This is a genomic window from Klebsiella sp. 2-CIP_Kleb., from assembly GCF_050378715.1.
Classification (GTDB): domain Bacteria; phylum Pseudomonadota; class Gammaproteobacteria; order Enterobacterales; family Enterobacteriaceae; genus Klebsiella; species Klebsiella quasipneumoniae.
In genome coordinates this window covers 168024-224697 of the sequence record NZ_JBNRLG010000002.1, presented here as the reverse complement: position 1 = coordinate 224697, position 56674 = coordinate 168024, and the positions used below count along the sequence as shown (strand labels likewise).

54 protein-coding genes and 1 other RNA gene (2 of these 55 only partly in view) are annotated in these 56674 nt (G+C 57.9%); 29 read left to right on the top strand and 26 right to left on the bottom strand.

From position 1 onward, the window contains the following. Positions 1-395, bottom strand: the 5' end (the start) of a protein-coding gene (locus tag ACQUTP_RS09055) for a carbohydrate ABC transporter permease (RefSeq protein WP_017898898.1). 913 nt of this gene lie to the left of the window's left edge; the window shows 395 of its 1308 coding nt (coding positions 1-395); the start codon lies at positions 393-395; its stop codon lies beyond the left edge, outside the window. 62 nt (positions 396-457) lie between these two features. Further along, the gene (locus ACQUTP_RS09050) at positions 458-1690 is read right to left on the bottom strand and encodes a maltodextrin ABC transporter substrate-binding protein (RefSeq protein ID WP_017898899.1); all 1233 of its coding nucleotides are present in this window, start codon (positions 1688-1690) and stop codon (positions 458-460) included. Positions 1691-2045: 355 nt separating this feature from the next. Here ACQUTP_RS09050 and ACQUTP_RS09045 point away from each other — a divergent pair, with 355 nt between their 5' ends. Then, entirely contained in the window at positions 2046-3155 is a 1110-nt protein-coding gene (locus tag ACQUTP_RS09045) for an ABC transporter ATP-binding protein (RefSeq protein ID WP_096833641.1), read from the top strand. A 236-nt stretch (positions 3156-3391) separates the two neighbouring features. Then, a complete protein-coding gene (locus ACQUTP_RS09040; protein ID WP_096833642.1) occupies positions 3392-4951 on the top strand; it encodes an EAL domain-containing protein in 1560 nt (519 codons plus the stop codon). Positions 4952-5013: 62 nt separating this feature from the next. On the opposite strand, the gene ACQUTP_RS09035 is transcribed toward ACQUTP_RS09040, so the two are convergent. Further along, on the bottom strand, positions 5014-5286 hold the full coding sequence (locus ACQUTP_RS09035) for a metal-sensing transcriptional repressor (RefSeq protein WP_004204767.1): 273 nt from the start codon (positions 5284-5286) through the stop codon (positions 5014-5016). 164 nt (positions 5287-5450) lie between these two features. Between ACQUTP_RS09035 and ACQUTP_RS09030 the strand changes: the two genes are divergently transcribed. Beyond that, the gene (locus tag ACQUTP_RS09030; RefSeq protein WP_065696668.1) at positions 5451-6278 is read left to right on the top strand and encodes a nickel/cobalt efflux protein RcnA; all 828 of its coding nucleotides are present in this window, start codon (positions 5451-5453) and stop codon (positions 6276-6278) included. Between the two features lie 44 nt (positions 6279-6322). Here ACQUTP_RS09030 and ACQUTP_RS09025 read toward each other — a convergent pair whose 3' ends face one another. Beyond that, positions 6323-6937: a YczE/YyaS/YitT family protein gene (locus tag ACQUTP_RS09025; protein WP_096833643.1), complete on the bottom strand. Its 615-nt coding sequence runs from the start codon at positions 6935-6937 to the stop codon at positions 6323-6325. Between the two features lie 88 nt (positions 6938-7025). On the opposite strand from ACQUTP_RS09025, the gene ACQUTP_RS09020 reads away from it, so the two are divergent. Further along, on the top strand, positions 7026-8453 hold the full coding sequence (locus ACQUTP_RS09020) for a PLP-dependent aminotransferase family protein (RefSeq protein ID WP_096833644.1): 1428 nt from the start codon (positions 7026-7028) through the stop codon (positions 8451-8453). Between the two features lie 134 nt (positions 8454-8587). Here the strand turns inward: ACQUTP_RS09020 and ACQUTP_RS09015 are convergent, their stop codons facing one another. The 3 genes from ACQUTP_RS09015 to ffs all read right to left on the bottom strand — a co-directional run bounded on the left by ACQUTP_RS09015 (position 8588) and on the right by ffs (position 9465). Beyond that, positions 8588-8803, bottom strand: coding sequence for a hypothetical protein (locus ACQUTP_RS09015; protein ID WP_004142688.1), 216 nt, complete (start codon positions 8801-8803; stop codon positions 8588-8590). Then, positions 8800-9057, bottom strand: a complete 258-nt coding sequence (locus tag ACQUTP_RS09010) for a hypothetical protein (RefSeq protein ID WP_004204776.1) — start codon at positions 9055-9057, stop codon at positions 8800-8802. The genes ACQUTP_RS09015 and ACQUTP_RS09010 overlap by 4 nt, the downstream gene beginning before the upstream one ends. 311 nt (positions 9058-9368) lie before the next feature. Continuing rightward, positions 9369-9465, bottom strand: an RNA gene (ffs, locus tag ACQUTP_RS09005) — signal recognition particle sRNA small type. 241 nt (positions 9466-9706) lie between these two features. Here ffs and ACQUTP_RS09000 point away from each other — a divergent pair. Further along, the gene (locus tag ACQUTP_RS09000; RefSeq protein WP_096833645.1) at positions 9707-10114 is read left to right on the top strand and encodes a dTDP-glucose pyrophosphorylase; all 408 of its coding nucleotides are present in this window, start codon (positions 9707-9709) and stop codon (positions 10112-10114) included. 66 nt (positions 10115-10180) lie between these two features. Beyond that, the gene (locus ACQUTP_RS08995; RefSeq protein ID WP_004204778.1) at positions 10181-10492 is read left to right on the top strand and encodes an MGMT family protein; all 312 of its coding nucleotides are present in this window, start codon (positions 10181-10183) and stop codon (positions 10490-10492) included. A gap of 38 nt (positions 10493-10530) precedes the next feature. Here the strand turns inward: ACQUTP_RS08995 and ACQUTP_RS08990 are convergent, their stop codons facing one another. Then, entirely contained in the window at positions 10531-11022 is a 492-nt protein-coding gene (locus ACQUTP_RS08990; protein ID WP_002891903.1) for a YbaY family lipoprotein, read from the bottom strand. 216 nt (positions 11023-11238) lie between these two features. Between ACQUTP_RS08990 and tesB the strand changes: the two genes are divergently transcribed. Beyond that, on the top strand, positions 11239-12102 hold the full coding sequence (gene tesB, locus ACQUTP_RS08985; protein ID WP_004204779.1) for an acyl-CoA thioesterase II: 864 nt from the start codon (positions 11239-11241) through the stop codon (positions 12100-12102). Between the two features lie 51 nt (positions 12103-12153). Here the strand turns inward: tesB and amtB are convergent, their stop codons facing one another. From amtB to ACQUTP_RS08960, 5 genes are all read right to left on the bottom strand, one after another. Beyond that, the gene (gene amtB / locus ACQUTP_RS08980) at positions 12154-13440 is read right to left on the bottom strand and encodes an ammonium transporter AmtB (RefSeq protein ID WP_004204781.1); all 1287 of its coding nucleotides are present in this window, start codon (positions 13438-13440) and stop codon (positions 12154-12156) included. Between the two features lie 33 nt (positions 13441-13473). After that, positions 13474-13812, bottom strand: a complete 339-nt coding sequence (gene glnK / locus ACQUTP_RS08975; RefSeq protein ID WP_002891893.1) for a P-II family nitrogen regulator — start codon at positions 13810-13812, stop codon at positions 13474-13476. A gap of 243 nt (positions 13813-14055) precedes the next feature. After that, positions 14056-15834, bottom strand: coding sequence for a SmdB family multidrug efflux ABC transporter permease/ATP-binding protein (locus ACQUTP_RS08970; RefSeq protein WP_032455638.1), 1779 nt, complete (start codon positions 15832-15834; stop codon positions 14056-14058). Beyond that, positions 15827-17599 (bottom strand): SmdA family multidrug ABC transporter permease/ATP-binding protein, encoded by a 1773-nt coding sequence (locus tag ACQUTP_RS08965; protein ID WP_080935946.1) that lies wholly within the window; start codon positions 17597-17599, stop codon positions 15827-15829. The genes ACQUTP_RS08970 and ACQUTP_RS08965 overlap by 8 nt, the downstream gene beginning before the upstream one ends. Before the next feature lie 42 nt (positions 17600-17641). After that, positions 17642-18100 carry an Lrp/AsnC family transcriptional regulator gene (locus ACQUTP_RS08960; protein WP_004204786.1) on the bottom strand — a complete coding sequence of 153 codons (459 nt, stop codon included), beginning with the start codon at positions 18098-18100 and terminating at the stop codon, positions 17642-17644. 115 nt (positions 18101-18215) lie between these two features. Here ACQUTP_RS08960 and ACQUTP_RS08955 point away from each other — a divergent pair, with 115 nt between their 5' ends. After that, entirely contained in the window at positions 18216-19268 is a 1053-nt protein-coding gene (locus ACQUTP_RS08955) for a PLP-dependent cysteine synthase family protein (RefSeq protein WP_023319850.1), read from the top strand. Between the two features lie 44 nt (positions 19269-19312). Here the strand turns inward: ACQUTP_RS08955 and cof are convergent, their stop codons facing one another. Continuing rightward, on the bottom strand, positions 19313-20131 hold the full coding sequence (gene cof, locus ACQUTP_RS08950; protein WP_017898908.1) for an HMP-PP phosphatase: 819 nt from the start codon (positions 20129-20131) through the stop codon (positions 19313-19315). A 127-nt stretch (positions 20132-20258) separates the two neighbouring features. Here cof and ACQUTP_RS08945 point away from each other — a divergent pair, with 127 nt between their 5' ends. Further along, positions 20259-21956, top strand: coding sequence for an SgrR family transcriptional regulator (locus tag ACQUTP_RS08945; protein ID WP_048323175.1), 1698 nt, complete (start codon positions 20259-20261; stop codon positions 21954-21956). Between the two features lie 66 nt (positions 21957-22022). Then, the gene (gene queC / locus ACQUTP_RS08940) at positions 22023-22724 is read left to right on the top strand and encodes a 7-cyano-7-deazaguanine synthase QueC (protein ID WP_004204791.1); all 702 of its coding nucleotides are present in this window, start codon (positions 22023-22025) and stop codon (positions 22722-22724) included. Positions 22725-22860: 136 nt separating this feature from the next. Here queC and ACQUTP_RS08935 read toward each other — a convergent pair whose 3' ends face one another. From ACQUTP_RS08935 to bolA, 9 genes are all read right to left on the bottom strand, one after another. After that, entirely contained in the window at positions 22861-23262 is a 402-nt protein-coding gene (locus tag ACQUTP_RS08935; protein WP_004204793.1) for a YbgC/FadM family acyl-CoA thioesterase, read from the bottom strand. Positions 23263-23373: 111 nt separating this feature from the next. Beyond that, positions 23374-23742 carry a ComEA family DNA-binding protein gene (locus ACQUTP_RS08930; protein WP_004204794.1) on the bottom strand — a complete coding sequence of 123 codons (369 nt, stop codon included), beginning with the start codon at positions 23740-23742 and terminating at the stop codon, positions 23374-23376. 148 nt (positions 23743-23890) lie between these two features. After that, a complete protein-coding gene (ppiD, locus tag ACQUTP_RS08925) occupies positions 23891-25765 on the bottom strand; it encodes a peptidylprolyl isomerase (protein ID WP_428902408.1) in 1875 nt (624 codons plus the stop codon). 214 nt (positions 25766-25979) lie between these two features. After that, positions 25980-26252, bottom strand: coding sequence for a nucleoid-associated protein HU-beta (gene hupB, locus ACQUTP_RS08920; RefSeq protein ID WP_002444653.1), 273 nt, complete (start codon positions 26250-26252; stop codon positions 25980-25982). 209 nt (positions 26253-26461) lie between these two features. Continuing rightward, on the bottom strand, positions 26462-28816 hold the full coding sequence (gene lon / locus ACQUTP_RS08915) for an endopeptidase La (protein WP_004151336.1): 2355 nt from the start codon (positions 28814-28816) through the stop codon (positions 26462-26464). Between the two features lie 183 nt (positions 28817-28999). Next, positions 29000-30274 carry an ATP-dependent protease ATP-binding subunit ClpX gene (gene clpX / locus ACQUTP_RS08910; protein ID WP_002891807.1) on the bottom strand — a complete coding sequence of 425 codons (1275 nt, stop codon included), beginning with the start codon at positions 30272-30274 and terminating at the stop codon, positions 29000-29002. 249 nt (positions 30275-30523) lie between these two features. Beyond that, positions 30524-31147 (bottom strand): ATP-dependent Clp endopeptidase proteolytic subunit ClpP, encoded by a 624-nt coding sequence (gene clpP / locus ACQUTP_RS08905; protein ID WP_002891804.1) that lies wholly within the window; start codon positions 31145-31147, stop codon positions 30524-30526. 309 nt (positions 31148-31456) lie between these two features. After that, complete coding sequence (gene tig / locus ACQUTP_RS08900; RefSeq protein ID WP_004204798.1) at positions 31457-32755, bottom strand: trigger factor; 1299 nt, start codon at positions 32753-32755, stop codon at positions 31457-31459. Between the two features lie 345 nt (positions 32756-33100). After that, positions 33101-33418, bottom strand: a complete 318-nt coding sequence (gene bolA / locus ACQUTP_RS08895) for a transcriptional regulator BolA (RefSeq protein ID WP_002891649.1) — start codon at positions 33416-33418, stop codon at positions 33101-33103. A 302-nt stretch (positions 33419-33720) separates the two neighbouring features. On the opposite strand from bolA, the gene ACQUTP_RS08890 reads away from it, so the two are divergent. The 8 genes from ACQUTP_RS08890 (at position 33721) to ACQUTP_RS08855 (ending at position 41663) form a co-directional block, all read left to right on the top strand. Next, a complete protein-coding gene (locus ACQUTP_RS08890) occupies positions 33721-34299 on the top strand; it encodes a lipoprotein (protein ID WP_004204800.1) in 579 nt (192 codons plus the stop codon). 43 nt (positions 34300-34342) lie between these two features. After that, positions 34343-35818: a muropeptide MFS transporter AmpG gene (ampG, locus tag ACQUTP_RS08885; protein WP_004204801.1), complete on the top strand. Its 1476-nt coding sequence runs from the start codon at positions 34343-34345 to the stop codon at positions 35816-35818. Positions 35819-36297: 479 nt separating this feature from the next. After that, complete coding sequence (gene cyoA, locus ACQUTP_RS08880; RefSeq protein ID WP_004204802.1) at positions 36298-37242, top strand: cytochrome o ubiquinol oxidase subunit II; 945 nt, start codon at positions 36298-36300, stop codon at positions 37240-37242. A 19-nt stretch (positions 37243-37261) separates the two neighbouring features. Next, complete coding sequence (cyoB, locus tag ACQUTP_RS08875) at positions 37262-39253, top strand: cytochrome o ubiquinol oxidase subunit I (protein ID WP_004204804.1); 1992 nt, start codon at positions 37262-37264, stop codon at positions 39251-39253. Further along, the gene (locus ACQUTP_RS08870; protein WP_002891635.1) at positions 39243-39854 is read left to right on the top strand and encodes a cytochrome o ubiquinol oxidase subunit III; all 612 of its coding nucleotides are present in this window, start codon (positions 39243-39245) and stop codon (positions 39852-39854) included. The genes cyoB and ACQUTP_RS08870 overlap by 11 nt, the downstream gene beginning before the upstream one ends. After that, a complete protein-coding gene (locus ACQUTP_RS08865; RefSeq protein ID WP_002891634.1) occupies positions 39854-40183 on the top strand; it encodes a cytochrome o ubiquinol oxidase subunit IV in 330 nt (109 codons plus the stop codon). The genes ACQUTP_RS08870 and ACQUTP_RS08865 overlap by 1 nt, the downstream gene beginning before the upstream one ends. A gap of 11 nt (positions 40184-40194) precedes the next feature. Beyond that, positions 40195-41082 carry a heme o synthase gene (gene cyoE, locus ACQUTP_RS08860; RefSeq protein ID WP_002891629.1) on the top strand — a complete coding sequence of 296 codons (888 nt, stop codon included), beginning with the start codon at positions 40195-40197 and terminating at the stop codon, positions 41080-41082. Between the two features lie 248 nt (positions 41083-41330). After that, a complete protein-coding gene (locus tag ACQUTP_RS08855; protein WP_017898918.1) occupies positions 41331-41663 on the top strand; it encodes a hypothetical protein in 333 nt (110 codons plus the stop codon). A 38-nt stretch (positions 41664-41701) separates the two neighbouring features. On the opposite strand, the gene ACQUTP_RS08850 is transcribed toward ACQUTP_RS08855, so the two are convergent. Beyond that, positions 41702-42460 carry an IclR family transcriptional regulator domain-containing protein gene (locus ACQUTP_RS08850; protein ID WP_004204808.1) on the bottom strand — a complete coding sequence of 253 codons (759 nt, stop codon included), beginning with the start codon at positions 42458-42460 and terminating at the stop codon, positions 41702-41704. Positions 42461-42612: 152 nt separating this feature from the next. Here ACQUTP_RS08850 and ACQUTP_RS08845 point away from each other — a divergent pair, with 152 nt between their 5' ends. The 8 genes from ACQUTP_RS08845 to ACQUTP_RS08810 all read left to right on the top strand — a co-directional run bounded on the left by ACQUTP_RS08845 (position 42613) and on the right by ACQUTP_RS08810 (position 52426). After that, the gene (locus ACQUTP_RS08845) at positions 42613-43434 is read left to right on the top strand and encodes a shikimate dehydrogenase family protein (protein ID WP_428902409.1); all 822 of its coding nucleotides are present in this window, start codon (positions 42613-42615) and stop codon (positions 43432-43434) included. Continuing rightward, positions 43431-45107, top strand: a complete 1677-nt coding sequence (locus ACQUTP_RS08840; RefSeq protein ID WP_285755581.1) for an FAD-dependent oxidoreductase — start codon at positions 43431-43433, stop codon at positions 45105-45107. Before ACQUTP_RS08845 ends, ACQUTP_RS08840 begins: the two co-directional genes overlap by 4 nt. 13 nt (positions 45108-45120) lie before the next feature. Further along, positions 45121-45441, top strand: coding sequence for an NIPSNAP family protein (locus tag ACQUTP_RS08835; RefSeq protein WP_004204812.1), 321 nt, complete (start codon positions 45121-45123; stop codon positions 45439-45441). Between the two features lie 10 nt (positions 45442-45451). Beyond that, positions 45452-47143, top strand: coding sequence for an FAD-dependent oxidoreductase (locus ACQUTP_RS08830; RefSeq protein WP_032455633.1), 1692 nt, complete (start codon positions 45452-45454; stop codon positions 47141-47143). A gap of 58 nt (positions 47144-47201) precedes the next feature. Next, entirely contained in the window at positions 47202-48020 is an 819-nt protein-coding gene (locus ACQUTP_RS08825) for a sugar phosphate isomerase/epimerase family protein (protein WP_004204814.1), read from the top strand. A 10-nt stretch (positions 48021-48030) separates the two neighbouring features. After that, positions 48031-49392 carry an MFS transporter gene (locus ACQUTP_RS08820; RefSeq protein ID WP_017898923.1) on the top strand — a complete coding sequence of 454 codons (1362 nt, stop codon included), beginning with the start codon at positions 48031-48033 and terminating at the stop codon, positions 49390-49392. A 331-nt stretch (positions 49393-49723) separates the two neighbouring features. Next, complete coding sequence (locus ACQUTP_RS08815) at positions 49724-50902, top strand: Gfo/Idh/MocA family protein (RefSeq protein WP_004204816.1); 1179 nt, start codon at positions 49724-49726, stop codon at positions 50900-50902. A 159-nt stretch (positions 50903-51061) separates the two neighbouring features. Continuing rightward, positions 51062-52426: an MFS transporter gene (locus ACQUTP_RS08810; RefSeq protein ID WP_004204817.1), complete on the top strand. Its 1365-nt coding sequence runs from the start codon at positions 51062-51064 to the stop codon at positions 52424-52426. 43 nt (positions 52427-52469) lie between these two features. Here ACQUTP_RS08810 and ACQUTP_RS08805 read toward each other — a convergent pair whose 3' ends face one another. Beyond that, entirely contained in the window at positions 52470-52961 is a 492-nt protein-coding gene (locus tag ACQUTP_RS08805; protein WP_002891465.1) for a YajQ family cyclic di-GMP-binding protein, read from the bottom strand. Between the two features lie 218 nt (positions 52962-53179). Between ACQUTP_RS08805 and panE the strand changes: the two genes are divergently transcribed. The 3 genes from panE to ACQUTP_RS08790 are packed head-to-tail and all read left to right on the top strand — an operon-like array spanning position 53180 to position 55175. Further along, positions 53180-54091 carry a 2-dehydropantoate 2-reductase gene (panE, locus tag ACQUTP_RS08800; RefSeq protein ID WP_017898925.1) on the top strand — a complete coding sequence of 304 codons (912 nt, stop codon included), beginning with the start codon at positions 53180-53182 and terminating at the stop codon, positions 54089-54091. After that, positions 54054-54647: a protein deglycase YajL gene (gene yajL, locus ACQUTP_RS08795; protein ID WP_004204820.1), complete on the top strand. Its 594-nt coding sequence runs from the start codon at positions 54054-54056 to the stop codon at positions 54645-54647. The genes panE and yajL overlap by 38 nt, the downstream gene beginning before the upstream one ends. Positions 54648-54698: 51 nt before the next feature. Continuing rightward, entirely contained in the window at positions 54699-55175 is a 477-nt protein-coding gene (locus tag ACQUTP_RS08790) for an SRPBCC family protein (RefSeq protein WP_048323159.1), read from the top strand. A 66-nt stretch (positions 55176-55241) separates the two neighbouring features. On the opposite strand, the gene thiI is transcribed toward ACQUTP_RS08790, so the two are convergent. Then, positions 55242-56674, bottom strand: the 3' portion of a protein-coding gene (gene thiI / locus ACQUTP_RS08785) for a tRNA uracil 4-sulfurtransferase ThiI (protein WP_004204823.1). It continues 16 nt past the right edge of the window; 1433 of the gene's 1449 nt are visible here — the last part of the coding sequence; its start codon lies off the right edge, out of view; the stop codon is at positions 55242-55244.

Sequence of the window (56674 nt, the reverse complement as noted above, 5' to 3'; positions counted from 1 at the left end):
CTCAGCAGCATCTGGTACTGCTTACGCACGCTGTTCAGCGCGACCCCTTCATCGCGTTTTTTGCCGTTCAGCCACGCGTCCCGCAGCGAGAGAAAATAGATCAGCACGCCAAAAGCGACGATCAGCACGCTGATAATCCCCTCCGCTAACAGGAAGATAGAGTTATCCCGGGGCACCTCTTCACCCAGGGTATAGAGCCCCCACAGCCCCTCGCGCAGGAAATCGTAAAAAATACCCAAAAAGCTGCTCAGCAGCACCAGGAAGACCAGCCCCTTCAGCCACTGGCGATGATAAAACTGGCCGAAACCCGGCACGATTGCCAGCAACAGGCCGCACCACGCATGGCGCCCGGGCCCGCGCGCGTCGCTAAAATTTTCGCTGGAATGGATGCTCACACTCGACTCCTTCTACAAACGGGAGGTCCCCCTCCCGCTCGGTGACTTCACGTGACGGTAAATTACTGATTGCTGGCCTGCATCGCTTCAATCTGCATCTTGATCTGTTTCACCGCATTATCGAGCGCGGCCTGCGGCGCCTGCTTGCCGGTGAGGCTCAGTTCAAGCGCGGCATTGGCCGGCCCCCACACTTCCCCCATCTCCGGAATGCCCGGCATAGCCATCGCCCGAGCCGACTGAACGGCGACGGCGCTGGCCTTTTCGTCATTTTTAATCACCGGGTCGTCAATCATCGCCTTCAGCGGCGGGATTTCGCCGGTGGCGACATAGCGGGCTTTTACATACTGCGGCTGGTTGATGAACTCGATAAACTGTTGCGCCAGCGCCTTGTCTTTACTCCAGGTCGATACCACGTAGCCCTTAACGCCGAGGAAGGAGCTCATTGGCTTGCCGTCCGGCAGGGTCGGCAGCGGCACCACGCCATAGTTGATACCGGCGGCTTCATACGGCTGGAAGGCCCAGGGGCCGTTGATCACCGCCGCCGCTTTTTTCTCGGTAAACAGCGAATCAATGGCGTTCAGCCCGTTATCGCCGAGGATCCCTGCGGGGAAGGCCTTCTCGGCATAGAATTTTTTCAGGAAGGTCACGGCTTCCACGGCGCCGGGCGTATTGAGCCCCACCTGCTGCGGATTAAAACCGCCGCCGTCGTTCTTCGCGAAGATATAGCCGCCCATCGGGCCAATCGCCCCCCAGCTGTAGTAGATCTGATCAAACTTGGCCAGCAGGCCGTATTTGTTCTGCTCGCGCTGGGTCTTCGAGTAGTCCAGCCAGGCCTGCAGACTGTCCAGCGGCTTGTCGATCAGGTCCTTGTTGTAGATAAGCACCAGGGTTTCCACCGCTTTCGGGATCCCATACAGCGCGTTGTCCATGCGGAAGGCGTTGATAGAGGCTGGCGTAAAGGCATCCTGTTTCGCCTGCTCAACGTTGAGCGGCGAGAGAAGTCCCTGAACGACGGCGCCGCCGAGCTGGTCATTCGGGATCACCAGCACGTCCGGCCCAATGCCCGCCGGGCCATCGAGGCGCAGCTTTTCCAGCTGCTGGGCATAAGGCATCTCCTGCAGATTGACCTTCACGTTGTACTGCTTCTCAAAATCGCTGACCGCGGTTTTGATGCCAGTGGATTTTTTAATGTCTTCCCAAACGTTGAGCTGCCCGGCGGCATGCGCCTGCAGGCTGGTAAGTTGCCCCGCCGCGAGGGTGGTAAGGATCAGTGCAGCAAGCGTGTTCTTTTTCATTATCAACCTCATGTGAAGGTATAACAATTTAATGGTTTTTTATTTGACTTACGTCTGCCAGTTAGAAAAAAAATCATTTCAAACTGCCTTGTTACATAGAAAACAGACTCTGGTTCGCTTTTGTTATACGCTACGCTTTGATTGGGGATAAAACTACCATAAGCTGCCAGTTGTGTGATCATCCTTGCAGAAATGAAACGCCGCTGTATGGCGCAAAAACCGCGGAAGTTATAGTCAGGACATGATTTTAGCGCTGTTGAATATCGTCACGCTGATTTGTTACACGTAATACAAACACACTCAAATCAGCGACACGCCAACGGCAAACAACGGCTACTCACTTCGGGGAATGTGGATGTCCAATATACGACTGAGGAATGTCACCAAAAGGTTCGGCAGCACGGTGACGCTGCACCAGGTCAATCTCGATATTGAAGATGGCGAGTTTGCGGTCTTCGTCGGCCCTTCCGGCTGTGGAAAATCGACGCTGTTACGTATGATTGCCGGGCTGGAAGAGGTCAGTGACGGGGAAGTGCTGATTGGCGATGAGGTGATGAACGATGTGGTCCCCGCCCGCCGCGGCGTGGCGATGGTTTTTCAGTCCTATGCGCTCTATCCGCACATGACGGTGGCGGAGAATATGGGCTATGGGCTGAAAGTCAATAAAGTGCCGAAAGCGGAGATCCGTCGCCAGGTGGAAATGGTGGCCAAAACGCTGCAGCTCTCTCACCTGCTGGATCGTAAACCGAAGCAGCTCTCCGGCGGCCAGCGGCAGCGTGTGGCCATTGGCCGCGCTATCGTGCGTAATCCCCGGGTGTTTATGTTCGATGAGCCGCTTTCTAACCTCGATGCCGAGCTGCGCGTCGATATGCGCCTGCATATCGCCCGACTGCACCAGGAGCTGAAGACCACCATGGTGTATGTCACGCACGATCAGGTGGAGGCGATGACGCTCGCCGATAAAATCGTAGTCATGAACTACGGGAAGGTCGAACAAATGGGTTCGCCGATGGCGCTGTACTACAATCCGGTCAACAAGTTCGTCGCCGGTTTTATCGGCTCGCCAAAGATGAACTTTTTGCCGGCCACCGTCAGCGACTGGCAGGCAGAGCGCTTAACGGTCACCCTCGCCCAGGACCAACAGCTCACCCTGAACGTTGCCACCCAACCGCTGAAGCCCGGCGCCGCGATCACGCTGGGGATCCGGCCAGAGCACCTCACGCCGGAAGTCTCCACCGGTACCGTGGTGGAGTTTCAATGTGAAGTGGTGGAGCGTCTGGGCAACAATACCTACCTGTTCGGCCAGTGCTACGGTCACGATAACGTCAAGGTTCTGCTGCCCGGCGACGTCCATTTCCGCCCGTGGCAGAAGATTAATCTGGCCTTCGATGACCGCTTCTGCATGGTGTTTGATGAGAACGATCTGCGCATCAGCGCCGATATCACGGCGCCGGACGCCCACTAAGCCAACATATTGCTGTCATCTGCGCAGCGTATGCTGCGACTGAATGCCGGAATACATCCTGCCCGGCATTCACACCCTCATTTTTATTCTGCTGCATCGGAATCATCCTTCTCTCCCGGCATCGCAGGCTATTGTGATGCCGGTTTTTTTTCCCCGCGCAGCGCGATTTCTCCCGCTGCGCGCGGTTTATCTTTCGCATATACTGATGACACCCGGCGAACGATAAGGACACAGGCATGAGGATCCGGCATCTGATGGCGCTGTTTACAGGAGTGCTGATACTGGCCATCATCCTGCCTATCTCGCTCAGCATCTGGCAGGCGGCGCGGCAGGCCAAAATGCAGTTCTATCGTGAGCTGGATGATTATTCCAACCGTATTGTCGTCCGCACGCTGCAGGTCGCCGATCAGGCCCGGGAAGCACTGCGGGAGGCCGACTCACACTCTGCTGCCTCCTGTAGCCCGGAGCATCTGCTCGCCCTCCGCCGGATCGCCTATACCCATCGCTACGTGCAGGAAGTGCTCTGGCTGGAAGATTCCGTACCGCAATGCTCCTCCCTGGAAGACCATAGCGTTGCGGTGACCTTCCCGCCACCGGACCACATTGCCCCCGACGGCTATCGCACCTGGCTGACCTCGATTAACGATCTTGGCCTTAATCACCAGATGACGGCCATGGCCAGCCGGCAGCATATGGTAATGATCGATCCCATCTCCTTCATTGATGTGGTGCCCGCCAGCGAGGAGAAGATCCATACCATGCTGTTTGGTTTGGACCATCTGAAAATGGTGATCAGCAGCCAGCCGCTGCCGGCGAAGGTCTGGCAACGGATTAAAGATCCGCACCTGAATATGCTGACCCTGGATAATACGGTCTACCGGATCCAGCGCATTCCCGAGCTGGGATCCGGCATTGTGACCTGGTCATCCACGCTGCCGCTACAGCAGCGTATTCGCCAGCAGCTGATCTTCTGGCTCCCTGTCGGCATCTTCACCAGCCTGCTTGCCACCTGGCTGCTGCTGCGCCTGCTGAGACACCTGCGTTCACCGCGCAACAGTATGCTGGACGCCCTCAATTCCCAGGCGATTCAGGTTCACTATCAGCCGATTATTTCATTGCAGGACGGAAAAATCGCCGGGGCCGAAGCGCTGGCGCGCTGGCAGCAACCCGACGGCACCTTTTTATCGCCGGATATCTTCATTCCCCTGGCCGAGCAAACCGGACTGATCACCCAGCTGACGGAAGATATCGTCAGGAAAATTTTTGCCGACCTGGGTCCCTGGCTGAGGCAGCGGCCGGAAGTGCATATCTCCATCAACCTGTCGGTGGATGACTTACGCTCTCCCACCCTACCCAAGCTATTACACGATCAGCTGCAGCACTGGGGGATCGCCGCGGAACAGATTATCCTTGAGATCACCGAGCGCGGGTTTGTTGACCCGGAGACCACCATGCCGGTGATCGCACACTACCGCGAGGCCGGGCACCGCATTTCGATTGACGATTTCGGTACCGGCTACTCCAGCCTGAGCTATCTGCAGAAGCTGGACGTCGACACGCTGAAAATCGATAAATCCTTTGTCGATACCCTCGAGTACCGGCCGCTGACGCCGCACATTATTGAAATGGCCAAGGCGCTCAATTTGGCCACCGTCGCCGAAGGGGTGGAAACCGTAAGCCAGCGCGATTGGCTGAGACAGCATGGCGTTCAGTACGCCCAAGGCTGGCTGTACAGCAAAGCGCTGCCAAAAGAGTCGTTTATTCTGTGGGCGGAAGAGAACCTCCATGCGCATTAAGCGGCAGGCGGCCTGCGCAGAAGGTCAGCGGGCGCGGCCTCTTCGCCGCCCTCTGCCGGAGGCTACTTCAGATAGGATTTAATCACCTGCATCACCGTCTCCAGATCCGCCTCACGCTGCGTCTCGTCTGGCTCTTTCACCACATGGTCGGTGAGATGTCCCTGGATAACCTGCAGCATCATGCCATTGACCGCGCCGCGGATCGCCGCCAGCTGCTGTAGCACCTCAGCGCACTCATGCTCGCGATTAAGCATTTTCTCTAATGCGGTACTCTGCCCCTGAATTTTCTTCAGCCGGGTCAGTAACTTCTTTTTGTCTCTCACTGTGTGTGACATTACGCGATCCACCGTTTTTTTCTGTCCGGGATTACCGACCTGCGTGGTCAGCAACGCCTGCCAGCATACCATGATCCTTTTTATTAGCCGCTTTATCTACTGGGGGGTAGTATTTTACTACTGGGGGGGAGTAGGATAAACGCACTTTTGGCAAGGATCCCGATATGAACGATTTCACTTCCCTTTTGCAGCAGGGCAATGCCTGGCTGTTTATTCCCAGCGCAATACTGCTCGGCGCGCTGCACGGCCTCGAACCCGGGCACTCAAAAACAATGATGGCCGCCTTTATCGTGGCGGTGCGAGGAACCTTAAAACAGGCGGTACTGCTGGGGCTGGCGGCCACGGTTTCGCATACGGCGGTGGTCTGGCTGATCGCCATGGCCGGTCTGTGGTTTGGCCGCGGCTGGAACGCCCAAACCTCTGAACCCTGGTTTCAGCTGGTCTCAGGGATTGTCATTGTGCTGATTGCCTGCTGGATGCTCTGGCGCACCTGGCGCGAATCGCAGCCCCACACGCACCATGATCACCACCACGAACATGATCATCACCACGAACATGATCACCACCATGACCATCACCATGCGTCCTCATCCGCCGCGCCGCTGGTGGCGGAAGAGTGGCAGGATGCGCATCAGCGGGCCCATGCTCAGGAGATTAACCGGCGCTTCGATGGCCGCCAGGTGACCACCGGGCAGATCGTGCTGTTTGGCCTGACCGGCGGGCTGATCCCCTGCCCGGCGTCCATTACCGTGCTGCTTATCTGTTTACAGCTGAAGAAATTCTCGCTGGGCGCCACGCTGGTGCTGGGCTTTAGCGTCGGTCTGGCGCTGACGCTGGTGGCTTCCGGGGCTATCGCCGCCCTGAGCATGAAACATGCCGCCCGCCGCTGGCCGTGGCTTAACGACCTCTCGCGCAAGGCGCCCTGGATCTCAGGTTTACTGATTATTGTGGTGGGGATCTACATGATGCTTCATGGCCTGAGCGGTCTGTAAACCACAAAGCGCCCTCTTCTTGACGACGAGGGCGCGGGTTCCCTTCAGGAGACGCTCTCCCGGGGAGTGTTGACCGCGTTGCGGTTGACGGGCTGACTGAACCACGGCAGGCACAGCTGGATAAGCGGTCCAATCGACAGCGCGTAAATGACGGTTCCGACGCCAAACTTGCCCCCCAGCAGACAGCCAATCAGCAGCACGGAAAGCTCGATCGCCGTCCGGATACCGCGCAATGACCAGCCGGTGCGAGCGTGCAGGCCGGTCATCAGGCCATCGCGCGGACCCGGGCCAAACCCCGCGCCAATGTACATCCCGGTGGCGATAGCGTTCAGCACAATCGCCACCACCAGCAGCACACTGCGCGCCACCAGCGATTCCAGCGGCGGCAGGACGGCCAGCGTGGCGTCCGCCGCCAGCCCCAGCACGATCACATTGCTCACCGTACCGAGCCCCGGCATCTGCCGGATCGGGATCCATAGCAGCAGCACCGCGGCGCCGGTCAGAATAATCACGGTCCCGAAACTGATCCCCAGCTGTTTAGCCACTCCAAGATGAAAGACGTCCCACGGATCGGCGCCGAGATTAGCATGCACGAAGAGCGCCGTGGACACGCCGTAGAGCACCAGACCGATATATAACTGCAGCAGGCGACGAAGCATATTTTTTCCTCAACATCATTGCGAATGCCCTCATCATCAGCAAAAATGGACTGATAATTAATGGCCAGTTTTGGAAAAGTGGATCGCTATGTCAGCCCGACGCTTTGGAACACAGTCCCTGGTACGCCTGCTCGGCAACTGGCAGGAGTCCAGTTCTCGCACACCGCTATGGCGCCAGCTGGCGGAAGCGCTCCGCCTGCTGATCCTCGATGGCCGTCTGACGCTACAGACGCGCCTGCCCGGCGAGCGCGAGCTGGCGGCGGCCCTCAACGTCAGCCGGACGACCATCGCCAGCGCCCTCGGCCAGCTGCGGGAGGAGGGATTTATCCAAAGCCGCCAGGGGAGCGGGTCGCGCATTGTTTTGCCGGAACGCCCTGCCGACCTGCCGTCGCCCTCTGCGACTCCCTCGACGATCAATCTCTCTACCGCCGCCCTCAGCGCCGGTCCGGAGGTCCATCAGGCCTTCCAGCATGCCATGACCCTGTTGCCGCCCTATCTCGCCCAGACCGGTTACGATCAGCAGGGGCTCCCGGTGCTACGGGAAGCGATTGCCCGGCGCTACAGCGAACGTGGCCTGCCGACGCGGCCCGATGAAGTGATGGTGGTCAACGGCGCGCTCAGCGCCTTCGCGCTGATCCTGCGTCTGTTCACCGGCCCCGGTGACCGGGTGGTCATTGATGCCCCGACCTATCCAATGGCCATCAGCGCCATTCAGGGCGCCTCCTGCCGGCCCATTGGGGTCGCACTCCCACAGCAGGGGTGGGACTGCGATGGATTCGCGGCGATCATTGCGCAGACCGCGCCGCGTCTGGCATGGCTGATGCCGGATTTTCACAACCCCACCGGGCGCTGTATGGATGCCCTCACCCGCCAGCGGGTCGCGGACATCGCGGCCAGGACGCGAACAACGCTGGTGATCGATGAGACCATGGTCGACCTTTGGTATAACGCCCCGCCCCCGCCGCCGCTGGCCTGCTTTAATCCCGACGCCGCGGTGATCACCATCGGTTCGGCCGGGAAAAGTTTCTGGGGGGGACTGCGCATCGGCTGGATCCGCGCCAGCACGCGAACAATCGCCTCGCTTATTCAGGCCCGCGACTCTCTGGACTTGGGTACGCCGCTGCTGGAGCAGCTGGCCTGCAGCTGGCTGCTGGCAAACGCCGCCACGCTGCTGCCGCCGCGACGGGAGATGCTGAAGGCGCGCCGGGACATGTGCGAAGAGCTGATGAAAGAGTATTTTCCCCGCTGGCGCTTTACGCCACCGGAAGGCGGGCTCTCTTTTTGGGTGGAACTCCCTGACATGCTAGCCACTTTGTTCTCTGCGCGTGCGGAAAGCCAGGGGATCCATATCGGCACCGGCACGCGGTTTGGTCTGGAGGGCGCGTTCGATCGCTATTTACGTCTGCCGTTTACGCTGCCGGATGAAGCATTGCGCCAGGCCTTCTCCACGCTACAACCATTGTGGCACAGCCTTGCAGAACAGCGGGAAAGTGCGCGTTTGCGGAAAATAATATAAGAAAATATCGACGGGCTGGCTTCAGCCCGTCAAAAGTCCGTCATCCATGAGGTATATGAGATGTTTTTATAAAATTGCCTGGGTATCCTGCCATCTGGTTATGGCAACCCGGTGACGGAAATAAGGCAATTTCATTAATGCTGGCGCGGAATAGGAAACCCTTTCAAGGAAATAATAAAGCCATCTTCATCTTTTTTAATTTTAGCGCCGGTGTCACACCAGTCGGAGGCAATGCGAAAGAACTCATCACTACCGATATTCCAGTTCAGGCGAACGTGTTTCACGTATCCTGAGCGCAACATATCGCAGGCTTCGCTATAGTTGCTGGCTGTAGAGAATTGTTGTTTCATTTTTTCTTCTTCAGAAGTTTTCTTAATGCTTTGATTTCTTTAGGGGTTAATGGCGTCGCTTCCTCTTCGGTATGCTGGCTGTCAATGTCCTCTTCCGTCACCCCCGCCTCATCTGCTGACGCCTCCAGCTGAAAAGCCAGCTGCAGCAGCTTTTCCGTTGCCGTACCCAGGTTCTCGTTATTCACTTCCGCATAATGACGCAACTTCTCTTTTAACTCAGCGTCAATTTTTACATTCAAAACCACTGTGGTCATAGCTACGCTTCCCGTGCAATAAAATCATCATAATTAATACACGAAGTTAACATGCTGATCCAGAGATATATTTTATAGCATGGATCTGGCAACAAATTCCCACCAATAAGATGCGCTTTATTTATGACACGCAAATGACATTAATATTTCAGTAGCATTTCAGATTTATGACAAGTAAATATTATGGTATAAGTAGAGGGTGTTTTAGCAACTAAAAATAATATGTGATCTGTATTAGGAATAAATTCTGGCCAGCAGAGAAGACCGCACAAATACAAGGGGAAAATTACGAAGGCCGAAATGGGTGGGGGCCCTGCCAGCTACATCCCGGCACACACGTCGTCTGCTCTGGCTGCTTCCTTCCGGACCTGACCTGGTAAACAGAGTAGCGTTGCGGGAGAACCAACAGAGCCCCCATTGAGAGCGTTGTTACCCAACGCGCTGGCGCATTATCCCTGCTGACCTGGTGAATTGCAAGCACGCCCCGACTGCCTGCTGGTTTATTGCGCAATAATGCGAATAAAACCAGTCACTCACGCTCAACCTGTGAGATTGCGAGCGCGCGCTCAGCACACAGTCGGGATATCCACCATACTTAGCCATCTTGCGTCCCCTTTTATCATCAGCACCTTGTCTCGACGGTAATCGAATGACTGACTCATCACCACAGACCATCACTCTGCCTTTACCCGCCATTGAAGGGATGACCATCGCCTTTCAGGGGGTGAATTATCTGCGCCCTGAAAAAATGCTCGACTTCGTGACCATTACTCAGGCGCCGGTGCGGGCGGTCACGCCGCTGGCGCTGCTCTATTCCACCGTCGGCGTCCTGCGCCAGGTGGAACTGCGCAAGCTACCGGTCTACATCAGCGGTCGGGTGGTATACCCCATCTCGTCGTTGACCATGCCGGGCCTGCGCGCGAAGCTGATCATCAACGCGACCTCGCAGCGGTTAAAATTCCTTGAGAGCCTCATCGCCAGTTCACCTTCCGACAATGTCCATGGCATGCAGATCCTCGGCCTCGCTCTGACGTTCACCGTCGAACAGCCCGCCTGATCGGGCAGGCTGTACAGCCTGAAGATCAGCGCTTATGCTGGCGTTTTTCGGGTAACAGGACTGAATATGGATCCGCACGATACATTTCCCCAACGTGTCTGGCACATTGTGGCGTCGATACCGGAAGGGTATGTCACGACCTATGGCGATGTCGCCAGGCTGGCCGGTTCGCCGCGCGCGGCGCGCCAGGTGGGCGGTGTGCTGAAGCGTCTGCCGGAAGGGTCCACTCTGCCCTGGCATCGGGTGGTCAATCGCCATGGCGATATCTCCCTCACCGGCCCCGATCTGCAGCGGCAGCGTCAGGCGCTGCTGGCCGAAGGGGTGCAGGTCTCCGGCGGCGGCCATATCGATCTCCAGCGCTATCGCTGGGTTTACTGAAGACCAAAAAAAAGCCCCCATTCGGGGGCTTAGCGAGCTTACTGTGCGACAGGCACGGCGGTCTGCTGAACCGGAACCAGCGTCAGGTCGGCATGGGTGCCCCCCTGGTTGATCACCGTCTGCACGGTATCGGTAATGAACATCAGCTGGCCGTTAACCGTAATCGCTGCGCTCAACAGAATGCGGGCGTTCGGTTGAATATCTGCCGGGTTGTAAGGCAGTGCAAAGTTGAATGGCGCCTGCTTGCCTTCGGTACGCACCGCTTTTTGCGACAATACGCGGGCTGGCGCATCGGCCAGAGAAGCATCCGACAGGGTCACCGTCAGCACCGCATCCGGCGGCAAAGCGATTCTCTGGCGGATATTAATCGTCCCCGTGACGCTCGGCTGCTGCTGCGCCACGCTCAGCGTCGCAATACCGTAAGGGTCGGGTGCGGCCGCCTGCGTCGAAGAATTGTTCGAGTGGTGATTAGCACAGGCGGTCAGCGTCGCGGCGACGGCTAAGGCACTAAACATATAGGCAAATTTCATGATGTTCTCCTTATCATCCCTTAATACCCAGGAGGATGTTCCGCCGCTTCGCCGGCAGGAACTTTCGTGTCGTCAATAAGTGTGGCACAGATCGCAGATTTCTTCCTGTTGACCGGTTGTTATTCAGATTATTACACCCATCGGACCACTTGCGATTCCAGGTTATACTTTGCCACATTACGCGCGCGGCGCCGCCATTGTTAACTGAGGAAAAGTATGAGTCAGGCACTCTCTAACCTGCTGGCATTATTAGATTTGGAAAAAATTGAGGAAGGGTTGTTCCGTGGACAGAGCGAAGACCTGGGATTGCGCCAGGTTTTTGGCGGCCAGGTGGTGGGCCAGGCGCTGTATGCGGCAAAAGAGACCGTGCCCGTTGAACGTCTGGTGCATTCGTTTCACAGCTACTTTCTGCGCCCCGGCGACAGTCAAAAACCGATCGTCTACGATGTGGAGGTGCTGCGCGACGGCAACAGTTTTAGCGCCCGCCGGGTCGCCGCCATCCAGAACGGGAAGCCGATCTTCTATATGACCGCCTCCTTCCAGGCGCCAGAGCACGGCTATGAACATCAGAAAGCGATGCCGGCCGCCCCCTCCCCTGATGGGCTGCCTTCGGAAACCGACATTGCCCGCAAGCTGGCGCATCTCCTGCCGCCGCAGGTGAAAGACAAATTCCTCTGCGATAAGCCGCTGGAGATCCGGCCGGTGGAGTTTCATAACCCGATGAAAGGCCATATCGCCGAGCCGGTGCGTCAGGTGTGGCTGCGCGCCAACGGCGCCGTTCCCGACGATCTGCGCATTCATCAGTATCTGCTGGGCTATGCCTCGGACTTTAACTTCCTGCCGGTGGCGCTGCAGCCGCACGGCGTTGGTTTCCTTGAGCCCGGCATGCAGGTCGCCACTATCGATCACTCGATGTGGTTCCATCGGCCGTTTAATATCAATGAGTGGCTGCTGTACAGCGTCGAAAGCACCTCGGCCTCCAGCGCCCGCGGCTTCGTCCGCGGCGAGTTCTACACCCAGGATGGCACGCTGGTTGCCTCAACGGTGCAGGAAGGGGTGATGCGCAACCGCAACGCATAAAAAAAGCCTCCCCTACGGGAGGCTTTTTGCTACATGGAGAAGGGTTTTCTGTCAGGCGTTGTAAGCGTTTTCGCCATGGCTGTTGACGTCCAGCCCTTCGCGCTCCTGCTCTTCCGGCACGCGCAGCCCTACGGTCATATCCGCTACTTTGTAGCCGATAAAAGCGACGACGCCGGACCAGACCACGGTAATGCCGATACTTTCCAGTTGCACCAGCAGCTGATGGCCCATGGTGACGCCTTCCGCATAACCGACGCCGCCCAGAGAAGTCGCCGCGAAGATACCGGTCAGAATACAGCCGACGATGCCGCAGACGCCGTGAACGCCGAAGACGTCGCAAGGGTCATCCACACGCAGCCAGCGTTTCAGCGCAGTCACGCCCCAGATACCCGCCAGGCCAGAGGCGATACCGACGATCAGCGCGCCGCCGACACCGATATAACCACACGCCGGCGTAACGCCAACCAGACCGGCAATTGCCCCGGAGCAGGCGCCCAGCAGTGAAGGTTTGCCGCGCAGAGCCCATTCGCCAAAGGTCCACGCCAGGATAGCAGCGGCGGTCGCCACGACGGTGTTAACGAACGCCAGGGCCGCGATTTCATTCGCTGCGCTGGCAGACCCGGCGTTGAAACCGAACCAACCCACGTAGAGGATAGCGGTGCCGGTGAACACCATCGGCAGGTTATGCGGTTTGAACGCTTCTTTGCCGAAGCCCACGCGTTTGCCCATCATATACGCGCCCACCAGCCCGGCGACCGCGGCGTTGATGTGCACAACGGTGCCGCCGGCGAAATCCAGCGCGCCATGCGTCGCCAGCAGACCGCCGCCCCAGACCATATGCGCAATCGGCACGTAGGAGAGCGTCATCCACACCACCACGAAAATCAGCACGGCGGAGAAACGGATACGTTCAGCCAGCGCCCCGACGATCAGCCCGACGGTGATGCAGGCGAACGAGCCCTGGAAGGCGACGTGGATATACTGATAGAAGGTGCCCATCAGCGCTTTCAGTTCAATATTTTTCAGCATAACCCAGTCAAAGCTGCCGAAGAAGCTGCCGCCGGTGCCGAAGGCCAGAGTATAGCCATAAATGACCCACAGTACGCAGACCAGGCCAAAGGTGACAATCACCTGCGTCAGCATGGAAAGAACGTTCTTACCGCGGATCAGACCGCCGTAAAACAGCGCAATCCCCGGGATAGTCATAAACAGAACCAGCGCGGTGCAAATCATCATAAACGCGTTATCGGCTTTGTCCGCCACCGCAGGCGCGGCCATCGCCAGCCCCGGAAGAAGGGCTAATGCCCCCAGACCCGATTTCATTGTTGCCATTTTCATTGTTTCGTTCCCCATCACTGTGTGGTCTGGAAATTACAGTGCCGCTTCGTCAGCTTCGCCGGTACGGATGCGAATGACGCGCTGCAATTCAGCGACAAAAATTTTGCCGTCGCCAATTTTTCCGGTGTAAGCCGCTTTGCTGATGACATCGATAACTTCATCCAGCTGATCGTCGGCGATCGCCACATCAATCTTCACTTTTGGCAGAAAGTTGACGCTATACTCGGCGCCGCGGTAGAGCTCCGCATGTCCTTTCTGACGGCCAAATCCTTTGACTTCAGTGACCGTCAGGCCCTGAATGCCGATGGAAGACAAGGCTTCACGCACGTCTTCCAGTTTGAATGGTTTGATTACCACGGTAACCAGCTTCATAAGTCCCCTCCAGTCAGTATTCGGTAATGGCCGCAGCTAACACGATGGATATAAAGCAAGGGCTATGCCAGAAATGAAAAAAGGCCGCTGAGCGGCCCTTTGATGGCAAAAAACAGGCGAGAGGTCAGGCATTAGCCGGCGTAAAGGCATTTAACGGGCAAAAATGCACCACAGCGGTGCATTTGATGTAACGTTTTTGCACCACGACAGGCCGCCCAGCCTTCGCTGCCTGCTGGTGGTGCATCAGGCGCTGAGCGACTCTTCTCTGACGCTGGCCGCCAGCTCTTCACCAGCCAGCTGTAGCTGATACATCTGCCAGTAGCGGCCTTTCGCCGCCAGCAGCTGCTGGTGGTTGCCCCGCTCGACGGCCTGACCACGATGCAGAACCAGAATGGTATCCGCCTCGACGATGGTCGACAGCCGATGGGCGATAACCACCAGGGTGGTATGCTGGCGAACCTTCGCCAGCGCCTGCTGAATCGCCTGCTCGGTACCGGAGTCGATGTTTGCCGTCGCCTCATCCAGAATCAGTACCTGCGGGGTGTCCACCAGCACGCGCGCCAGCGCCAGCAGTTGCTTCTGTCCGACGGAGAGATTATTGCCCTGCTCGCCCAGTTGGGTGTACAGGCCGTCGCTCATGCTGCGCGCCACCGCCGCCAGCTGCACCGCCTCCAGCGCTTCCCAGACCTGGGTTTCGCTGATGTCCCGGCCCAGCGCGACGTTGGCATAGAAGGTATCCGCCAGCACCACCGGATCCTGTTGCACCATCGCGATGCCCCGACGCAACGCGCTGTGGCTGAGAGAAGCGAGCGGCCGGCCATCGATGCGGATCTCCCCGTGGGTTAACGGGTAATAGCCCATCATCAGACTGGCGAGGGTACTCTTCCCGCTGCCGGTATGCCCGACCAGCGCCACAAAGCTGCGGGAAGGGATATCCAGCGTGATATCCTGGAGGACCAGACGATCGCCGCGGTAGGCAAAGGAGAGATGGTCGATTTCCACTCGACCGCTGCTCAGCGGCGCATCATCGGCGCCCCACGCCTGGCGTGGACGATCCATTAGCTCGAAAACGCGTTCGCCGGCGACCACCGCCTGCTGCAGCATTGACTGCTGGGTGGTCAGCTCAATGAGCGGCTCGTTAAGGCGTCCGAGATAGCTGATAAACGCATACAGGACCCCGACCTCAATCGTGCCCGCCGCGCTAAAGCCGAACAGCATCAGCAGCCCGCACAGCACCAGCGAGGAAAAAAGACTCAGCAGCGGACGCAGCAGAAAACCGTCGAGGCGTAGCGTCTGCATCCGCGCCAGGTAGTGGGCGTAGCTGGCCTCACGCATCCGTTCGCCAAAACGCGCCTGCTGGCGGAACTGCTGAATGACCCCCATGCCGTTGATCACTTCGTTAAAGCCATCGTTGATGTCGGCAAGCCAGGCGCGTACCCGGCGCACGATCGGCGTGCTATAGCGCTGATAAATGATCATCACGATCAGCACCGCCGGGAAAATCGCGATCGCCACCAGCGCCATCCGCCAGTCGAGGCTAAACATCGCCACCAGCATCGCGCCGATCAGCGCCGCGCTACGCAGCACCGTCGCCACTACCGTCACGTACAGGTCGCGAATGACTTCCGTATCGTTGGTTACCCGGGAGATAAGCTGCCCGACCGGCTGAGTATCAAACTCGCTGAGCGGCTGATGCAGGGCGGCATCCATCACATCGCTGCGTAACTGCTGGACCACGCCAACCGCGGCGCGGTTAAACAGCAGCGACTGGCTATAGTGCAGTAACGCCGCCAGCAGCTGCAGACCGATATAGGCTGCCGCCAAGCCTGCCACCAGCTTCAGCGGCAGAGTATGTTTCGCCACCATATTGTCGATGAAATAGCTGATAAGCAGCGGACCGCTCACCTCTGCCGCCGCCGCGATCCACATCATCGCCACCGCGATGGCCAGCGGCTTACGCCACGGTGAACCATAGGCCAGCAGGCGTTTAAGCGTCGGCCAGAGTTCGGTAAAGCTACGCATCCAGGACCTCCTCTTGCTCCTGGGGAACCTCGTCGAGCGCGGCCTCCAGCTGCTGATAGCGATACATGTCGCGATACCAGCCTGGCTGCACGGCCAGCGCCTCATGGCGGCCGCGCTGGGCGACATGCCCATGCTGCAGCACCAGAATTTCACTGGCCTCGGTCAGCGCCGACAGTCGGTGGGCGCTGATAATCACCGTCCTCCCCTCTCCCCACTGGCGCAGGTTATACAGGATCTGGTGTTCGGTGCGACCATCCACCGCCGATAAGGCATCATCCAGGATCAGAATTTCGGCCTCCAGCAGCAGGGCGCGGGCAATAGAGATACGCTGTTTCTGGCCGCCGGAGAGCATCACGCCGCGCTCGCCCACTTCGGTATCGTACCCCTGGGGCAGACGCAGAATGTCGTCATGCACGCTGGCCAGCCGCGCCACCCGCTCAATCTGTTCCGGCGTCGCGTCCGGTTTTCCCAGCGCGATATTATTGGCGACGGTATCGGAGAATAAAAACGGCGTCTGATTGACCACCGCCAGCCGTTCGCGCCAGCTGTCGAGCTGCAGACGCGGTAGCGGCAGATCGTGAAAGCGGATCTCGCCGCTGGTGACGTCAAAATGGCGCTGCAGCAGGGCCAGAATGGTGCTTTTGCCGGCGCCCGTCGGCCCGCAGATGCCCAACATTTGCCCCGGCTGAAGGGTAAAATTAACCTGTTCCAGTGAAGGTTTGCTCGCCTGCGGATAGATGAAATCGCGGATAGCGACCTGCAGGACGCCGCGGCCTGCCGGCACCGTCTCGGTCCCGTCGTCCACCGCCGGCGCCTCTTCGAGCAGGGTGCGGATACGACCATAGGCCGCGCTACCGCGCTCCACGATGTTAAACATCCACGCCAGCGCCAGCATCGGCCAGATCATCAGGCCAAGGTACATCACGAAGCTGGTCAGCTGCCCCAGCGTCAGGCTGCCGTGGATCACCATCCAGCTGCCGCCGCCGATGGCCAGCAGGTTCGCCGCCCCGATGGCGATATAGATGGTAGGGTCGAAGCGCGCGTCAATTCGCGCCACGCGCATATTTTTCGCTCCGGTATCAGCCGCATCGGCGGCAAACTGCGCCGACTGGCGATCCTCCAGCCCGAACGCCTTAATCATGCGGATGCTGGTCAGGCTCTCCTGCGTGCGATCGTTGAGGCTGGAAAAGGCCGCCTGGGCGACGCGAAAACGTTCGTGAAGGGCATCGCCGTTGCGTTTGATCGCCAGGGCCATCAGCGGCATCGGCAGCAGCGCCAGCAGGGTGAGCTGCCAGCTAATCTGCGTCGACATCACAATCAACACCGCACAGCCCATCACCAGGGAATCCACCAGGGTTAACACCCCTTCACCGGCGGCAAACACCACCCGGTCCACGTCGTTGGTGGCGCGGGCGATCAGATCCCCGGTGCGATGGCGCAAATAGAACGCCGGATGCTGGCGGCTCAGCTGCCGGTAAAAGTCTTCCCGCAGTTCGACCGCCAGCTGGTAAGAGGCGCCGAACAGCAGCACGCGCCAGACATAGCGCAGCAGGTAGACCATCACCGCGATCAGCACCAGCGCGCCGATCCACATCCACACCTTCTCCGCGGTGTAATGTTGTTGCGTCACGCCGTCGACCACAATGCCCACCACCTTCGGCGGAACAAGCTGCAGGACGGCAATAATGGCCAGCAGGGCAATTGCGCCAAGATAGCGGCGCCACTCCCGGCGGAAATACCAGCTGAGTTGTGCAAATAATCGCAAGCAGTAAAATCCTGATTTGTTATGGGTTACGGCGCAATACCGTTATTCGACAGGCAAGGCGGTGGTGTATTTTATCTGTTCCATGGCAAAACTCGAAGTGACATCCGACAGCCCCGGCACGCTGTTCACCAACCGTTTATAAAAGTCGTCATAGCGCTTCATATCGGCCACCTGCACCCGCAGCAGATAGTCATACTCCCCCGCCATCCGCCAGAAGCCGAGCACTTCAGCCATCTGCGTCACTTCGCTCACAAAATGGCAATACCAGTCGCTGCTGTGATGCTGGGTCTTGATCAGGACAAACGCCGTCAGCCCCAGCCCCACCTTTTCCGCATCCAGTAAGGCGACGCGCCCGCGGAGAATACCCTCATCCTCGAGTCGTTTCAGGCGTTTCCAGCAAGGGGTCGTGGTCAGATTAACGGCATCGGCCAGCGCCTGCAAAGAGAGGGTGCAATCTTCCTGCAGCAGCGCCAGCAGCTTACGGTCAATTTTATCTAACATAAGGCCACCAGAGAGAATAATTTACTCCCGCAATTGTAATTGAAAGGTCAAATAGCAACAATTTTTCCCGCACAATCCGCTAAGCTGGGCACAAAATGACAAACAGGAATCCGAGATGAATAGCGCCTGGGTAAAACACGCCATTAGTGAAATTAACGCCGACTATCAGCGTTCCGCCGATACACACCTGATTCGCCTGGCGTTGCCTGGTTTTCCGGGGATCCCGATTTATCTGAAGGATGAAAGTACGCATCCGACCGGTAGCCTCAAACATCGTCTGGCGCGGTCGCTGTTTCTCTATGGCCTGTGCAACGGCTGGATCAAAGAAGGTACCACGATTATCGAATCGTCTTCGGGTTCGACTGCAGTTTCTGAGGCCTATTTCGCCCGCCTGCTGGGGCTGCCGTTTATCGCCGTGATGCCCTCCTGCACCGCCAGACGAAAAATCGAACAGATCGAGTTCTACGGCGGACGCTGCCATTTTGTGCAGAGCGCCTGCGAAATCTACGCGGCTTCCGAAACGCTGGCGCGTGAACTGAACGGCCACTATATGGATCAGTTTACCTTCGCCGAGCGGGCCACCGACTGGCGCGGCAATAACAATATCGCCGACAGTATTTTCCGCCAGATGAGCCATGAGCCGCACCCGCAGCCGTCGTGGATCGTGATGAGCGCCGGCACCGGGGGGACCTCGGCGACCATTGGCCGCTATATTCGCAGCCAGGGTTACGAGACGCAGCTGATGGTTGTCGACCCGCAAAATTCAGTATTCCTCGATTACTGGCAGACCCGCGACGCCAGCCTGCGCAGCCCGATCGGCAGCAAAATTGAAGGCATCGGCCGCCCGCGCGTCGAGCCATCGTTTATTCCCGATGTTGTCGATGAGATGCTGCGCGTGCCGGATGCGGCGAGCGTGGCCACTGCTCTGTGGCTGGAAACGCAGCTTGGGCGAAAAGTCGGCGCCTCGACCGGGACCAACATGTGGGGCGTGCTGCAGCTGGCCGCGCGGATGCGCGAGGAAGGACGCACGGGTTCCCTCGTCACCCTGCTGTGCGACAGCGGCGAGCGTTATCTGGAAAGCTATTACAACCCGCAGTGGGTGGCGGCCAACATCGGCGATATCGCACCCTGGCAGGCGGAGATCGCCCGGCTGGTCGGCAGAACATAAAAAAAGCCAGATAGAATGCTATCTGGCTTGCTGGAAGGGTCTCTCTATTCGGGGGAATAAGGAAGATCAGGATTATCCAGCCAATGCGTTAAAAAATGGGAGACCGCCTGATGCCGGCAGTCGCCAATAACCGGGAGATGCGGCAGCTCGGCTTTCAGCTGCGGCATCGCGTTGCCCATGATGAACCCCCGCCCGACGCTGCGAAGCATCTCGCGATCGTTCATCGCATCGCCGAAGGCCATGCACTCCTGTAGGGAGAGTCCCAGGTGCTGGCTCAGCCTCGCCAGCGCCGCGCCTTTATTGCAGCCAACCGGCAGCACTTCCAGACAGTCCATCGCCGAGAAGCAGAGAAACGCGCGCTGGCCCAGCGCCTCATTCAGTTGGATCCGCAGGCGGCGCAGATCGTCATGATCGCCGCAGAAGCAGATCTTGGTGACATGATGCGCCGACATACGTTTCGGATCGCACAGTTGATAGCGAAACCCGCTGAAGACATGCGCCTTCAGCAGCTCAGGTCTTGCCTGGCCGGTGAACCAACCGCCGTCATTAAACACGTGCATGCTGGCCCGGGTATCCCATCGACTATGCAGCACGTCTTCCGCTACCTCGGGATTGAGATCCTGACGGTACAGCTCCTCCCCTTCCAGCGAGTGGATGCGCGTCCCGTTGCCCGTGATCAGAAATGCGTCCAGGGAAAATTCACCCATCACATGGTGCATCTCCAGCGCATGGCGGCCGGTGGCGAACGTCAGAGTGATATCGCGTTCCCGCAGCCGTTTCAGCGCGGTGAGCGTCTTTTCTCCGAGACGATGGTCCGGCATCAGTAAGGTGCCGTCCATATCAAATGCTGCCAGTTTTGCCATGGTGTTTTCCCCGATGTGTGATGGGCTTCGCTTGTGTTGCAGTATCACCTGGGATATACGGAAGTAATAGTGAATAGATAATATAAATTGTTCCGGGTTTATTGCGGCCCGGTGGGCGACAGCGCTTATGAGACTCTTACACCGTTTAAACCAGTACCAGCGGCTGTGGCAGCCCTCTGCCGGGGCGCCGCAGCAGGTCACCGTCGGCGAGCTGGCGGAACGCTGTTTTTGCAGCGAACGCCACGTCCGTACCCTACTGCGTCAGGCGCAGGAAGCTGGATGGTTAAGCTGGCAGGCCAGCTCCGGGCGCGGCAAGCGCGGCTTGCTCTCTTTTTACAAAACGCCGGAACGTCTGCGCAATGAGATGATGGAGCAGGCGCTGCATAAAGGTCAGCAGCAAAACGCGCTGGAGCTGGCGCAGCTAGCCCCGGTGGAGCTGAAAGCCCTGCTCCACCCCTTTCTGGGCGGTCAATGGCAAAACAATACCCCGACGCTGCGTATTCCCTACTATCGCCCGCTGGAGCCGCTGCGTCCCGGCTTTCTGCCCGGACGCGCCGAGCAGCATCTGGCCGGGCAGATCTATGCCGGGCTGACGCGCTTCGACGAAGGTGACAATATGCCGATCGGCGATCTGGCGCACCACTGGCAGGTCTCCCCTGACGGCCTGCGCTGGCAGTTTTATATCCGCTCCACGCTGTGCTGGCACAACGGCGATGCGGTGGAAACCGCACAGCTGCGGCAGCGCTTACTGCTGCTGCTGGAACTGCCCGCCCTGCGGACCCTCTTCGCCAGCATCAGCCGCATCGATGTCACTCACGCCCAGTGTCTGACTATCACGCTGCATCGTCCTGACTACTGGCTGCCGTTCCGCCTCGCCAGCTATTGCAGCGTGCTGGCCCATCCTGACGATCCGGCCATCGGCTGCGGACCGTTCCGCCTGAAGCGGTTTAGTCCGGAACTCGTCCGCCTGGAGAACCATCCTCGCTACCACCTGCGGCATCCGCTGATCCAGGCGGTGGAGTACTGGATCACCCCCCAGCTCTTCGATCGCGATCTCGGGACCAGCTGCCGCCACCCGGTGCAGATCACTATTGGCGATCGCGAAGAGCTGCATAACCTGCGCCAGGTCAGCAACAGCATCAGTCTTGGCTTCTGCTATCTGACCCTGCGTCACAGCCCTCGGCTTAGCAAAGCGCAGGCCCAGCGGCTGGTATCGATAATTCACTGCTCGTCGTTGCTGGATACGCTGCCGCTCGACGAGGATCTGATTACGCCAAGCCATGAGGTGTTGCCGGGATGGTCCATCCCGCAGGGGCCGGAAAACAGCGCGGTGCCGCTGCCGGCCAGGCTCACGCTGCTCTACCATCTGCCGGTCGAACTCCACGCCATGGCCGAACAGCTGAGACAGCGGCTGGCTGTGCTGGGCTGCGAGCTGACGCTGCTGTTCCATGACGCCAAAAACTGGGAAGGCTGCCAGCATCTGGGGCAGGCCGACCTGATGATGGGCGACCGCCTGATCGGCGAAGCGCCGGAGTATGCCCTGGAGCAGTGGCTGCGCTGCGATATGCTGTGGCCTAATTTGCTGACCGGGGCGCAATATGCCCATCTGCAGGCGACATTAGACGCGGTACAGGCGCAGCCGGAAGCCCGCAGCCGCAACGATGCGCTGCGCAACGTATTTAACAGCCTGATGGAAGACGCCATCATGACGCCGCTGTTTAAATATAACTATCGGATCAGCGCCCCGCCGGGAGTCAATGGCTTGCGCCTCAACGCCCGCGGCTGGTTCGACTTCGCCAGCGCCTGGCTGCCGGCGTCGACGTGACAGAGCTGGTGGTGGCGGGCGTCTGGCGCTACCATATCGCCTTTACTCATTTAGTCAGGAATTGCCATGAAACGCGCCGTAGTTGTCTTCAGCGGAGGACAAGATTCAACCACCTGTCTGGTGCAGGCTCTGCAACAGTATGATGAAGTGCATTGCGTCACTTTTGATTATGGCCAACGCCACCGCGCGGAAATCGACGTTGCGCGCGAACTCGCCCTGAAACTTGGCGCCGTCGCGCATAAAGTGCTGGACGTTACCCTGCTCAATGAACTGGCGGTTAGCAGCCTGACCCGCGATAACATTCCGGTACCGGACTATCAGCCTGATGCCGAGGGCATTCCCAATACTTTTGTCCCGGGGCGCAATATTCTGTTTTTAACCCTGACGGCCATCTACGCCTATCAGGTAAAAGCCGAAGCTATCATCACCGGCGTGTGCGAGACCGACTTCTCCGGCTACCCGGACTGCCGCGATGAGTTTGTCAAAGCGCTGCACCACGCCGTCAGCCTTGGAATGGCGAAAGACATTCGCTTTGAAACACCGCTGATGTGGCTGAACAAAGCCGAGACCTGGGCGCTGGCCGACTACTGGGGTCAGTTAGATCTGGTGCGCCGGGAAACCCTTACCTGCTACAACGGCATTAAGGGCGATGGCTGCGGCCAGTGCGCCGCCTGCAACCTGCGCGCTAACGGGCTTAACCAGTATCTGGCCGATAAAGTCGGGGTAATGGCGGTGATGAAGCAAAAAACCGGGCTGATACAGGCATAGCCTCCGCAGAGGTATCTTCCAAAAGCTTCAGTTCAACTTCCCCGGTAGCGCTACGCTTACCGGGGCAAGGGGTTCATCACCTTCCGTGGGTCGAGGTGCGCCACCGCCCGGCACGCACGCACGCACGCGACGGTTGTCAGCGCAAGTTCATCTGGTCGAGTTTCTCACGCAGTTCCCCTTCCAGCGGCAGCGCCTTCTGGGTTTTCAAATCGATACAGACGAAGGTAATCAGCGCATCGGCCACCACCTCGCCGTTGGGGTTGAGAGTGACCACCTGGCTGAGCGTGCCGCTTTTGCCGTTGAGTTGCTCCAGTTTGCTGCTCACTGTCAGCACATCGCCCAGGACCGCCGGACGGCGGTAGTTAATATTAATGTTCACCACCACGAAGGCGATGTTTTTCTCGGTCATCCAATGAAACGCCGGACTCTTTTCCAGACCATCCCAGCGGGCCTCCTCAAGGAACTCCAGGTAGCGTGCGTTATTCACATGCTGGTAGACGTCCAGATGATAGCCGCGAACTTTAATTTGTGTCTGCATAGCATCAATGCCTTTCTGTTATTGTTGTTTATGAGGTAAGAGGTCACACCACTTGATGCAACCTCTTTATCCTGGCAAAAAATCACCGCTGTGCAAGCGCTGGCAAAAAATTTACAGCGTCAGATGGGATAAATTCCGCTCCACCAGCGCGCTGCCCATCCCCGGGACCTGCTTCAGATCATCAAGGGTTTTGAACGGTCCGTACTCCTCACGGTAGCTGACAATCGCCTGGGCTTTTTTCAACCCCACGCCATTCAGAGCCTGCGCCAGCTGTTCGGCGCTGGCGTGGTTAATGCTGACTTTGGTCGCCCCGTTGTTGGCCTCGCCGGGCTCCGCTTTCGCCTTCGCCGAAGAGGACGCCTGGACATGCTCTTTGGTTACCGCCGCTTTGCCGCTGGCGGGGGCAGCCAGCGCGCCCTGTGCGCCTACCGCGAAAACCAGAACGCCCGCGGCCATCAGTGCTTTTATTCCATATTTCATGCTGATATCTCCTTGTGTATAGACAGCAAGGCTACGATAGCGTCAGTGCGGATGGCCGACAAAAGGCAAATCACAGAAATGGAAAGGGCCGCGAAAGCGGCCCTTGAGGATTACATGGTGTTGCGTATTTTTGCGAAATGACGCGAAATTACTGCTGCTGGTCGATGCTGTCGCCCAGCTTAATTTTCGCCGCCTTGCGCAGGTTGCTCATCAGCGCTTCGAAAGCGATTTGGGCATTGTTCTGGGTAATCCCCTGAACCATAGCCTTCTTCTGCTCTTCCGGCATGCTGCCTGCTTTCACTTCATCGAGCGCCACCAGCACCACATCGCCTTGCATGTTGCTGCCAACGCCATAGACCGGTTTGCCCTGCTGCGGCAGCGGCAGAGTAAATGCCAGCTGGCTCAGCGGATCCTGGCCGGTACGGGAAAGCGTCTGCGGTGCGCCAAAGCTCAGGCCAGCCGCCTTCATCGCCTCATCGCCTTTGCCGTCTTTCAGCGCCGCCAGCAGCTTATCGGCATCCCGCTTCGCCTGCTGTTCCGCTTTATTGTGCTTAACGATATCGCTGACCTGTGCCTTCACTTCGGCCAGCGGTTTCACCACCTCGGCTTTGTGCTCGCTGATACGCAGAACAAAGGCGCGATCGCCGTCAACGGTAATGATGTCGGAGTTGCTGCCCGGCGCACCGTTCACGCCGACCAGACCGCCGTTGAAAATAGCGTCAGCGACCGGTTTAAAGTTCAGCTCTTCCGGCAGATTATCGCGGCCAAACCAGCCGGTTTCCACCACCTGCAGTCCGGCGACCTGCGCCGCGCCCGCCAGCGATTCATTATCGTTGCTGGCCGCATCGCTCACCTTCTGCTGCAGCGCATAGTAAGCATCCAGCGCTTTCTCCTGCTTCACTTTCGCCGCAATGTCATTGCGCACGTCAGCCAGCGGCTTGACCTGCGCCGGCTGGACGTCGTCCAGACGGGCCACCAGGAAGCCAACCGAGGATTTGATCACCCCGGAGAGCTGGCCTTTCTCTTTCAGGCCGGCGTCTTTCAGCTCAGGCACGGTAGAAGCATCTTCCATCCACCCCATATCGCCGCCGTTGCGGGCAGAGATAATATCGGTCGATTTTTCTTTTGCCAGCGTGGCGAAATCGGCGCCTTTTTGCAGCTCGGCCAGTACCGCTTTCGCATCAGCTTCAGTTTTAGTCTGAATCACGCTGTAGCGATTACGCTGCGGCTGAGTGAACTGATCTTTGTGCTGGTCATACCATGACTGAATTTCTTCGTCAGAGGCGTTTTCCTGCATGCTGGCGGCATCCATCTTGATGTAGCTTACGCGGAACTGCTCCGGCGCCATAAAACGGGCCTGATTCTGCTGCCAGAAAGCGTTGATTTCCTCATCGCTGGCGGTCTGTTTTTCCGCCAGGGCGTTGACGTTGATGGTCGCTTCGCGAACGACACGCTGCTGAGACACCAGCGCCGCCAGCTGATCGGACTCGCCGGGCAGCATGAAGTCGGTACCCGCAATGGCGTTAATCAGCTGCTGCGTGGTCAGCTGGTTACGCAGCGCCTGGGCGTACTGATCGGTGGTCATCCCCATCTGGGCGACAATACCACTGAAACGCTGGTTGTCGAACTTACCGTTCGTCTGGAACGCCTGCGTCTGGAAGATCGCCTGCTTCACCTGCTCATCGCTGATGCTGAGGCCCAGCTCGCGGGCATACTGATCCAGAAGCGACTCGTCAATCAGGCGGTTCAGCACCTGCTGGCGCATGGTTTTCATGTAGTTTTCGTTCGCCGCCAGCTCGGAGAACTGGTCGCCAAGCTGCTGCTGCATACGGTTACGTTCGCTGGCGACGGCGTTTTCAAACTGCCCACGGCCAATCTCCTGGCCATTCACTTTTGCGGCATAGTTTTTGCCACCGCCAATCAGGTAACCACTCACCCCGGTCAAAATGAACGAGACGATAATGATACCGAAAATAATCTTGAGCACGACGCTGTTGGCGGCCGTGCGTAGGTTGTCCATCATGGTGTAACAACGCTCCGCTGTAGATGACTTTAGCTCGCGCAGCATAGCACGTGATGGCCGCCGCGCGTGAGGACGTATTTTGACAAGAAAACAGGGTGATTGTCAGCCCACAAGTGGCGATAAACACACATAAAGTGGTCTGAAAAGGCAATAAAAAAGGCACATCTCACGATGCGCCCTTGTACTTCGTCACATTCCCTGACGGGAAAGCCGATCAGTTCACCGCGTCTTTCAGCGCTTTACCAGCACGGAAGCCCGGCACTTTTGCGGCAGCGATAGTAATTTCTTTACCTGTTTGTGGGTTGCGACCAGTACGGGCGGCACGTTCTTTAACAGCAAAGGTACCGAAACCTACCAGCGCAACGTCATCCCCAGCCTGCAGAGATTCAGTAACAGAAGCGATTAAAGCATCTAACGCACGTCCAGCTGCAGCTTTAGAAATGTCCGCACCCGCAGCAATTTTGTCAATCAGTTGAGATTTATTCACTGTTCTCTTCCTCTCTTTATAATTTATATCGCACCAGAGTCCTTCATAGTGCGACCGCGCAGCAGTTATATCAGGACTGTCATGCCCTTACAACAGCAGTTGTCGATGACCCCCCTGCCAGCGATCTAAGTTAGCTACACAAAAAAAGGCTGGCAAGTCCGAAATGACTTACCAGCCCTATTTTTATTAGCGCAATTTGCGCAGAATCACTATTTCGCGGTCACAACCTGCATGCCAAACGGTTCGTTTTGCAGCGCAAGTGTCAGAACTTCCTCGATTCGTTTCACCGGATGGATATCCAAATCAGCGATAACGTTATCCGGAATTTCTTCAAGGTCGCGTTTGTTCTCATCAGGAATCAGAACAGTCTTAATACCGCCGCGATGCGCCGCCAGCAGTTTTTCCTTCAGACCGCCGATCGGCAGCACCTGTCCACGCAGCGTAATCTCCCCGGTCATCGCCACATCGGCGCGTACCGGGTTGCCGGTCAGGCAGGAGACCAGCGCCGTACACATGGCAATCCCCGCGCTCGGACCGTCCTTCGGCGTCGCCCCTTCCGGTACGTGGACGTGAATATCACGCTTCTCGTAGAAGTCGGCGTTAATGCCCAGCTTGTCCGCCCGCGAACGTACCACGGTCAGCGCAGCCTGAATCGACTCCTGCATCACCTCGCCCAGCGATCCGGTGTAGGTCAGTTTACCTTTGCCCGGTACGCAGGCGGTTTCGATGGTCAGCAGGTCGCCGCCCACTTCCGTCCACGCCAGACCGGTCACCTGACCGACGCGGTTCTCGCTATCGGCGCGGCCATAGTCGAAGCGCTGCACGCCGAGATAATCATGCAGATTCTCACCATTAATTTCGATGTGTTTCAGCGATTTATCCAGCAACAGCTGCTTAACGGCCTTACGGCACAGCTTGGAGATTTCACGCTCCAGGCTACGAACGCCCGCTTCACGGGTGTAGTAACGAATAATGCCGATAATGGCGCTGTCGTCGACGGTCAGTTCGCCTTTTTTCAGCGCGTTGCGTTCGATCTGCTTCGGCAGCAGGTGACGCTTGGCGATGTTCAGTTTTTCATCTTCGGTGTAACCCGAGAGGCGAATCACTTCCATACGGTCCAGCAGCGGCGCCGGAATGTTCATGGAGTTGGAAGTCGCCACGAACATCACGTCGCTGAGATCGTAATCCACTTCCAGATAGTGGTCGTTAAAGGCCACGTTCTGTTCCGGATCCAGCACCTCAAGCAACGCAGAAGCCGGGTCGCCGCGCATGTCGGAAGACATTTTGTCAATCTCATCCAGCAGGAACAGCGGGTTTTTTACCCCCACTTTCGCCATTTTCTGGATCAGTTTGCCCGGCATCGAGCCAATATAGGTTCGACGATGACCGCGAATTTCCGCTTCATCGCGCACGCCGCCCAGCGCCATGCGGACGTATTTCCGGCCGGTCGCTTTGGCGATAGATTGCCCCAGCGAGGTTTTACCTACCCCCGGCGGTCCCACCAGGCAGAGGATCGGCCCCTTGATTTTGTTCACCCGGCTCTGCACCGCGAGATACTCAAGGATGCGGTCCTTCACGCGCTCCAGACCATAGTGATCGGTATCGAGGATCTCCTGGGCCTGACGCAGGTCTTTCTTGACCTTACTGCGCGCATTCCACGGCACCTGCACCATCCAGTCGATGTAGCCACGCACGACGGTCGCTTCCGCAGACATCGGCGACATCATCTTCAGCTTCTGCAGTTCCGCTTCGGTTTTCTCTTTCGCCTCTTTCGGCATTTTCGCCGCGTCGATCTTGCGCTTCAGCGCTTCGTTTTCGTCCGGGGCGTCGTCCATCTCGCCGAGTTCTTTCTGAATCGCTTTCATTTGCTCATTCAGATAGTACTCGCGCTGGGATTTCTCCATCTGCTTTTTGACGCGGTTGCGAATGCGCTTCTCAACCTGCAGCAGATCGATTTCCGATTCCATCATCGCCATCAGATATTCCAGACGTTCGTTGACGTCGGACATCTCAAGCACGGACTGCTTGTCCGCCAGCTTCAGCGGCATATGCGCCGCGATGGTATCCGCCAGGCGCGCCGGATCGTCGATGCTGTTCAGCGACGTCAGCACTTCCGGTGGAATCTTCTTATTCAGCTTGATATAGCCTTCAAACTGGCTGATAGCGGTACGAACCAGCACTTCCTGCTCACGTTCGTCAATCGCCGGCGAGTCGAGATACTCCGCTTTCGCCGAGAAATGCTCGCCATTATCAGACAGCGCAGAAATGCGTGCACGCTGTAGCCCTTCGACCAGCACCTTCACGGTGCCGTCCGGCAGCTTCAGCATCTGCAAAATAGACGCCACGGTTCCAACGGTGAAAAGATCGTTTACACCCGGCTCATCCGTCGACGCTTCTTTCTGCGCAACCAGCATGATTTTTTTATCATGGTCCATGGCCGCTTCGAGGCAACGGATAGATTTTTCCCGCCCTACGAACAGGGGTATGACCATGTGCGGATAAACCACCACATCGCGCAACGGCAATACGGGGATTTCAATGCGTTCAGAACGCTCAGGATTCATAGAGCTCTCTCTTAGTTTAAAGTCCGCCAGGTAGCCGACGACGCCACACTCCACTGCATCGTCGTTAATATGTAATCCAGTATATGGGGATGTATTCCACACATTCAACGGCGGGAATGCAGGAAAAATAAAAGGGGAGATAAAATCCCCCCTTTTTGTTAACTGCTTGAGTGAAATGGCTAATTATTCGCCAGATGCCTGCTGCGCTTCCGGTTTGCCGTAGATCAGCAGCGGTTTGCTCTGACCGGCGATAACCGACTCATCAATGACCACTTTTTCGACATCTTCCATCGAAGGCAGATCATACATGGTGTCCAGCAGCGCCGCTTCCACAATGGAACGCAGGCCACGGGCGCCGGTTTTACGCGCCATCGCTTTCTTGGCAATGGCATCCAGCGCTTCGTCGCGGAATTCAAGCTCTGCGCCTTCAAGGCTAAACAGCGCCTGATACTGCTTGGTCAGGGCGTTTTTCGGCTCTTTCAGGATCTGGATCAGCGCTTCTTCGCTCAGCTCGTTCAGGGTCGCCACGACCGGCAGACGGCCGATGAATTCCGGAATCAAACCAAACTTGATCAGATCTTCCGGCTCGACCTGGGCCAGCAGCTCGCCTTCGCTCGCTTTGTCGGACTTCGCTTTAACCGTCGCGCCAAAACCAATGCCGGAGCCGGTTTCCACACGGTGGGAAATCACTTTGTCCAGACCGGCAAACGCGCCGCCGCAGATAAACAGGATCTTGGAGGTATCAACCTGCAGGAACTCCTGCTGCGGGTGTTTACGCCCGCCCTGCGGTGGAACGGCGGCGACGGTGCCTTCGATGAGCTTCAGCAGCGCCTGCTGCACGCCTTCGCCGGAGACATCGCGCGTAATCGACGGGTTATCGGACTTACGCGAAATTTTGTCGATTTCGTCGATATAGACGATGCCGCGCTGCGCTTTCTGCACGTCGTAATCGCACTTCTGCAGCAGTTTCTGAATGATATTTTCGACGTCCTCACCCACATAACCGGCTTCGGTCAGGGTGGTGGCGTCCGCCATGGTAAACGGCACATCCAGCAGGCGCGCCAGCGTTTCCGCCAGCAGCGTTTTACCGGAGCCGGTCGGCCCGATCAGCAGAATGTTACTTTTACCCAGCTCTACGCCATTGCTGGTATCGCCATTGCGCAGACGTTTGTAGTGGTTGTATACCGCGACCGCCAACACTTTTTTCGCCTGTTCCTGACCGATGACGTAGTCATCAAGGTGGTGGCGAATCTCGTGCGGCGTCGGCAGCGCGCTGCGCTCGCGGTGCGGCGCAACTTCTTTAATCTCTTCGCGAATGATGTCGTTACATAAATCAACGCATTCGTCGCAGATATACACGGATGGCCCGGCGATCAGCTTACGCACTTCATGCTGGCTTTTGCCGCAAAAAGAGCAATACAACAATTTGCCCGATCCATCTTTGCGTTTATCTGTCATGAGTCCAAACCTCTTTTTAAGTTCTTTGTGCCGCACACGACGACGCAAATGCCATTCTCAGGCGCAAGCCGCCATATAGCGTTGTGCCGCCCTTCATTAGTATATACACAAAATCCTTCGCGCTACATCGCGGCGGTAGCGAAGCGACCGGCCGCCTGCCTGCCCGGCAAGCGTCCGGAAAAATGCAAACCGCTCAGCAAACGTGGCGAGAAGGATGAAGCGTAAAGCGGCACCCTTACGCCCAGGGCATCAATTACGATGGGTCAAAATAGAGTCGACCAGTCCGTACTCCACGGCTTCCGCAGCAGACAGGAAGCGGTCACGCTCGGTGTCACGCTCAATCTGCTCAAGAGACTGGCCGGTATGATGCGCCATCAGCTCATTCATGCGTCCTTTCACCTTCAGGATTTCACGGGCGTGGATCTCAATATCCGTCGCCTGCCCCTGATAGCCGCCCAGCGGCTGGTGGATCATCACGCGGGAGTTCGGCAGGCAGAAACGCTTGCCCTTCGCCCCGGCGGTCAGCAGGAACGCGCCCATGGACGCGGCCTGGCCCATACAGATGGTGCTGACGTCCGGCTTGATGAACTGCATGGTGTCATAAATCGACATCCCGGCGGTGATCACCCCGCCCGGAGAGTTAATGTACAGGTAAATGTCTTTTTCCGGGTTTTCCGCTTCCAGAAACAGCATCTGCGCCACGATCAGGTTTGCCATGTGGTCTTCGACCTGGCCGGTCAGAAAAATGACGCGTTCCTTAAGCAGACGGGAGTAGATATCAAAAGAACGTTCACCGCGTGAGGTCTGTTCAATGACCATCGGCACCAGGGCCATATGGGGTGCAAAGTTGTCTCGTTCGCCACTGTATGACATTTCCGTCTCCTGGAGTAATTTTAAAATACCTGCTGCACTGATTGTAACCTTACGGACGGATTATCAGCCACAGTTTCTATCCGCTGAACGCGTCACCGCCTCTTCAACACGCGTGCGATTGCGGATGCAGTTGCCTCCCTCGGTAATGGGGATGGCGTTGCCATATTTCAAGCATAACAAGCTTTTGCTGTAACGCTATCATGGTAAATGCGTTTTAGCACCGTGCCTGAGGCTATCATTATCCTAAAAAAAAACCCGCCGCCTTTCGGCAACGGGTTTTTGCCCGAACCTTGAACAATCGCGGCGAAATTACGCCTGCTGGTTCATCAGTTCGTTGAAGGAAGTGGCTTTTTCAGACACTTTGGCTTTCGCCAGCACGGCTTCAACAGCCTGCTCTTCCAGCGCCACGTTGCGCATGTTGTCCATCAGCTCTTTGTTCTTGCTGTAGAACTCAACCACTTCTGACGGATCTTCGTAAGCAGAAGCCATCTCTTCGATCAGGCCTTTCACGCGCTCTTCGTCAGCTTTCAGCTCGTTGGTGCGAATCACTTCGCCCAGCAGCAGGCCAACCACTACGCGGCGTTTAGCCTGCTCTTCGAACAGTTCGCGCGGCAGTTCCAGGGCCTGTTTCTCGTTGCCACCGAAACGCTGAGCAGCCTGGCGACGCAGCACATCGATTTCGCTGTCGATCAGAGCTGCCGGAACGTCGATGTCGTTAGCTTTAACCAGACCTTCGATAGCCTGAGACTTCACGCGGTTACGCACAGCGCCTTTCAGCTCGCGTTCCATGTTTTTACGCACTTCAGCGCGCAGGCCAGCGACGGAACCATCTTCCACGCCGAAACGTTTGATGAATTCTTCGGTCAGCTCCGGCAGTTCACGTTCTTCAACTTTCTTCAGGTTGATAACGAACTTAGCCGCTTTACCTTTCAGGTTTTCTGCGTGGTATTCTTCCGGGAAGGTCACGTCGATGGTGAACTCGTCACCCGCTTTGTGGCCTTTGATACCGTCTTCGAAGCCCGGGATCATGCGACCCTGGCCCATCGCCAGTACGAAGTCAGAAGCTTTGCCGCCTTCGAACTCTTCACCATCTACGGAACCGGTGAAGTCGATGGTTACGCGATCTTCAGCGTCAACCGCGCCTTCTTTTTCTTTCCAGGTTGCCTGCTGCTTGCGCAGGGTTTCCAGCATGGTGTCAACGTCAGCGTCGGTCACTTCAACAACCGGTTTTTCTACTTCGATCGCTTCCAGACCCTGCAGTTCAACTTCCGGATACACTTCGAACTCTACCGCGTAGGTGAAGTCTTCACCCAGTTTGTATTCGCCCGGAACGTAGTTCGGCGCGCCGGCCGGATTGATTTTTTCTTTGATGATCGCGTCAACGAAATGACGGCTCATCAGGTCGCCCAGCACGTCCTGACGAACGGAAGCGCCATAGCGCTGAGCAACAACATTCATCGGCACTTTGCCTTTACGGAAGCCGTCAATGCGAACTTTTTTCGCTACGTTGACCAGCTCGCTTTTGACAGCATTCTCGATGCTGTCAGCGGCGATAGTAATCGTTACACGGCGCCCAAGGCCCTGAGTGGTTTCAACTGAAACTTGCATCTTGTTACCTCAAAAAAATCACAGTGCTCGGTCAACTCTGGAAGCGCGTGTAGGTGGCTTCGCAGAACCGGGATGCCCTCTTCAAATCAGAAACACATTCCCTGTCGTCAGAATCATCCCGAAGACATTCATATATAAGACGCGGCATTATAGCGGCATCACTTTTGTGAGTCGAGAACGGTTGTCGCCTGGTGCTGCGGCATTTTTCACATTTCCCGCTCAATTTTGTCCGCAAAAGCGCTGAGTTTGCGCATTTTCCAGGCAAAACAAAACGGCCCGTAGGCCGTTTTTGCTAAATCTGCAAGCAACATACTGGAAAAGCGCCAGCGGTTGCAAATGGGATTTCTAGGCGATGCTCCCCGCGCCGCGGCACGGCGGCGAGGCGAAAACCGTATCCTGTAGCGCTTCCCATTCTTTAATCGTGTAGGTGTGCAGCGCCAGGGCGTGCACCGTATTCGACAGCTCCTCGGTTAGCGTGCCGTAGATCATACGGTGGCGATTAAGGAAACGCTCGCCAGTGAAGCGATCGCTCACTAACACCACTTTAAAATGACTTTCAGAGCCCGCAGGGACGTTGTGACGATAACTTTCATCCACGACTTCGAGATACATCGGGTCGAACGCTGCTCTAAGTTTTGCTTCGATCTGTTCACGTATCATCATGAATTTTCTCCTCCGACAACGCTGAGATGCCGCCACTCCATTTAAATGTTAGCCGCTTTTACCGCTTCCATTAGGAGAAAACAACAAAAAATTAGCATTGTTCTGATATTTTCATTCAAAAGTATCACGTTTACTGGCTCTGGTCGCCAGATCCGCCGGGGAAAGAGCGATTAACCGTGGCGGGACGCTCAGAAAACCGCCAGGGCGATGGATTTACACGCGTTGCCACTTCCCCTTGCCGTTGGCAATGCTATGATGGCGGTAATTTTCCTTATAACAACACCATGCGTTGAGACCTGAACATGCTTAAGAAGATCCTTTTCCCGTTGGTCGCCATGTTTATGCTGGCAGGATGCGCCACGCCGCCGACCACCATTGAAGTATCGCCGAAAATCACGCTGCCGCAGCAGGATCCTAGCCTGATGGGCGTGACCGTCAGCATCAACGGCGCCGACCAGCGTCCGGACCAGGCGCTGGCGAAAGTGACGCGCGACAACCAACAGGTCACCCTTACCGCCTCCCGCGATCTGCGCTTCCTGCTGCAGGAAGTGCTGGAGAAACAAATGACCGCGCGCGGCTACATGATTGGCCCGAACGGCGCAGTCGATCTGCAGATCATCGTCAACAAACTCTACGCTGACGTCTCCCAGGGCAACGTGCGCTACAACATCGCCACCAAAGCCGATATCGCCATCATCGCCACCGCGGCAAACGGCACGAAGATGACCAAAAACTACCGCGCCAGCTACTCGGTTGAAGGTGCCTTCCAGGCCTCGAACAAAAACATCGCTGATGCCGTCAACAGCGTCCTGACTGATACCATCGCCGATATGGCGCAGGACACCAGCATCCACGATTTCATCAAGCAAAACGCGCGTTAATGCCCCCACGAACCCGGCCTCCGCCGGGTTCGTGCTTTATGCTATGTCCAGTCACTACTTACGCATTTTTCAGCAGCCTAAATCAGCGATTTTGCTGATCCTCGGCTTCGCCTCCGGTCTGCCGCTGGCCCTCACCTCCGGTACCCTGCAGGCCTGGATGACGGTGGAAAACATCGATCTGAAAACGATCGGTTTTTTCTCGCTGGTCGGCCAGGCCTATGTCTTTAAATTCCTCTGGTCCCCGCTGATGGACCGCTACACGCCGCCGTTTCTCGGGCGCCGTCGCGGCTGGTTGGTGACCACCCAGGTCCTGCTTCTGCTGGCCATCGCGGCGATGGGCTTTCTCGAACCTGCCTCCCAGCTGCGCTGGATGGCGGCGCTGGCGGTAGTGATCGCCTTCTGTTCGGCGTCGCAGGATATTGTTTTTGACGCCTGGAAAACCGACGTTCTGCCAGCGGAAGAGCGCGGCGCTGGCGCCGCGATCAGCGTGCTGGGCTATCGCCTCGGGATGCTGGTCTCCGGTGGTCTGGCCCTGTGGATCGCCGACCGCTATCTCGGCTGGCAGGGCATGTACTGGCTGATGGCGGCGCTGCTGGTGCCCTGCATCATCGCCACGCTGCTGGCGCCCGAGCCAAGCGACGTTATCCCGGTTCCCCGGTCGCTGGAGCAGGCGGTAGCTGAACCGCTGCGCGATTTTTTCGGCCGTAACAACGCCTGGCTGATTCTGCTGCTCATCGTTCTTTATAAGCTTGGCGATGCGTTTGCCATGAGTCTGACCACCACCTTTCTCATCCGCGGCGTCGGTTTTGACGCCGGCGAGGTGGGAATGGTGAACAAAACCTTAGGCCTGTTCGCCACCATTCTTGGCGCCCTGTACGGCGGCGTCCTGATGCAGCGATTGACGCTGTTCCGGGCGCTGCTGATCTTCGGTCTGCTGCAGGGGGTTTCCAACGCCGGCTACTGGCTGCTGTCGATTACCGATAAGCACCTCTATTCCATGGCGACCGCGGTATTCTTTGAAAATCTGTGCGGGGGAATGGGGACGGCGGCGTTTGTGGCGCTGCTGATGACGCTGTGCAACAAGTCGTTCTCCGCCACCCAGTTCGCGCTGCTCTCGGCGCTGTCCGCGGTTGGCCGCGTGTACGTCGGGCCGATTGCCGGCTGGTTTGTCGAGGCCCACGGCTGGTCCACCTTCTATCTCTTCTCCGTGGTCGCGGCGGTGCCGGGGATCGCGCTGCTGCTGCTGTGCCGACAAACGCTCGAGCATACCCAACGCACGGCAAGCTTTATACCGCGTAGCGAATATCCGCAGGCCTATGCGCTGGCGCTGGGGATCCTGACGCTGGGCTGCCTGCTGCTGGCGGTATGGCTGGGTCTGCTGATCCTCAACGCGCTGGATTATACGTCGTTCAGCTTCCTGTCCGGACTGCTGGAGGTTGCCGCGCTGACCGCCGTTAGCGGTATTTTGTTCGGCGGCCTGCTCGACTACCTGGCGCTGCGTAAAACCCACCTGATTTAAGGACGCTGCATCATTATTAGCCGTTGTAATTACGAAACGTAATTATAACGGCTTATTAACGCTTTTATATTGCCCGCCGCGCTATTTGTTGTTTTGTGCGTTTTTGTTTTCTGGAAATTATTGACAGTTTTCATTCGATTCTTTAAATAATTTAACCGATTCAGCTACGCCGTTTTTATTTCACGTTTCCACAATGTCTTTTATTTGATAATTAAATGTTAAACAATTGTTCTAATTTTTGGGTGGTTATGCCCATTCGCCGCTAAGTACACCTTTTCTTATCCCTTTCGTTATCGATCCCACGAAAATCAGGCTTTGCAAGCGATTACGTAACACTACGTAACATATGTGACAAACCAAGCAGAAGCCGCTAACACAGAACTGACAGAGATCCAATCATGTTTACAGTAATGCAACCTTACCGTAAAATGCCCATACACTTTAAACGCCACCAGATCCCGTGGAATTGAGGTCGTTCAATGAGACTCAGGAAATACAATAAAAGTTTGGGATGGATGTCATTAATCGCAGGTACTGTATTACTCAGTGGTTGTGATTCTGCACTCCTTGACCCAAAAGGACAGATTGGACTGGAGCAACGCTCTTTGATTCTGACGGCCTTCGGCCTGATGATGATTGTCGTTATTCCCGCCGTCTTGATGGCAGTAGGATTTGCCTGGAAGTATCGCGCGAGCAATAAAGATGCGAAGTATAGCCCGAACTGGTCACACTCCAATAAAGTGGAAGCTGTGGTCTGGACGGTACCTATTCTGATCATCCTGTTCCTGGCCGTTCTGACCTGGAAAACCACTCACGCACTGGAGCCAAGCAAACCGCTTGTCCATGACGAGAAACCAATCACCATCGAAGTCGTATCGATGGACTGGAAATGGTTCTTTATCTATCCGGAACAGGGTATTGCTACCGTTAACGAAATCGCCTTCCCGGCGAACGTACCGGTACACTTCAAAGTGACCTCTAACTCGGTGATGAACTCGTTCTTTATTCCGCGCTTAGGCAGCCAGATCTACGCAATGGCCGGGATGCAGACTCAGCTGCACCTCATTGCTGACGAAGCTGGTACTTATGACGGTATCTCCGCTAGCTACAGTGGCCCGGGCTTCTCTGGTATGAAGTTCAAAGCGATTGCTACCCCGGATCGTGCAACTTTCGATCAGTGGGTTGAAAAAGCGAAACAGTCTCCGAACGCCATGGACTCTATGGCCGCGTTCGAGAAAGTGGCTGTGCCTAGCGAATACAACAAAGTGGAATACTTCTCTAACGTGAAACCGGATCTGTTCAAAGATGTTGTGAACAAATTCATGTCTCACGAGAGCATGAACATGTCCAAACCTGAAGGCGAGCATGCCGCTCACGACGGGATGGAAGGCATGGACATGAGCCACGCGGAAACCGCTCACTAAGGGGCCGAGGAAGAAAACGATGTTCGGAAAACTTACACTGGATGCAGTGCCCTACCACGAACCTATTATCGTGGTAACGGTGGCTGCGATTATCATTGGGGGACTGGCGCTTCTGGCAGCCATCACTTACTTCGGTAAGTGGTCCTACCTATGGAACGAGTGGCTGACTTCTGTCGACCACAAACGTCTCGGTATCATGTACGTTATCGTGGCAATCGTCATGCTGCTGCGTGGCTTTGCGGACGCCATCATGATGCGTAGCCAGCAGGTGCTGGCCTCGGCCGGGGAAGCAGGCTTCCTGCCGCCTCATCACTACGATCAGATCTTTACCGCCCACGGCGTTATCATGATCTTCTTCGTGGCGATGCCGTTCGTTATCGGTCTGATGAACCTGGTGGTTCCGCTTCAGCTCGGCGCACGCGACGTAGCCTTCCCGTTCCTCAACAACCTGAGCTTCTGGTTCACCGTTGTGGGCGTGATTCTGGTTAACCTGTCTCTGGGCGTCGGTGAGTTCGCGCAGACCGGTTGGCTGGCTTATCCGCCGCTGTCGGGAATTGAATACAGTCCTGGCGTAGGGGTCGACTACTGGATTTGGGCGCTGCAGCTCTCCGGTATCGGTACTACCCTGACCGGTATTAACTTCTTCGTGACCATTATCAAGATGCGCGCCCCGGGCATGACCATGTTCAAGATGCCGGTATTCTCCTGGGCATCTCTGTGCGCTAACATCCTGATTATCGCCTCTTTCCCAATTCTGACCGTCACCATCGCGCTGCTGACCCTGGATCGTTACCTGGGCACCCATTTCTTTACCAACGATATGGGTGGCAACATGATGATGTACATCAACCTGATTTGGGCCTGGGGTCACCCGGAAGTGTACATCCTGGTTCTGCCGGTGTTCGGGGTCTTCTCCGAAATCGCCGCGACCTTCTCGCGTAAGCGTCTGTTCGGTTACACCTCTCTGGTGTGGGCAACCGTCTGTATTACCGTTCTGTCGTTCATCGTTTGGCTGCACCACTTCTTCACCATGGGTGCTGGCGCGAACGTAAACGCCTTCTTCGGTATTACCACCATGATTATCGCGATCCCGACCGGGGTTAAGATCTTCAACTGGCTGTTCACCATGTATCAGGGCCGCATCGTCTTCAACTCGGCGATGATGTGGACTATCGGCTTTATCGTCACCTTCTCCGTCGGTGGGATGACCGGTGTGCTGCTGGCGGTACCGGGCGCAGACTTCGTTCTGCACAACAGCCTGTTCCTGATCGCGCACTTCCATAACGTTATCATCGGCGGTGTGGTGTTCGGTTGCTTCGCCGGTCTGACCTACTGGTGGCCGAAAGCCTTTGGCTTCACCCTGAACGAAACCTGGGGCAAACGCGCTTTCTGGTTCTGGATCATCGGCTTCTTCGTGGCGTTTATGCCGCTGTACGTGCTGGGCTTCATGGGGATGACCCGTCGTCTGAGCCAGCAGATCGATCCGCAGTTCCACCCGATGCTGGTTGTTGCAGCTTGCGGTGCGGCGCTGATCGCCTGCGGTATCCTGTGCCAGCTGATTCAGTTCTACGTCTCTATTCGCGACCGCGATCAGAACCGTGACCTGACCGGTGACCCATGGGGTGGCCGTACGCTGGAGTGGGCAACCTCTTCTCCACCGCCGTTCTACAACTTCGCTATCGTTCCTCAGGTTCACGAGCGTGACGCCTTCTGGGAAATGAAAGAGAAAGGTGAAGCGTACAAACAGCCTGCTCACTATGAAGAAATTCATATGCCGAAGAACAGCGGCGCCGGCATCGTCATTGCCGCCTTCGCTACGGTATTTGGTTTCGCCATGATCTGGCATATCTGGTGGATGGCGATCGCCAGCTTCATCGGCATCGTAGCGACCTGGATTATTAAGAGCTTTGACGAGGACGTGGATTACTACGTACCGGTTGCAGAAGTCGAAAAACTGGAAAAACAGCATTTCGATGAGATTAACAAAGCAGGGCTGAAAAATGGCAACTGATACTCTTGCGCATACTGCCCACGCGCATGAACACGGGCACCATGATACAGGACCGATGAAGGTATTCGGTTTCTGGATCTACCTGATGAGCGACTGCATTATCTTCGCTACGCTGTTTGCTACCTATGCCGTTCTGGTGAACGGCACGGCCGGCGGACCAACTGGCAAAGATATTTTCGAACTGCCGTTCGTTCTGGTTGAAACCGCACTGCTGCTGTTCAGCTCCATCACCTACGGCATGGCGGCTATCGCCATGTACAAAAACAACAAGAGCCAGGTGGTTTCCTGGCTGGCGTTGACCTGGTTGTTTGGCGCCGGATTTATCGGGATGGAAATCTATGAATTCCATCACCTGATCATGGAAGGCTTTGGTCCGGATCGTAGTGGCTTCCTGTCCGCGTTCTTCGCGCTGGTCGGCACCCACGGTCTGCACGTGACCTCCGGTCTTATCTGGATGGCGGTGCTGATGTTCCAGGTTTCACGTCGTGGCCTGACCAGCACTAACCGCACCCGTATCCTGTGCCTGAGCCTGTTCTGGCACTTCCTGGACGTGGTGTGGATCTGCGTGTTCTCGGTTGTCTATCTGATGGGGGCGATGTAATGAGTCATTCTACCGATCATAGCGGCGCTTCTCACGGCAGCGTGAAGAGCTACATGACAGGATTTATCCTGTCCATCATCCTGACGGTCATTCCGTTCGCCATGGTGATGAGTGGCTCCGCCTCGCATGCGGTTATCCTTGGCACCATTCTGGTGACCGCTGTGGTGCAGATCGTGGTACACCTCGTGTACTTCCTGCATATGAACAGCAAGTCCGATGAAGGCTGGAACCTGACCGCATTTATCTTCACCGTAATCATCATTGCGATCGTGGTTGTCGGCTCCATCTGGATTATGTGGAACCTGAACTACAACATGATGATGCACTAAGAGCGGCGAGTATGTTTAAGCAATACCTGCAAGTTACGAAACCAGGCATTATTTTTGGCAACCTGATCTCCGTGATCGGCGGTTTCCTGCTGGCCTCCAAAGGCCACATCGACTATCCGCTGTTCGTCTGGACGCTCCTTGGAGTATCCCTGGTGGTCGCCTCGGGTTGTGTATTCAACAACTACATCGACCGGGACATCGATCGTAAGATGGAACGGACGAAAAACCGGGTGCTGGTCAAAGGGCTGATCTCGCCAGAAGCTTCGCTGGTGTACGCCACCTTGCTGGGTATTGCTGGCTTTATGCTGCTGTGGTTCGGCGCAAATCCGCTGGCCTGCTGGCTGGGGGTGATGGGGTTCGTGGTTTATGTTGGCGTCTACAGCCTGTACATGAAACGCCACTCCGTCTATGGCACGCTGATTGGCTCACTCTCCGGCGCAGCGCCGCCGGTGATTGGCTACTGCGCAGTGACCGGTGATTTCGACAGCGGTGCGGCTATCCTGCTGGCTATCTTTAGCCTGTGGCAGATGCCTCACTCCTACGCCATCGCGATTTTCCGCTTCAAGGATTATCAGGCGGCGAATATTCCGGTGCTGCCGGTAGTGAAAGGTATATCGGTCGCCAAAAACCATATTACGCTGTACATCGTCGCCTTTGCCGTTGCGACCCTGATGCTCTCGCTGGGCGGCTATGCCGGGTACAAATACCTGGTCGTAGCGGCAGCGGTCAGCGTCTGGTGGCTGGGCATGGCGCTGCGCGGCTACAAAGTGGCAGATGATAAAGTCTGGGCGCGTAAGCTCTTCGTCTTTTCCATCGTTGCCATCACTGCGCTGTCCGTGATGATGTCCGTTGACTTTATGGTGCCGGATTCACATAGTCTGCTGGCTTATGTGAGATAATCACCCGCTCCAGTATGATATAAAGCCCCGTTTTTACGGGGCTTTTTCTTTTCTGTTTCACGTCTTTTTCCTTTCTCAATTCATACTTCCCTCCCCTCCCCCACACCGTTTTCGTAGCTACCCGCTAATAAATGAGGAAAAAATGAGCTTATACCAACCGGACGTCGCTCGCCCCGTTCAGCTCTACGGTGCTACCTTTCGCCTCGGGCTTATGCCCGTTTTGGAAATATTCAATACAAGGAATTGCAATGAAAGAGTTAACACTGAACGAAATGGACTACATCTCCGGCGGCTTTAACCTGTTCGGCGCGGCCAGCGGCTTCGCCAGCTTCGTCGCCAACTCGGGCATCGGTTTCACCTCATTTGTCCTCACCTCTGGCAACGCATTCGCCTCGTTCGTCTGCGACAGCACAATGGCGTTTGGTTCCTTCCTGACCGGTCAGTCAAATTGGGAAACCTTTGTGACCGCCGGTAAGGATAACTGGGGAAGCTTCGTCAATACCGCCGGCAACAGCTGGAACACCTTTGTCGATAACGCCGCCAGCGACTGGAGCAGTTTCCTGAACAAAGCATCAGCCTAAGCGACATCTTGCCGAGGGCAGCGCATCGGCTGCCCTGTTTACCCCACCAGCATCGCCTGCGCGCTGTAGAGCAGATCGAGATGATCACGGCATAACGCTTCCAGCGAGGTCCGCGATTGATGGCTGGTCAGACTTAGCGCTCCCCACCAGGTTCCTTCCCTGTCGGTTAACGGTACCGCCAGCACCAGCATGCCAATCTCAAACTCCTGTTCAATGGTGGCGTATCCCTGACGCCGCACCTGAGCGATTTTCTCCATCAGCGGCGCGACGTCGGTCACCGTATAGGGCGTGCGTTGTTCCCGGGTAATGCGCTGCAGAACCGCTTCACACTCTGCTTCCGGCAGCGAAGCCAGCCATAATCGCCCCCCGGCGGTACAGAAGATGGGCACCCGCTCCCCTAACCGAACCGACGTGGAGTTAAACGGCGTATGCCGGCTGCGGGCGATATAGACCAGCTCATCTTCATCCACCACCCCCACCGAGGCGTGCTCTTCGGTCCGGCTGGCGATGTATTCGACAATCGGTCGCACCATGCGTGGAAACTGCGCCGAATCAACATAGGCCTGGCCAAGCCGCAGGGTCTTCGGGGTAAGCCAGTAATAGCGCCCATCGGTTTGCAAATAACGATCATGCAGCAGCGTCAACAAAAAACGTCGTGCCGCGCTTTGCGTCAGACCGCTCATTTTCGCCGCCTGGGCAACAGTGAGCTTTGGGCAGTTTTTGGAAAAAAGCTGGATCAACGCCAACCCTTTTTGTAAACCGACGATCAGATCGCGTGGATGAATGGTGTTTTGCATATTCGCTCACATTTTTGCAACATCATTATCGATTTCCTGCGATTATCGCAGCGATGGTGCGATTAACAACCAACATGTCCGAATTCTGCGTTGTCGCTCCCAGCTTCCGCTGAAATACTTTCACAACATTCATTTAACAAATGAGGTTTGAAATGGTCAGTGGAACTACCCAGGTTGTCGCCGTGATTGGTCATCCGATCGCCCAGGTGAAATCACCGGATAACTTCAACCGCTACTTTGCCGAACAGCACATGGACAGCGTCATGATCCCGGTGGATATCGTCCCGGACGCGGTGGCCGCCTACCTCAACGCCCTGCGCGGCTGGCAGAACATGAGCGGCGTGCTGGTGACGGTACCGCATAAACAACGCGCCGCCGCGCTGGTCGACGAGCTTACGCCGCGCGCTCGCCGACTCAACGCCATCAATGTGATCCGCAAGCTGGCGGATGGCCGGTTACAGGGCGATATGCTGGACGGCGTCGGATTTCAGCTTGTCGCCGAGGCACAGGGTTTTCAGCCGGCAGGTAAGCAGGCGCTGCTCTCCGGTTGCGGCGGCGTCGGCAGCGCCATCGCCTGGGGATTGTGCGAGGCGGGGATCCGCCAACTGGCGCTGCACGATCAAAACCCGGCCACCCGGCAACGCCTGCACGATCTTCTGACCGAGGCCTTTCCGGCGGTGCAACTGAGCACGCTGCCGGACAGCCTGCACGGTGTCGATCTGCTGATCAACGGCTCGCCGGCCGGCATGGCCGGGTTTGATGCACTGCCCCTACCCCAGGCGCTGCTGGAGACGCTCGACAGCGCCACCCACGTGGCCGACGTTGTCACCGCCCCGGTGATGACGCCGTTGCTCACCTTCGCCGCCGCCCGCGGCTGCCGGGTACAGACTGGGCCGGAAATGGCGCTGGCGCAGATGACGCTGATGGGCCAGTTTATCGGCGCCATCCCGTCGGCGCAGGGAGCGGCGGCATGAAAAGCTGGGATGTGATCGTCATCGGCAGTGGCGCCGCTGGCTTTGCCGCCGCGGTCACCGCCAGCTGCAAAGGGCTGTCGGTGCTGATGCTGGAGAAAGCCGGTCAGTTCGGCGGCACCTCGGCTATCTCCGGCGGCGCCGTGTGGCTGCACGATACCGACCAGGCGCGCGCCGAGGGCAAAAGCGGTAGCGCCGAAGCGATCAAAACCTATCTACGAACCATTATCGGCGAGGCCCACTACCGCGAAGATATCGCCGAGGCGTTTGTCCGCACCGGGCGAGAGGCCCTCTCCTTTCTGGAGCGCGAGGGGGCGGTGAAATATAGCCTGCGCCCGCTCTCACCCGATTACTATCCGGATGAGCCCGGCGCCGTCGACGTCGGTCGGGCGCTGGAGGTGGTCGAGTATGACGGCCGTGAACTGGGGGACGCGTTTCGCGACCTGCGCTCGCCTCCGCCGGGGATGCTGCTGTTTGGCGGGATGATGGTCAACCGCGTCGACATTCAACATTTTCTCGATATGCGTCGCTCGCTGCGCTCCCTGGCCCATTGCACCCGGCTGCTGCTGCGCTACGCCCGCGACCGGGTGAAATATCCTCGCGGCACCCGCCTGGCGATGGGCAATGCGCTGATTGCCCGCATGGCGACCACGGCGCTGCGTAAAGGCATGAGCCTTCGGCTGAATGTCAATGTGCTGGCGCTGTGCGAATCGCAAGGCGCGGTCACCGGGGTAGAGATTGACTATCAGGGGCAAAAAGAGACGCTACACGCCCGCCGTGGGGTGGTGCTAGCCGCAGGCGGCTTTGCCGCTGGCGCGCTGGCGGCGCGCTATCGGCCTCACACCCGAGAGCACTTCACCATGTCGCCGCCAGCCAATGATGGCGCCGCTCTGCGTCTCGCGGCGGCACTCAACGCTCGCGAGGGAGCCGATCGCGCGTCCAACTTTTTCTGGGCGCCGGTATCGGTGCTGACCCGGGCCGACGGCAGCGAGGAGCGCTTCCCCCACCTGGTGACCGACCGGGCCAAGCCGGGCGTGATTGCCGTCAATCAGCGGGCGGTACGCTTCGTTAACGAGTCCAGCTCCTATCACCATTTTGCGAGCGCGATGCAGCGTGCAGCGGAGAATGCCCCCTGCTTTTTACTGTGCGACGCGCAGGCGATGAAGTGTTATGGCCTCGGGCTGGCGCGCCCGGCGCCGGTGAACAATGACGCCCTGATCGCCGCTGGCTATCTGCATAGAGCCGATACCCTGGCCGCGCTGGCGCAGCAGCTTGGGCTGGATGCCCACGCCCTGAGCGAGACGGTCGCCCGCTACAATCGTGACGCCGCGCAGGGTGTGGACCGTGAGTTTGCCAAAGGCGGCAACAGCTATAACCGGGCGATGGGCGATCCGGGCCGTCATCCTGACGCCTGCAACGCTCCCCTGCTCAGCGCGCCGTTCTATGCCATCAAACTCTATACCGGCGATCTGGGGACTTCTCGAGGTCTGGTCACCACCGCCGATGCCCAGGTCGTCAACGCTGAAGGCAACCCCATTGCGGGGCTGTACGCGGTGGGAAACGACATGGATTCGCTGATGGCCGGCACCTACCCGGGTCCCGGCATCACCCTTGGCCCGGGGCTGACGTTTGGCTACCTCGCCGCCTGCCATCTGGCGCAACCCGCCACCCACTAATCAGGAAAACATCATGATCTACGAAAAACGCACCTACACCATCAATCCGCTGAAAATGGCCGACTGGCTGGCGCTGTACCAAAGCGATGCCCTGGCGGTGCAAACTGACCATCTTGGCAAACTGATCGGCTTCTTTTTTACCGAGATCGGCGTGGTCAATCAGGTAGTGCACATCTGGGCTTACGAAAGCCTGGACGATCGTCTGGTACGCCGCGCACGGATGGCCCAGGACGAGCGTTGGCAGACCTTCTCGCGGAAAAACCGCGAACTGGCCGCCGTGGAGCGCCTCGAATCGGTGCTGATGCGCCCCACCGCTTTTTCACCATTGCAATAAGGAGTCCATCATGAGCGGGCCTGTGAAGGTGGATGTGCTGGTGGTCGGATCCGGCGCGGCGGGACTCTCTGCCGCGGTCACCGCGGCAGTGCACGGCGCCAGCGTCATGGTGGCGGAGAAAGCGTCAGTGCTCGGCGGGACCAGCGCCTGGTCCGGCGGCTGGCTGTGGATCCCCTGCAACCCGCTGGCGCGAGCGGAGGGCATCGACGAAGCGGCCGATGCCCCGCTGACCTATCTGCAGCATGAGATGGGGGGAGAAGCCGCCGACGTTCGCTTGCAGACCTTCCTGCATTACGGGCCGGAAATGGTGGATTTTTTTCATCAACGGACGGCGGTGAAGTTTCTGTCGGGCAGCACCATGCCGGACTTTCACGCGTCGCCGGGCGCGGCGAACGGTGGGCGGTCGGTCACCGCTCAGCCCTACGATGGCCGCCTGCTCGGCGACTGGCTCCACCGACTGCGCCCGCCGCTGGAGACCATCAGTCTTGCCGGGATGGGCATCGCCGGCGGCGCGGACATGGCGCATTTTTTCAACGCTACCCGCTCGCCGCGCTCTGCGCTGTATGCCGCCCGCCGCCTGCTGCGCCACGGCTGGCAGCGGCTGCGCGCCGGACGAGGGCTGCATCTGGTCAATGGCAATGCGCTGGTCGCCCGTCTGCTGCGATCCGCCCTCGACGCCGGGGTGCGTTTTCAGCTCAACGCCCCGGCGGTCAGACTGCTGCAGGGTCCGCAGGGAGTGTCCGGTGCAGTGCTGCGCAGCGACGGCGGGGAGATACTCGTCGAAGCGGGCGCCGTGGTGCTGGCCTGCGGCGGTTTTCCCCACGATCGGCAGCGCCTGGCGCAGGTGGTGCCTCATGCCGCGGAGGGTTACGGCCATTTCTCCGCCGCGCCGCCTGACAATCAGGGCGAGGGGATCCGCCTTGGCGAATCCGCCGGCGGCCAGTTCGATACCCGCCTGCGCCACCCGCTGGCCTGGGCGCCGGTGTCCCGCGTCACCCTCGCCAGCGGCCAGCAGCTGATGTTTCCCCATCTGGTGGAACGCGCCAAGCCCGGGGTGATCGCCGTCCTGCCTAACGGCAAACGCTTTGTTAACGAGGCCGACTCCTATCACGACTTTATCGCCGCCCTGCTGGCGGCGACGCCCGCGGGCGACACGCCGCAGGCCTGGCTGCTGGCCGATCGGCGCGCGCTGCGCCGCTATGGCCTGGGCCACGCCAGGCCCTTTCCGTTCTCCCCTACCGCCTGGCTGCGTACCGGCTATCTGCGGCGAGGAAACACCCTTGCCGAGCTGGCGAAGCGGTGCGCCATCGATACCGATGCGCTGGCGGAAACCGTTGCACGCTTTAACCATTTTGCCAGCACCGGTGAAGACATCGATTTTCACCGCGGCGCATCGGCCTATAACCGCGCGCAGGGTGACCATCAGGTGACGCTCGGAGCGCTGCGCGAAGGGCCGTTCTACGCGGTGCGCATTCTGCCCGGCTCGCTGGGCACCTTTAGCGGGTTACAAACCGACGAACACGCTCGGGTGTTGGATGGGCAGCAGCAGCCGATACCGGGCCTGTTCGCCATCGGCAACGACATGTCGAGCGTGATGCGCGGCTATTACCCCAGCGGAGGGATCACCCTCGGGCCGGCTATGACCTTCGGCTACCTGGTGGGCAAAAATCTGGCGGCAAACACAATAAAAACAAAGCAATAAAAACCAGGGACGGCAATACCCCTGGCTAACTTCACCTGCAACTGTACCGGAGCCCTTTATGAACATGCGTACCCTATCGCTCGCCGCGCTGAGCCTGCTCGATGTCCCTCCCCCCGAACAGGTGCGGATAGCGGCCAGAACCGGTTTTACCCACGTGGGACTGCGGCTGCTGCCCGCCACACCCGCCGACCCGGACTACGACATGCTGGGCGATACCCCCGCCGTCCGCGCGACCCTGGCCGCGCTGATGGAAACCGGCATCCGCGTCTCGGACGTGGAGATCGTCCGCCTCAGCCCGGGGTTTACCCTCGACGATCGGCTGCAGCGCTTTATGGAGACCGCCGCGCGGCTTGGCGCCGGACAGGTGTTAGTCGCCGGGAATGACGACAACCTGCAGCGCAGCGCCGACAACCTGGCCACTCTCGCCGCAGCCGGTCGCTCATTTGGCCTGACCATGAACCTTGAGCCGATGCCCTGGACCCAGCTGCGCACGATCGCCGATGCGCAGGCGCTGATCGCCGCCAGCGGGCGGGAAGATATCGGCATCCTGGTGGACGCCCTTCATTTCTGGCGCGCGGGGGAATCGCTCGCCGCCCTCTCCAGCCTGCCCGCGCATCATCTGAACTATATGCAACTCTGCGATGGCGCGGCGCAGCGGCCGGAAAGCGAGCAGGAGCTCATCCGCCAGGCCCGCTCAGCGCGCAACGTGCCGGGGGAAGGCGGTCTGGATCTGCACGGTCTGATGGCGGCACTGCCGGCAACGCTACCGGTCTCCCTCGAAGTGCCGCTGGACGGTGAGCAGGGCGCCCTGCCGCCCCTCCAGCGGGCGCAATTACTGTTCAATGCCGCGCAGCCCTACCTGCGCTCCTGCGCATAAGGAATACGCTATGACACAGACTCAACGCCTGGATGTCAGAGAGTTAATTAACCGTAATCCTCTGAGCCGCTTTCAAAAGCAGATTATTTTTCTCGGCTTTTGCGTTATCGCTCTTGATGGGTTTGATATCGCGATCATGGGCTTTATCGCCCCGACGCTGAAGCTGGAGTGGGGGGTAAGCAACCACCAGTTGGGCCTGGTGATTAGCGCCGCGCTGATCGGCCTCGCGCTGGGCGCTATTTTCTCTGGCCCGCTCGCCGACTGGCTGGGACGCAAGAAGATCATCATCAACAGCGTCTTCTTCTTCGGCTTCTGGACCATCGCCACCGCCTTCTCGCACAACATTGAGCAGATGATGTTCTTCCGCTTTATGACCGGCCTCGGACTGGGCGCCGCGATGCCGAACATCGGGACGCTGGTGTCGGAATACGCTCCGGAACGCCAGCGCTCATTTATTATTACCGTCATCTTCTGCGGCTTCACCTTCGGCGCGGCGGCCGGAGGATTTACCGCGTCATGGCTGATCCCGCAGTTTGGCTGGCACTCGCTGATGGCGCTCGGCGGCATTCTACCGCTGCTGTTTGCCCCCCTGCTTATCTGGCGGCTGCCGGAATCGGTTCGTTTTCTGGTGATAAAACAAGCGCCTGCGGCGCGCATTCGCGCCATCCTCAATCGTCTTTATCCCGGACAAATCAGCGACAACGTGACGTTTATCCTGCCGGCGCAGCCGGCGGCCGGGAATGCGATGCGCATTGTGCTCTCCCGCCAGTATGGCTTTGGCTCGCTGATGCTATGGCTGGTCTACTTTATGGGGCTGTTCCTCGTCTATATTCTCGGCAGCTGGCTGCCAACGCTGGTTAAGGAGGTCGGGCTTACCGTCAGCCAGGCGGCCGTCATGACGGCCATCTACCAGGCGGGAGGTACCCTCGGCTCGCTGTTTGCCGGCTGGCTGATGGACCGCATCAATCCCCATCGCGCGCTGGGGATGATCTACGCCGTCGGCGGCCTGTTTACCATGGCGATGGGCTACGCGGCGGGCAGCTTTGCCCTGCTCTGTATGCTGGCGTTTATCAGCGGCGCCTGCCTGAACGGCGCCAATACCGGCATGAACGCCCTCTCCGCCCGTTACTACCCCACGCAGGCGCGAGCGACGGGATCCAGCTGGATGCACGGCGTCGGGCGGATCGGCGCGATCCTCAGCGCCTTTGCCGGCGCTGAGATGATGGCGCTCAACCTGCCCTTCGAAAGCGTCTTTTTGATCCTCGGCATCCCGGCAGCCCTCACCGTCGCAGGCCTGGCGGCGAAGGGTATCTTTGCAGCCGGTAATCCTCCCGCCGCTTCGCCAGCCCCCGCATCTGTGCGCGGAGCGTAATGTCGTCGTCTTCCTCCGGTGCAATCTGCGGATTGCACCGCACGTTGAGGTTAAAAAGAAAATTTATTTCATCTTGCTCTGTAACGAAAAGCATTCCGCCACATTCCGGCCTGTACCCGTCGCCGTTGATTCCCCTCTCCTTTTCAACCCAGCGGAAAATAAACTTCTGCTTATTCGATCCCCTTCGCATATATGAAAAATAAATTCCACAATACAATTGAAACAGAACAAACATTTCCTTAAGTTTAGGTCAGTCTATCCGGATGCGCGTTGCCGCAGGCGTCGGCATTGAGCGCCTCAGAGTGCGAATGATTTCAAAAAGGAGAGCACCATGTTAAACGGTCTGAAACCCTTATCCCGTTCCCTGCGTTGGGGCATGGTCGGCGGCGGGGGAACCAGCCAGATCGGCTACAGCCACCGCTGTGCGGCGCTGCGTGACAATGTTTACACCCTACTGGCCGGCGCGCTTGACGTCGATGCCGAGCGCGGGCGCGCGTTCGGTGAGCAACTGGGCATCGCGCCGGAGCGCTGCTACGCCGACTACCAGACCCTGTTTCGTGAAGAGGCGCAGCGCCCTGACGGCATCGAGGTCGTCTCGGTCACCACCCCGAATAATACCCATTTCGCCATCACCAAAGCGGCGCTGGAAGCGGGCCTCCATGTCATCTGTGAAAAGCCCCTCTGTTTTACCGCCGAAGAGGCGCGCGAACTGGTGGACCTGAGTAAAAAACAGAACAAAATCGTCGGCGTCACCTACGGCTATGCCGGCTATCAGATGATCCAGCAGGCGCGGCAGATGATTGCCGATGGACTGCTCGGCGAGATCCGCATCGTCAATATGCAGTTCGCCCACGGCTTTCATAACCAGGCCGTCGAGCTGCAGGCAGAATCCACCCGCTGGCGCGTGACGCCGAAGTTCGCCGGGCCCAGCTATGTGCTGGGAGATTTGGCCACCCATCCGCTGTTTGTCGCCGAAACCATGGCGCCACAGCTCAATATCAAACGGCTGATGTGCTCCCGCCAGAGCTTTGTTCCCTCTCGCGCGCCGCTGGAAGATAACGCCTTTGTCCTGATGGAATATGACAACGGCGCGGTTGGCTCGATGTGGACCAGCGCGGTGAACAGCGGCGCCATGCACTCGCAAAAAGTACGCATCGTCGGCGAAAAAGCGAGTATCGAATGGTGGGATGAGCATCCTAACCAGCTCAGCTATGAGGTGCAGGGCGAGCCGGCGCGCATTCTGGAACGCGGGATGCCCTACCTGAGCGCAAACGCGCTGGCGGACGATCGCATCGGCGGCGGTCATCCGGAAGGGCTGTTTGAAGCCTGGGCCAACCTCTATCGCCGCTATGCGCAGGCAATTGACGCTACGGACCGTGACGATCGCGCCTTCCTGCAAGACTTCTGGTATCCGGACGTCGAAGCCGGTCTGCACGGCGTCTATTGGGTCGAGCAATGCGTCAAATCGGCTGATGCCGGCAGCCAGTGGGTTGACTTTACTTTACCTTAATTTTCCCCCTCGCCAGTGGAGTCCTCCTCCACTGGTTTATTGATTTTTACCAACTTGTCGCATCGCGCAACAGCCCCGTAATATCTGTTAAACAAACATTTATTTACGCTTCTTACCCCCCGCCGCTACACTAGGCGCAGTTTTTATATTGAGGTGGTAATGAACGATAACAAAATGACGCCAGGGGAACTGCGCGCGACCTGGGGTTTGGGGACGGTATTCTCCCTGCGCATGCTTGGCATGTTTATGGTCCTGCCGGTTCTGACCACGTATGGCATGGCATTGCAGGGCGCCAGTGAAGCGCTGATTGGCCTGGCGATCGGCATCTACGGTCTGGCGCAGGCGGTGTTCCAGATCCCCTTTGGACTGTTATCTGACCGTATTGGCCGTAAGCCGTTGATCGTCGGCGGCCTGCTTATTTTCGTGCTCGGCAGCGTCATCGCCGCGCTCACCGACTCCATCTGGGGCATCATTCTTGGCCGCGCCCTTCAGGGCTCCGGCGCCATCGCCGCCGCGGTCATGGCCCTGCTCTCCGATCTCACCCGCGAACAGAACCGCACTAAAGCGATGGCGTTTATTGGCGTCAGCTTCGGCGTCACTTTCGCTATCGCCATGGTGCTGGGGCCGATTATTACCCATCAGCTGGGTCTGCACGCCCTGTTCTGGATGATCGCCATCCTGGCGACCGTCGGCATTCTGCTCACCCTGTGGGTGGTTCCCAACAGCCAGAACCACGTGCTTAACCGCGAATCCGGGATGGTGAAGGGCTGCTTTAGCAAGGTGCTGGCGGAGCCGCGCCTGTTGAAGCTCAACTTTGGCATCATGTGCCTGCACATCATGCTGATGTCCACTTTTGTCGCGCTGCCCGGACAGCTGGAGGCCGCCGGCTTCCCGGCCGCCGAGCACTGGAAGATTTACCTGGTCACCATGGTTATCTCCTTCATCTCGGTGGTGCCGTTTATCATCTACGCCGAAGTGAAGCGTAAGATGAAGCGCGTCTTTTTGCTCTGCGTCGCCATCCTGCTGATTGCGGAGATTGTCCTCTGGGGCGCAGGAGGCTACTTCTGGGAGCTGGTGGCGGGCGTTCAGCTCTTCTTCCTGGCGTTTAACCTGCTGGAAGCGCTGCTGCCGTCGTTGATTAGCAAAGAGTCGCCGGCGGGCTACAAAGGCACCGCGATGGGCGTCTACTCCACCAGCCAGTTCCTCGGGGTGGCGATTGGCGGCGCCCTTGGCGGTTGGGTCGATGGTTTCTTTGATTCGCAGACCGTGTTTCTGCTGGGCGCCCTGCTGGCGATGCTGTGGCTGCTGGTGGCCAGCACCATGAGCGAGCCGCCCTACGTCAGCAGCCTGCGGGTAGAGGTACCGGACGGCGTGGTGGTCGACAGCGCGCTGCAGGCGCGTCTGCTGAATGCCAGCGGGGTTCATCAGGCGCTGGTGGTGCCCGAGGAGCGTTCGGTGTATATCAAAATCGACAGCAAAGTCACCAACCGCTTTGAGATAGAGCAGCTCATCAAAGGGGTATAAAAAAAGCGGGGAATTCCCCGCTTTTTGCTGTCTGTCGGCCGCCTTAGTCGCGGAAGTTTTTGAACTGGAACGGTTGTCCCAGATCGCCACCGCGCACAAGCGCCATCACCGACTGCAGATCGTCGCGGGACTTACCGGTCACGCGGATCTCTTCGCCCTGAATCTGGGCCTGCACTTTCAGCTTGCTGTCTTTGATCAGTTTAACGATCTTCTTCTGCACCGCGCTTTCAATGCCCTGCTTCAGCTTCGCTTCAACAAACCAGGTTTTACCGCTGTGTACGATATCTTCCGGCACGTCGAGGGAGGTGCCTTCAATGCCGCGCTTGAGCAGCTTGGCGCGCAGGATATCCAGCAGCTGGTTCACCTGGAAGTCAGACTCGCTCAGCACTTTAATGGTCTTGTTGGCGTCGTTTAATTCAAACGTGGCTTCAACGCCACGAAAATCAAAACGCGACTCGACTTCGCGGCTCGCGTTGTCTACCGCGTTACGGGCTTCCTGAAGATCAACTTCAGAGACAATATCGAAAGATGGCATCTTTTCCTCTCCTTCCGTTTCTTTTGCGTTGCATAATACCTGCAACGCGGCATAACTCAACTTGTTATCCCGGAAGCTTAGCTGATTACGCAACGCTCGCGCTATTTTCCCCATGCTGCCCGACGACGCCGAAACCCCCTTTCCGTGCGACGATGCGAAAAGCGACGAGATAGACTTTAGTCATCAGCGCCTGGGGTAGCGGCAGATGAGGAGGAACAATGAAAGTAACCGTACTGGGATGCGGTGCACTGGGACAACTATGGCTGACCGCGTTGTGCAAACAGGGACATGAAGTCCAGGGCTGGCTGCGCGTGCCGCAGCCATTCTGTAGCGTCAACGTCATTGAAACCGACGGCTCGGTGTTCAACGAGTCGCTGACGGCCAACGATCCCGATTTTCTTGCCAGCAGCGAGCTGCTGATTGTCACTTTAAAAGCCTGGCAGGTTTCAAACGCGGTGAAGCACCTGGCCGCGATCCTGCCGGACACCACGCCGATTGTGCTGGTGCATAACGGCATGGGAACCGTCGAGGAGCTGCGCAGCGTGAAACAGCCGTTGCTGCTGGCCTCCACCACCCAGGCGGCGCGCCGCGACGGGAATGTCATCATCCACGTCGCCCAGGGCACCACGCATATCGGGCCGGCGAAAAGCTACGAACAGGACTACAGCTACCTCGCTGAAGTGCTGCAGAACGTGCTGCCGGATGTCGCCTGGCACAACAATATTTTCTCGGCCACCTGGCGCAAACTCGCGGTTAACTGCGTGATTAACCCCCTGACCGCGATAAAAGGGTGTAAAAATGGCGATCTGCGCGACTATCCGCAGGAAGTTGCGGCCATTTGTCGCGAGGTGGCGGCAGTGATGGAGCGCGAAGGTATTCATACCTCGGCAGAAAACCTGCTATTTTATGTCGAACAGGTGATTGAAAGTACGGCAGAAAATATCTCATCCATGCTGCAGGACGTTCGCGCCCAGCGGCACACGGAGATCGACTATATCACCGGTTTTCTGCTCAACCGCGCCCGCGCCCACGGCGTTGCCGTACCGGAAAACGCCCGCTTATTTGAACTGGTCAAGCGTAAGGAGAATGAATATGAGCGCGTCGGCACTGATTTGCCTCGCCCCTGGTAGCGAAGAGACCGAAGCGGTCACCACTATCGACCTGCTGGTCCGCGGCGGGGTGAAGGTGACCACCGCCAGCGTCGCCAGCGACGGCGGCCTGACCATCGTCTGCTCGCGCGGCGTCAAGCTGCTGGCGGATGCTCCTCTGGTCGAGGTGGCCGATGGCGATTTCGATATTATCGTCCTCCCGGGCGGCCTCAAGGGAGCGGAGTGCTTTCGCGACAGCCCGCTGTTGGTGGAAACCGTCCGCCAGTTTCATCTCTCTGGGCGCATTGTGGCCGCTATCTGCGCCGCTCCGGCGACCGTGCTGGTACCTCATCATCTGTTCCCGATCGGCAACATGACCGGTTTTCCAGCGCTGAAGGCGCAGATCCCCGCCGATCAGTGGCAGGATAAGCGGGTGGTCTGGGATCCGCGGGTGAATCTGTTAACCAGCCAGGGTCCAGGGACATCGATTGATTTCGCCCTGAAAATGATCGATCTGCTGGTGGGGCGCGAGAAAGCGTATGAGGTCGCCTCACAGTTGGTGATGGCCGCCGGCATCTATAATTACTACGAAGCCTGATAGCCGGTCCGCGCCGCGGACTGGCTCCCCCTTTTCCTGAGGAGTCGTAGCATGTCCCGTAGCGCAACCGATTCTCGCGATCTTGTTATCAGCCGCCTGCTCAGCGCGCCCGCCGCAGCCCTGTGGCGCGCGTGGGCCGACCCGGCATTACTACGAACCTGGTGGTGCCCGAAGCCCTGGCAAACCGAGGTTCTGACCTTTGATTTTCGCGCCGGCGGGGCCTTTCACACCGTGATGCACGGCCCTGACGGTGAACGCAGCGATAACCCCGGCTGTTTTCTTGAGGTTATCCCGCAACAAAAAATCGTCATGACCTCGATGCTGACGGCGGATTATCGCCCCGCCGTTTCCCCCTTCGCGATGACGGCCATCATCACTTTTGCCGATGAACAGGGCGGGTGTCGCTATACGGCCACAGTGCTGCATGCCGATGATGAAACCCGCGAGCAGCATGAGCAGATGGGATTTTTCGAGGGCTGGAATATTGTCATCGATCAACTCAATGACCTGGCGCTGACCCTGCGCTAATACACTCCCCTGCCAATAGTAAAAAGGCCTTCCATCAGGGAAGGCCTTTTGCATCATAACAACCTGTTACGGGCGATAAACTTTCACGTTGCTGAAGCCCTGCTCGCGCAAATAAAGCGCCTGCAGACGGCTCATCACTCCGCGTTCGCACCACAGCAGCCAGGTTTTACTCTGATCGAGATCGCCAAACTTGGTGCTCAGCTTGTAGAACGGCAGAGAAACAACTTCAACCCCCTCGACCTTAAGCGGCTTGTCTTCCTGCTCGTCGATGGAGCGAATGTCGAGGATCGCGTCGTTGGCGCCAAAGCCGTTCACGGTTTCCACTTCCACCACCGTCTCTTCCGTCTGCTGGGCGATTTCGCGGATATCGATATTGCTCGCCTCTTCCACCACTTTATCGAGGATGCTGAAATCGAAGTGTTCTTCTTCCGCTTCAATCTTCGCCTTCACCGCCTTCACGGTCGGGCTCTTGGAGATCACGCCGCAGTACTCCGGCATCGTGCGGGCGAAATCTTCCGTACCGATCTCGCGGGCCAGGTCGATGATGTGCTCTTTATCGTGTGAAATCAGCGGACGCAGGATCAGGGTATCGGAGACGTTGTCGATCAGGCGCAGGTTGGTGAGAGTCTGACTGGAGACCTGACCCAGCGCTTCGCCGGTGACCAGCGCCTGCACGCCGTAGCGTTCCGCGACTTTTGACGCGGCGCGGACCATCATGCGCTTGAGCACCACGCCCATCTGGCCGTCATCCACTTTTTCAAGGATTTCGCCGACCACCGGCTCAAAGTTAATCGCCACAAAGCGAACGCGGTGAGAGCTGCCGAAGCGGTTCCACAGGTAATGCGCGACCTGGCGGACGCCAATCTCATGGGCGGCGCCGCCAAGGTTAAAGAAGCAGTAGTGCACGCGGCAGCCGCGGCGCATCAGCATGTAGCTGGAGACGCCGGAGTCAAAGCCGCCGGAAATCAGCGACAGCACATCTTCCTGCGTGCCAATCGGGAAGCCGCCGATACCTTCATAGCGGCCTTTCACCAGCAGCAGGCGATCGTTTTCAATCTCAAGATTGACGGTAACGTCCGGGTCGGTCAGCTTCACGCGCGCCGTTTCAATATGCTGATTCAGGCCGCCGCCGACGTAACGCTCTACCTCAATTGAGGTGAATTCATGTTTGCCGCGACGCTTCACCCGCACGCAGAAGGTTTTGCCTTCCAGCGCCTCGCGCCACAGCGGCAGCGTCTGCTCAAAAATATCGTGCAGCGAGGTGAACGGTACGTCTTCGACTTCCAGAATATGGTGGATGCCGGGAATACGGGTCAGCGCATCGCGAATAGCCGGGCGCTGATTTTCATCTTTCGCGCGAACTTCGATATGATCCCAATGGCGAACGACGGCCAGCGTCTCGTCATAGTTTTTGAGAACGTTACGAATGTTCCCGGTTAAGATTTTAATGAAGCGCAACCGCACAGATTGGCTTTTGATGGTGATTTCCGGGAACAATT

Coding starts and splice junctions, on each gene's coding strand:
- ACQUTP_RS09050 (WP_017898899.1), bottom strand. CDS start 1,690: ATGAAAAAGAACACGCTTGCTGCACTGATCCTTACCACCCTCGCGGCG.
- ACQUTP_RS09045 (WP_096833641.1), top strand. CDS start 2,046: ATGTCCAATATACGACTGAGGAATGTCACCAAAAGGTTCGGCAGCACG.
- ACQUTP_RS09040 (WP_096833642.1), top strand. CDS start 3,392: ATGAGGATCCGGCATCTGATGGCGCTGTTTACAGGAGTGCTGATACTG.
- ACQUTP_RS09035 (WP_004204767.1), bottom strand. CDS start 5,286: ATGTCACACACAGTGAGAGACAAAAAGAAGTTACTGACCCGGCTGAAG.
- ACQUTP_RS09030 (WP_065696668.1), top strand. CDS start 5,451: ATGAACGATTTCACTTCCCTTTTGCAGCAGGGCAATGCCTGGCTGTTT.
- ACQUTP_RS09025 (WP_096833643.1), bottom strand. CDS start 6,937: ATGCTTCGTCGCCTGCTGCAGTTATATATCGGTCTGGTGCTCTACGGC.
- ACQUTP_RS09020 (WP_096833644.1), top strand. CDS start 7,026: ATGTCAGCCCGACGCTTTGGAACACAGTCCCTGGTACGCCTGCTCGGC.
- ACQUTP_RS09015 (WP_004142688.1), bottom strand. CDS start 8,803: ATGAAACAACAATTCTCTACAGCCAGCAACTATAGCGAAGCCTGCGAT.
- ACQUTP_RS09010 (WP_004204776.1), bottom strand. CDS start 9,057: ATGACCACAGTGGTTTTGAATGTAAAAATTGACGCTGAGTTAAAAGAG.
- ACQUTP_RS09000 (WP_096833645.1), top strand. CDS start 9,707: ATGACTGACTCATCACCACAGACCATCACTCTGCCTTTACCCGCCATT.
- ACQUTP_RS08995 (WP_004204778.1), top strand. CDS start 10,181: ATGGATCCGCACGATACATTTCCCCAACGTGTCTGGCACATTGTGGCG.
- ACQUTP_RS08990 (WP_002891903.1), bottom strand. CDS start 11,022: ATGAAATTTGCCTATATGTTTAGTGCCTTAGCCGTCGCCGCGACGCTG.
- tesB (WP_004204779.1), top strand. CDS start 11,239: ATGAGTCAGGCACTCTCTAACCTGCTGGCATTATTAGATTTGGAAAAA.
- amtB (WP_004204781.1), bottom strand. CDS start 13,440: ATGAAAATGGCAACAATGAAATCGGGTCTGGGGGCATTAGCCCTTCTT.
- glnK (WP_002891893.1), bottom strand. CDS start 13,812: ATGAAGCTGGTTACCGTGGTAATCAAACCATTCAAACTGGAAGACGTG.
- ACQUTP_RS08970 (WP_032455638.1), bottom strand. CDS start 15,834: ATGCGTAGCTTTACCGAACTCTGGCCGACGCTTAAACGCCTGCTGGCC.
- ACQUTP_RS08960 (WP_004204786.1), bottom strand. CDS start 18,100: ATGTTAGATAAAATTGACCGTAAGCTGCTGGCGCTGCTGCAGGAAGAT.
- ACQUTP_RS08955 (WP_023319850.1), top strand. CDS start 18,216: ATGAATAGCGCCTGGGTAAAACACGCCATTAGTGAAATTAACGCCGAC.
- cof (WP_017898908.1), bottom strand. CDS start 20,131: ATGGCAAAACTGGCAGCATTTGATATGGACGGCACCTTACTGATGCCG.
- ACQUTP_RS08945 (WP_048323175.1), top strand. CDS start 20,259: ATGAGACTCTTACACCGTTTAAACCAGTACCAGCGGCTGTGGCAGCCC.
- queC (WP_004204791.1), top strand. CDS start 22,023: ATGAAACGCGCCGTAGTTGTCTTCAGCGGAGGACAAGATTCAACCACC.
- ACQUTP_RS08935 (WP_004204793.1), bottom strand. CDS start 23,262: ATGCAGACACAAATTAAAGTTCGCGGCTATCATCTGGACGTCTACCAG.
- ACQUTP_RS08930 (WP_004204794.1), bottom strand. CDS start 23,742: ATGAAATATGGAATAAAAGCACTGATGGCCGCGGGCGTTCTGGTTTTC.
- ppiD (WP_428902408.1), bottom strand. CDS start 25,765: ATGATGGACAACCTACGCACGGCCGCCAACAGCGTCGTGCTCAAGATT.
- lon (WP_004151336.1), bottom strand. CDS start 28,816: ATGAATCCTGAGCGTTCTGAACGCATTGAAATCCCCGTATTGCCGTTG.
- clpX (WP_002891807.1), bottom strand. CDS start 30,274: ATGACAGATAAACGCAAAGATGGATCGGGCAAATTGTTGTATTGCTCT.
- clpP (WP_002891804.1), bottom strand. CDS start 31,147: ATGTCATACAGTGGCGAACGAGACAACTTTGCACCCCATATGGCCCTG.
- tig (WP_004204798.1), bottom strand. CDS start 32,755: ATGCAAGTTTCAGTTGAAACCACTCAGGGCCTTGGGCGCCGTGTAACG.
- bolA (WP_002891649.1), bottom strand. CDS start 33,418: ATGATGATACGTGAACAGATCGAAGCAAAACTTAGAGCAGCGTTCGAC.
- ACQUTP_RS08890 (WP_004204800.1), top strand. CDS start 33,721: ATGCTTAAGAAGATCCTTTTCCCGTTGGTCGCCATGTTTATGCTGGCA.
- ampG (WP_004204801.1), top strand. CDS start 34,343: ATGTCCAGTCACTACTTACGCATTTTTCAGCAGCCTAAATCAGCGATT.
- cyoA (WP_004204802.1), top strand. CDS start 36,298: ATGAGACTCAGGAAATACAATAAAAGTTTGGGATGGATGTCATTAATC.
- cyoB (WP_004204804.1), top strand. CDS start 37,262: ATGTTCGGAAAACTTACACTGGATGCAGTGCCCTACCACGAACCTATT.
- ACQUTP_RS08870 (WP_002891635.1), top strand. CDS start 39,243: ATGGCAACTGATACTCTTGCGCATACTGCCCACGCGCATGAACACGGG.
- ACQUTP_RS08865 (WP_002891634.1), top strand. CDS start 39,854: ATGAGTCATTCTACCGATCATAGCGGCGCTTCTCACGGCAGCGTGAAG.
- cyoE (WP_002891629.1), top strand. CDS start 40,195: ATGTTTAAGCAATACCTGCAAGTTACGAAACCAGGCATTATTTTTGGC.
- ACQUTP_RS08855 (WP_017898918.1), top strand. CDS start 41,331: ATGAAAGAGTTAACACTGAACGAAATGGACTACATCTCCGGCGGCTTT.
- ACQUTP_RS08850 (WP_004204808.1), bottom strand. CDS start 42,460: ATGCAAAACACCATTCATCCACGCGATCTGATCGTCGGTTTACAAAAA.
- ACQUTP_RS08845 (WP_428902409.1), top strand. CDS start 42,613: ATGGTCAGTGGAACTACCCAGGTTGTCGCCGTGATTGGTCATCCGATC.
- ACQUTP_RS08840 (WP_285755581.1), top strand. CDS start 43,431: ATGAAAAGCTGGGATGTGATCGTCATCGGCAGTGGCGCCGCTGGCTTT.
- ACQUTP_RS08835 (WP_004204812.1), top strand. CDS start 45,121: ATGATCTACGAAAAACGCACCTACACCATCAATCCGCTGAAAATGGCC.
- ACQUTP_RS08830 (WP_032455633.1), top strand. CDS start 45,452: ATGAGCGGGCCTGTGAAGGTGGATGTGCTGGTGGTCGGATCCGGCGCG.
- ACQUTP_RS08825 (WP_004204814.1), top strand. CDS start 47,202: ATGAACATGCGTACCCTATCGCTCGCCGCGCTGAGCCTGCTCGATGTC.
- ACQUTP_RS08820 (WP_017898923.1), top strand. CDS start 48,031: ATGACACAGACTCAACGCCTGGATGTCAGAGAGTTAATTAACCGTAAT.
- ACQUTP_RS08815 (WP_004204816.1), top strand. CDS start 49,724: ATGTTAAACGGTCTGAAACCCTTATCCCGTTCCCTGCGTTGGGGCATG.
- ACQUTP_RS08810 (WP_004204817.1), top strand. CDS start 51,062: ATGAACGATAACAAAATGACGCCAGGGGAACTGCGCGCGACCTGGGGT.
- ACQUTP_RS08805 (WP_002891465.1), bottom strand. CDS start 52,961: ATGCCATCTTTCGATATTGTCTCTGAAGTTGATCTTCAGGAAGCCCGT.
- panE (WP_017898925.1), top strand. CDS start 53,180: ATGAAAGTAACCGTACTGGGATGCGGTGCACTGGGACAACTATGGCTG.
- yajL (WP_004204820.1), top strand. CDS start 54,054: ATGAGCGCGTCGGCACTGATTTGCCTCGCCCCTGGTAGCGAAGAGACC.
- ACQUTP_RS08790 (WP_048323159.1), top strand. CDS start 54,699: ATGTCCCGTAGCGCAACCGATTCTCGCGATCTTGTTATCAGCCGCCTG.